42 protein-coding genes and 1 pseudogene are annotated in these 49645 nt (G+C 63.5%); 23 read left to right on the forward strand and 20 right to left on the reverse strand.

Annotated elements, in window-relative coordinates:
* Nucleotides 1–1527: 1527 nt before the first annotated feature.
* Together ACHFFR_RS03915 and ACHFFR_RS03920 are read left to right on the forward strand one after the other, a co-directional pair.
* Complete coding sequence (locus ACHFFR_RS03915; protein WP_394262970.1) at nt 1528–2457, forward strand: ParA family protein; 930 nt, start codon at nt 1528–1530, stop codon at nt 2455–2457.
* 43 nt (nt 2458–2500) lie between these two features.
* Nucleotides 2501–3793, forward strand: coding sequence for a ParB/RepB/Spo0J family partition protein (locus ACHFFR_RS03920; protein ID WP_394262971.1), 1293 nt, complete (start codon nt 2501–2503; stop codon nt 3791–3793).
* A gap of 45 nt (nt 3794–3838) precedes the next feature.
* Here the strand turns inward: ACHFFR_RS03920 and ACHFFR_RS03925 are convergent, their stop codons facing one another.
* The 6 genes from ACHFFR_RS03925 to ACHFFR_RS03950 all read right to left on the reverse strand — a co-directional run bounded on the left by ACHFFR_RS03925 (nt 3839) and on the right by ACHFFR_RS03950 (nt 12103).
* The gene (locus tag ACHFFR_RS03925; RefSeq protein ID WP_394262972.1) at nt 3839–4798 is read right to left on the reverse strand and encodes a D-alanine--D-alanine ligase; all 960 of its coding nucleotides are present in this window, start codon (nt 4796–4798) and stop codon (nt 3839–3841) included.
* A gap of 15 nt (nt 4799–4813) precedes the next feature.
* Nucleotides 4814–6142: a PLP-dependent aminotransferase family protein gene (locus ACHFFR_RS03930; protein ID WP_394262973.1), complete on the reverse strand. Its 1329-nt coding sequence runs from the start codon at nt 6140–6142 to the stop codon at nt 4814–4816.
* A 92-nt stretch (nt 6143–6234) separates the two neighbouring features.
* Complete coding sequence (gene trxB / locus ACHFFR_RS03935) at nt 6235–7170, reverse strand: thioredoxin-disulfide reductase (RefSeq protein WP_394263008.1); 936 nt, start codon at nt 7168–7170, stop codon at nt 6235–6237.
* A gap of 58 nt (nt 7171–7228) precedes the next feature.
* On the reverse strand, nt 7229–9553 hold the full coding sequence (locus ACHFFR_RS03940; protein WP_394262974.1) for a hypothetical protein: 2325 nt from the start codon (nt 9551–9553) through the stop codon (nt 7229–7231).
* Nucleotides 9554–9620: 67 nt separating this feature from the next.
* On the reverse strand, nt 9621–11585 hold the full coding sequence (locus ACHFFR_RS03945; RefSeq protein WP_394262975.1) for a DUF6049 family protein: 1965 nt from the start codon (nt 11583–11585) through the stop codon (nt 9621–9623).
* Nucleotides 11582–12103, reverse strand: a complete 522-nt coding sequence (locus ACHFFR_RS03950) for an NUDIX hydrolase (RefSeq protein ID WP_394262976.1) — start codon at nt 12101–12103, stop codon at nt 11582–11584. Before ACHFFR_RS03950 ends, ACHFFR_RS03945 begins: the two co-directional genes overlap by 4 nt.
* A gap of 163 nt (nt 12104–12266) precedes the next feature.
* On the opposite strand from ACHFFR_RS03950, the gene ACHFFR_RS03955 reads away from it, so the two are divergent.
* From ACHFFR_RS03955 to rplI, 8 genes are all read left to right on the forward strand, one after another.
* Nucleotides 12267–13667, forward strand: a complete 1401-nt coding sequence (locus ACHFFR_RS03955) for a CCA tRNA nucleotidyltransferase (protein WP_394263009.1) — start codon at nt 12267–12269, stop codon at nt 13665–13667.
* Nucleotides 13660–15012 carry an MFS transporter gene (locus ACHFFR_RS03960; protein ID WP_394262977.1) on the forward strand — a complete coding sequence of 451 codons (1353 nt, stop codon included), beginning with the start codon at nt 13660–13662 and terminating at the stop codon, nt 15010–15012. The genes ACHFFR_RS03955 and ACHFFR_RS03960 overlap by 8 nt, the downstream gene beginning before the upstream one ends.
* Nucleotides 15013–15059: 47 nt before the next feature.
* Nucleotides 15060–16394 (forward strand): AI-2E family transporter, encoded by a 1335-nt coding sequence (locus tag ACHFFR_RS03965; RefSeq protein WP_394262978.1) that lies wholly within the window; start codon nt 15060–15062, stop codon nt 16392–16394.
* A gap of 6 nt (nt 16395–16400) precedes the next feature.
* Complete coding sequence (locus tag ACHFFR_RS03970) at nt 16401–18677, forward strand: transglycosylase domain-containing protein (protein WP_394262979.1); 2277 nt, start codon at nt 16401–16403, stop codon at nt 18675–18677.
* A gap of 175 nt (nt 18678–18852) precedes the next feature.
* Complete coding sequence (rpsF, locus tag ACHFFR_RS03975) at nt 18853–19161, forward strand: 30S ribosomal protein S6 (protein WP_394262980.1); 309 nt, start codon at nt 18853–18855, stop codon at nt 19159–19161.
* A gap of 14 nt (nt 19162–19175) precedes the next feature.
* Complete coding sequence (locus tag ACHFFR_RS03980; RefSeq protein WP_394262981.1) at nt 19176–19703, forward strand: single-stranded DNA-binding protein; 528 nt, start codon at nt 19176–19178, stop codon at nt 19701–19703.
* An 80-nt stretch (nt 19704–19783) separates the two neighbouring features.
* Nucleotides 19784–20023 (forward strand): 30S ribosomal protein S18, encoded by a 240-nt coding sequence (rpsR, locus tag ACHFFR_RS03985; RefSeq protein WP_394262982.1) that lies wholly within the window; start codon nt 19784–19786, stop codon nt 20021–20023.
* A 15-nt stretch (nt 20024–20038) separates the two neighbouring features.
* Complete coding sequence (rplI, locus tag ACHFFR_RS03990; protein ID WP_394262983.1) at nt 20039–20485, forward strand: 50S ribosomal protein L9; 447 nt, start codon at nt 20039–20041, stop codon at nt 20483–20485.
* A gap of 111 nt (nt 20486–20596) precedes the next feature.
* Here rplI and ACHFFR_RS03995 read toward each other — a convergent pair whose 3' ends face one another.
* On the reverse strand, nt 20597–21931 hold the full coding sequence (locus ACHFFR_RS03995) for an MATE family efflux transporter (RefSeq protein ID WP_394262984.1): 1335 nt from the start codon (nt 21929–21931) through the stop codon (nt 20597–20599).
* 53 nt (nt 21932–21984) lie between these two features.
* A complete protein-coding gene (locus ACHFFR_RS04000) occupies nt 21985–22827 on the reverse strand; it encodes a hypothetical protein (RefSeq protein ID WP_394262985.1) in 843 nt (280 codons plus the stop codon).
* A gap of 1854 nt (nt 22828–24681) precedes the next feature.
* On the opposite strand from ACHFFR_RS04000, the gene ACHFFR_RS04005 reads away from it, so the two are divergent.
* The 4 genes from ACHFFR_RS04005 (at nt 24682) to ACHFFR_RS04020 (ending at nt 29802) form a co-directional block, all read left to right on the forward strand.
* A complete protein-coding gene (locus ACHFFR_RS04005) occupies nt 24682–25881 on the forward strand; it encodes a cobalamin-independent methionine synthase II family protein (protein ID WP_394262986.1) in 1200 nt (399 codons plus the stop codon).
* 67 nt (nt 25882–25948) lie between these two features.
* Complete coding sequence (gene dnaB, locus ACHFFR_RS04010; RefSeq protein ID WP_394263010.1) at nt 25949–27322, forward strand: replicative DNA helicase; 1374 nt, start codon at nt 25949–25951, stop codon at nt 27320–27322.
* Between the two features lie 75 nt (nt 27323–27397).
* Nucleotides 27398–28687: an MFS transporter gene (locus ACHFFR_RS04015; protein WP_394262987.1), complete on the forward strand. Its 1290-nt coding sequence runs from the start codon at nt 27398–27400 to the stop codon at nt 28685–28687.
* A 149-nt stretch (nt 28688–28836) separates the two neighbouring features.
* Nucleotides 28837–29802: an alpha/beta fold hydrolase gene (locus ACHFFR_RS04020; RefSeq protein ID WP_394262988.1), complete on the forward strand. Its 966-nt coding sequence runs from the start codon at nt 28837–28839 to the stop codon at nt 29800–29802.
* A gap of 377 nt (nt 29803–30179) precedes the next feature.
* On the opposite strand, the gene ACHFFR_RS04025 is transcribed toward ACHFFR_RS04020, so the two are convergent.
* The 9 genes from ACHFFR_RS04025 to ilvA all read right to left on the reverse strand — a co-directional run bounded on the left by ACHFFR_RS04025 (nt 30180) and on the right by ilvA (nt 39945).
* A complete protein-coding gene (locus ACHFFR_RS04025; RefSeq protein ID WP_394262989.1) occupies nt 30180–30608 on the reverse strand; it encodes a hypothetical protein in 429 nt (142 codons plus the stop codon).
* Between the two features lie 246 nt (nt 30609–30854).
* Complete coding sequence (locus tag ACHFFR_RS04030) at nt 30855–32414, reverse strand: HNH endonuclease signature motif containing protein (protein ID WP_394262990.1); 1560 nt, start codon at nt 32412–32414, stop codon at nt 30855–30857.
* 715 nt (nt 32415–33129) lie between these two features.
* Nucleotides 33130–33819 (reverse strand): HD domain-containing protein, encoded by a 690-nt coding sequence (locus tag ACHFFR_RS04035; RefSeq protein WP_394262991.1) that lies wholly within the window; start codon nt 33817–33819, stop codon nt 33130–33132.
* Complete coding sequence (gene thiD, locus ACHFFR_RS04040) at nt 33816–34736, reverse strand: bifunctional hydroxymethylpyrimidine kinase/phosphomethylpyrimidine kinase (RefSeq protein WP_394262992.1); 921 nt, start codon at nt 34734–34736, stop codon at nt 33816–33818. The genes ACHFFR_RS04035 and thiD overlap by 4 nt, the downstream gene beginning before the upstream one ends.
* 140 nt (nt 34737–34876) lie before the next feature.
* Nucleotides 34877–35728 carry an aldo/keto reductase gene (locus ACHFFR_RS04045; protein ID WP_394262993.1) on the reverse strand — a complete coding sequence of 284 codons (852 nt, stop codon included), beginning with the start codon at nt 35726–35728 and terminating at the stop codon, nt 34877–34879.
* Between the two features lie 31 nt (nt 35729–35759).
* Complete coding sequence (locus tag ACHFFR_RS04050; RefSeq protein WP_394262994.1) at nt 35760–37106, reverse strand: alpha/beta fold hydrolase; 1347 nt, start codon at nt 37104–37106, stop codon at nt 35760–35762.
* 10 nt (nt 37107–37116) lie between these two features.
* Nucleotides 37117–37734 carry a 1-acyl-sn-glycerol-3-phosphate acyltransferase gene (locus ACHFFR_RS04055; protein ID WP_394262995.1) on the reverse strand — a complete coding sequence of 206 codons (618 nt, stop codon included), beginning with the start codon at nt 37732–37734 and terminating at the stop codon, nt 37117–37119.
* A gap of 14 nt (nt 37735–37748) precedes the next feature.
* Nucleotides 37749–38675, reverse strand: a complete 927-nt coding sequence (locus ACHFFR_RS04060) for a DsbA family protein (RefSeq protein ID WP_394262996.1) — start codon at nt 38673–38675, stop codon at nt 37749–37751.
* 19 nt (nt 38676–38694) lie between these two features.
* Nucleotides 38695–39945 (reverse strand): threonine ammonia-lyase IlvA, encoded by a 1251-nt coding sequence (gene ilvA / locus ACHFFR_RS04065; RefSeq protein WP_394262997.1) that lies wholly within the window; start codon nt 39943–39945, stop codon nt 38695–38697.
* An 89-nt stretch (nt 39946–40034) separates the two neighbouring features.
* Between ilvA and ACHFFR_RS04070 the strand changes: the two genes are divergently transcribed.
* From ACHFFR_RS04070 to ACHFFR_RS04090, 5 genes are all read left to right on the forward strand, one after another.
* Nucleotides 40035–41528: a hypothetical protein gene (locus tag ACHFFR_RS04070; protein ID WP_394262998.1), complete on the forward strand. Its 1494-nt coding sequence runs from the start codon at nt 40035–40037 to the stop codon at nt 41526–41528.
* Between the two features lie 102 nt (nt 41529–41630).
* Nucleotides 41631–42290: an adenylate cyclase gene (locus ACHFFR_RS04075; RefSeq protein WP_394262999.1), complete on the forward strand. Its 660-nt coding sequence runs from the start codon at nt 41631–41633 to the stop codon at nt 42288–42290.
* A gap of 107 nt (nt 42291–42397) precedes the next feature.
* Nucleotides 42398–42976 (forward strand): DUF4825 domain-containing protein, encoded by a 579-nt coding sequence (locus ACHFFR_RS04080; RefSeq protein ID WP_394263000.1) that lies wholly within the window; start codon nt 42398–42400, stop codon nt 42974–42976.
* 296 nt (nt 42977–43272) lie between these two features.
* A complete protein-coding gene (locus ACHFFR_RS04085; RefSeq protein ID WP_394263001.1) occupies nt 43273–44085 on the forward strand; it encodes a DUF4261 domain-containing protein in 813 nt (270 codons plus the stop codon).
* Between the two features lie 44 nt (nt 44086–44129).
* Nucleotides 44130–44789 (forward strand): deoxynucleoside kinase, encoded by a 660-nt coding sequence (locus tag ACHFFR_RS04090; protein WP_394263002.1) that lies wholly within the window; start codon nt 44130–44132, stop codon nt 44787–44789.
* Nucleotides 44790–44796: 7 nt separating this feature from the next.
* On the opposite strand, the gene ACHFFR_RS04095 is transcribed toward ACHFFR_RS04090, so the two are convergent.
* Nucleotides 44797–45216 (reverse strand): MarR family winged helix-turn-helix transcriptional regulator, encoded by a 420-nt coding sequence (locus ACHFFR_RS04095; RefSeq protein ID WP_394263003.1) that lies wholly within the window; start codon nt 45214–45216, stop codon nt 44797–44799.
* 83 nt (nt 45217–45299) lie between these two features.
* Here ACHFFR_RS04095 and ACHFFR_RS04100 point away from each other — a divergent pair, with 83 nt between their 5' ends.
* Nucleotides 45300–47123 (forward strand): ABC transporter ATP-binding protein, encoded by a 1824-nt coding sequence (locus ACHFFR_RS04100; protein ID WP_394263004.1) that lies wholly within the window; start codon nt 45300–45302, stop codon nt 47121–47123.
* 18 nt (nt 47124–47141) lie between these two features.
* On the opposite strand, the gene ACHFFR_RS04105 is transcribed toward ACHFFR_RS04100, so the two are convergent.
* Nucleotides 47142–47621: a hypothetical protein gene (locus ACHFFR_RS04105; protein ID WP_394263005.1), complete on the reverse strand. Its 480-nt coding sequence runs from the start codon at nt 47619–47621 to the stop codon at nt 47142–47144.
* A 3-nt stretch (nt 47622–47624) separates the two neighbouring features.
* On the opposite strand from ACHFFR_RS04105, the gene ACHFFR_RS04110 reads away from it, so the two are divergent.
* A complete protein-coding gene (locus ACHFFR_RS04110) occupies nt 47625–47768 on the forward strand; it encodes a hypothetical protein (protein WP_394263011.1) in 144 nt (47 codons plus the stop codon).
* A 98-nt stretch (nt 47769–47866) separates the two neighbouring features.
* On the opposite strand, the pseudogene ACHFFR_RS04115 reads toward ACHFFR_RS04110, so the two are convergent.
* A pseudogene (locus tag ACHFFR_RS04115) lies at nt 47867–48037 on the reverse strand (sugar phosphate nucleotidyltransferase); the annotation flags it as partial.
* 510 nt (nt 48038–48547) lie between these two features.
* On the opposite strand from ACHFFR_RS04115, the gene ACHFFR_RS04120 reads away from it, so the two are divergent.
* Nucleotides 48548–49264, forward strand: coding sequence for a queuosine precursor transporter (locus ACHFFR_RS04120; RefSeq protein WP_394263006.1), 717 nt, complete (start codon nt 48548–48550; stop codon nt 49262–49264).
* A gap of 9 nt (nt 49265–49273) precedes the next feature.
* The coding region (locus ACHFFR_RS04125; RefSeq protein ID WP_394263007.1) for a tRNA-guanine transglycosylase at nt 49274–49645 on the forward strand (372 nt) is incomplete at its 3' end.

The raw sequence follows: 49645 nt of genomic DNA on the forward strand, positions 1-49645 counted from the left end.
GATGTCCTCACCCAAAGCCGCTTCCAAACCGTAGACGACCCCGGAACCGAGGTGAACGACGAACCTCTGGAACTCAGCGCCTAACCCCTAAACCCAACAAAACGAAGGAAACCCCGCCACACCACCTAAAGGGACTTGACCCGTTCGTATTCCGAAGTATGTGTTGGAGCAGGCTCTTGATGAGTGTTTCAACTTCTTGTGCTGCGGCGCCAATCTTGACTGTGAGCTCCAGTTTCACGCCCAAACGACTACTCTTCGCCACGAATGGGATCCGGGACTCGCCAAAGATGACGTCGACTCCCTTCCCTGCCTTGCGAAAGTTGGAACTGGCACGGCAACGCTCTCCGAAAGCGGATAGCCAGAACTAGGCGTTCCAAGGTAAGAACGCAATTGCCGTGGAGGTTGCTGGTGGATCTAAGTAGGCCGTCCACGCGGTGGCCGAGGGGATAATCCGAGGACGTTGATCCATCGGGGCGCCTTAGTCCGATCAAGACTGCTCGCCGGGGACATGTGGTTCGCGTGTTTTTACGAATTCGGCTATTATACCACGCCAGACTTCCCTGAGCCTACCTATCAGTGAGATCTAGTTCAAAGATTGGCATTCTCGCATTCGTTTCACGTGAAACACCTGAACGCATTGCACAAACGTGTGTCGAAATTGTGCCGAAACGTGTCGGCGGTACTGCGCTGCACTCGCCGTGCGCTAGGAAGGGTGTTTGAGCGTGTTCGGTTCTCGCCGATGTGCCTATCGATTCCAATGGTGGTCTTTGTGAGGTTAAAAGGTCAACGGTGAATGAAATCTGCGCTTAGCTGGGTATCTCGTGCTTCATAAGTGCCGTCTCACGTTAATATTTTGGTTTTGCTCGATCGACACGACCACAGATCTGCGTTGATTTGGATGCGTCTCGGAAGATCACTTGAGGCGCTTCAGGTGCCAGTCTGCTGCCGTATCGTTTCACGTGAAACATTGACGTGGACGTCTGTCGCTCTGCCTCTAGGATCCGCCACATGAGCACGAAAGATCTATGCGCTCGTAATCGATCACGCGATTTTAGATGGAATTTGCGCCAGAAGTATGCCGGAGGCCTCAATTTGTGACCCGCCCGTTTCACTCGAAGCGCAGCTAATGATTCGCGTGAAACGGGGCGGAGCTATCTTTCCTCTAGCCGGCTGCGCTACCCCAGGCGGACAATCTCTTGATTCAGTTGGCCAAAATGTTTCGTCCGGCTGACCGGCTGATGGGGTTTAGAGTGCAATCTTGTCCAGTTCGAACCCACGGGGCCTTCAGTGATTTGCGCTTTGCTGTGAGTTCGGGGCGTTCCAAACGTGATTGAGTTCGAAAACTTGCATACCGAACGAACCGCGATATGTTTCACGTGAAACATATCGCGGAAAAGTCTCGACGACAGACAGGCGAATCACATTGAGGCGCCTATAAGACTGCTTATCCACACCCGGGAGGGCGCTCACCTGAGAAAGTGCGGACTCCGTTAGACTAGGAACTCTAGATGACCATAAGGAGTCAATGTGGCAGATCCCAGACGCGAAGCGGAACGGCGCAGAAATGCACACCCGCCGAAGCGCAGCTTCCAAGACCAGTTTTCTGATGATACGTCTCCGGTTGGAGCTGAGCTCGTCCGTGATCGTGAGACCCTAAAAAGCCTTTCTGGCAAGAAGCTACCGAAGCCACAGGAAACTCGGATCATGACCGTCGCCAATCAAAAGGGCGGGGTTGGCAAAACAACCACCGCGGTCAACGTCGCAGCAGGTCTAGCTCTTGGCGGGTTGCGAGTCGTGGTCATCGATGCGGACCCCCAGGGGAATGCGTCAACTGCGCTCGGCGTCGATCATTCTGCCGGCACGCCATCCCTTCACGACGTCATTATCGGCGATTTGTCCATTTGTGATGTACTGAAAGAGTGCCCCCACGTAGAGAATCTGTGGGTCGTCCCGTCGACGATCGATCTGTCGTCCGCTGAGATTTCTCTCGTGCTTGAAAATGGCCGCGAGTTCCGACTCAAGAACGCCATCGACGAGGCCGATCTCGACGTCGATTACATCATCATTGACTGTCCGCCGAGTTTAGGCTTGCTCACGCTGAACTCCCTGGTCGCTGCGAAGGAGGTACTCATTCCCATACAGACTGAGTACTACGCCCTCGAAGGTCTTACCCAGCTGATTAATACGATCAATGTAGTGAAGCAGTCAACGAATGCGGAACTTGAAGTATCAACCATTCTGCTCACGATGTATGACAAGCGAACTAACCTGGCCCAGGAAGTCGCCAGCGATGTGCGAGCACACTTCCCGGAGGAGACCCTAGACGTCGAGATTCCACGAAACGTTAAGATTTCCGAAGCCCCAAGCTACGAGCAGACGGTTCTTACTTACGATCCACGGTCGGCGGGCGCTGTTGCGTACCTCGCTGCCGCGCACGAAATCGCACAAAGGCATTAATCACGCGCCACGATGACGTGGCCCCACGCATTGGAGTTGCAACATGGCAGAAAAAAGAAGAGGTCTCGGCCGAGGATTGGGCGCGCTGTTCCCTGAGGAACAGAAGGAAATAAAGAGTCGCGCGATAGACGTGTTCTTCAGTTCACCTCAGGCACCCGCGGAGGAACAAGGCTCTGACCTGCGGAAACGGCGAGAAGATACGGCAGAACCGGCCGGTGAAAAGTCCGCACGTACGGAGCAGGTACAGGAGAATCCTGACGGGCAGCCGGACGCGCAGAAGACTCCCGCGAAGGCAACAGCGCAGAAGAAGGCGCCCGGGAAGTCGGCAGCAAAAGGAACGTCCACCAAGAAGGGTGCGACCGCGAAGACTGCGACCTCGAAGAGCACTGCCGGCGCGAAAGCGAAGGAAACAGGCAAGGCCGCGAAGACGCCGTCGTTGACTCCGGCGACGAACCAGTCGTCCGCAGATGAAGGACTCGTACCGGTTCCGGGTGCCACGTTCGGGGAAATCGTCGTCAATGAGATCATTCCGAATACGCGGCAGCCGCGAGAGATCTTCGACGAGGATGAACTTCAAGAACTCGCAGACTCGATCGGGGAGGTCGGAGTACTCCAGCCGATCGTCATTCGTCCTCTGTCGGAGCCCGTGGCCGATGCCCCCGAGGCGCGCTACGAGCTCATTATGGGCGAGCGCAGATGGCGAGCTTCGCAGCTGGCCGGAAAAGAAACGATTCCGGCAATTGTTCGCCGGACCGAGGATTCGGATCTCCTCCGAGACGCACTGTTGGAGAACCTCCACAGGTCGAACCTCAACGCGCTCGAAGAGGCGGCCGCGTATCAGCAGCTTCTCGACGACTTCCAGTGCACGCAGGAGGAACTATCCCGACGCATCGCGAGGTCGCGTCCGCAGATTTCCAACACGCTGCGCCTACTCAAGCTGCCTCCTCTTGTGCAGCGTCGCGTCGCGGCGGGTGTTCTTTCCGCAGGTCACGCGCGTGCGCTGCTCGGTCTTCAGGATCCGGCTGCGATGGAACGACTCGCGCAGCGCATCGTTGCCGAGGGATTGTCTGTGCGCCAGGTCGAGGAAATTGTGGCGATTGGCGACGACACGACGCCCTCGCGCCCACATGGGGCACGCCGCGGCCGGCACGAAGAAGAGCTCAACGAGCTCGCTGGCCGCCTGTCTGACCGATTCAATACCCGAGTCAAGGTCAACCTTGGCGTCACCAAGGGGCGAATCGCCATCGAGTTCGCCACGATTGAAGACCTCAACCGGATTCTCGGCAACCTTGACGAGGAAAAGGTGGACGTTGAGGACGGGTCGGCCGCGAACTAGCCGACTGGCTGGGACCTCGCCCGAGCCGTTACTACGCCCGAGCCGTTACTTCTGCCCTTCGTCGGCGGACACGGCCGCCGTCTTGAGGATGTCGAGGTAGATATCGTCGAGTGAGCGATCTTGTTGGCGGGCCATCGCCGCGGCAGCCTGCGGAAAGATCGACGTCTCGGTCATGCCCGGCGCGATGTTGACGTCGAGGAACCAGGCCTCGCCGTCGTCGTCGACGATGATGTCGGTACGAGAGTAGTGGCGCAAGCCGAGCGACTCGTGAACGGCTTCGGCCATCTCCATGACCTTCTTGTGCGTCTCGTCGACGTCGTTTTCGATGATGTACTCGACGCGCCCGGGGTTGTACCGAGCGTCGTAATCGTAGGGGCCGGTCGCGTTGATCTCGACGGGAGGCAGCGCCTTCGGGCCGTCGCCGAGGTCAGCCACGGCCACGCCGAACTCGCGCCCGGAGATGTACTGCTGGATGAGCGCTACCTCGCCGTAGGCGAAGCAGTCGACCATCGCCCCGGGGAGCTGCGCGCGGTCCTCGACGATCGATAGGCCCATGGAGGAGCCCGCCTGGGTCGGCTTGACGACCAGCGGGAATGAGAAGCGATCTTCCACCAGATTCAAAATATTTCCGACGCCGACCTCGCGGAACAGTGTCTGGGGAAGCGCGGTCGAATCCGGAACACGTAAACCGGCCTTCGCCAGCACCGACGATGCAACGGACTTATCCGAGGCCAAGCGGCACCCGTACGATTCGGTCCCGACGAACGGCACGCCTGCGAGAACGAGGAGATCCTGGAGCGAGCCGTCTTCGCCGATCGATCCGTGGACGAGCGGCCACGCGACGTCGGGCTCGATGGCGTCCAGGCGCTGGAGGAGTTGGGCATCGACGTCGAGAACCTTCGCCTGAATGCCGGACGTTCGCAGCGACTCCGCCACGCGACGGCCAGAATTCAGCGAGATCTCGCGCTCGTGGGTCAGGCCGCCTGCAAGAACTGCAACAGTCATCGGTCCCATGTTTACCTACCTTAGATTTGAATTCGGTGTTTCGACGCCGGTGTCGGTGTGCCGGTTGGGGTTGCCAAACATCTCCACGGTCTCGAGCTCGCTCTCGATCACGGTGGACAGCCTGCGCACGCCCTCCTCGATGCGTTCGGGCGTGGGGTAGCAGAAGGAGAGTCTCATGTGGTCCGAGCCCTGACCGTCTGCGTAAAACGCGGTACCTGAAACGTAGGCAACAAGGTTGGTAGTTGCGCGCGGGAGCATGGCTTTCGCGTCGATGCCGTCGGGAACCTTCACCCAGGTGTAGAAGCCGCCCTCGGGAACGTTCCACGAGGCCTGCGGCAGGTACTTGTCCAGTGCGGCGGTCATGGCATCGCGACGCTCGCGATACATGGAGCGGTACTCCTTGATCTGCGCCATCCAATCGTAGGTGCGCAGGTACTCGGAGATCGATAGCTGACCCATCTTCGTCGGCGAAAGAACGGCGTTTTCATTGGCAAGGACGAGGCGCTGCGTCACGGCGTGATTGGCGAGCGCCCAGCCCACGCGGTACCCCGGAGCGAACGTCTTCGAGAACGAGCCGAGGTAGATGACGCCGTCGGGATTCAGGCGCTGAAGCGGGGTCATCGTCTGGTCGTTGAATCCCAGCATGCCGTAGGGATTGTCCTCGAGAATGAGCACGTGGTGGCGCTCGCAGATCTCCACGATCTGCGGCCGGCGCTCCGGAGACATCGATACTCCGGCGGGATTATGGAAGTTCGGTACCGTGTAGAGGAACTTGACTTCGCGGCCCTCGCGCTCGAGCTTTGTCAGGGTGTCCTCGAGCGCCTCGGGAATGAGCCCATCCTTGTCGAGCGGCACGTGAACCACATTGGCCTGATATGCGCGGAACACACCCAGCGCACCAACATACGACGGCGCCTCGGCCACGATCACATCGCCCGGGTTAATAAAGATCTGGGTGATGATGTCGAGTGCCTGCTGGGAGCCAGTGGTAATCGTGATGTCATCCGGATGCGCGCGAATGCCCTCGGGGCGCATGATCTCCACGATCATCTCGCGCAGTTCCTCTTCGCCCTGGCCGCCGCCATACTGCAGCACCTGCGGGCCTCGCTCACGCAAGAGCTTCGCCGTCATCTCGGCAAGGAAATCGAGCGGCAGCCCCTCAATATTGGGCATGCCACCGGCAAGCGAGACGACTTCGGGGCGGTTCGCCACCGCGAACAGGGAGCGCGTCTCGGACTGCTTCATCCCAAGCGCTCGGTCAGCGTAACGATCAAACCAGGGGTCAAGGCGCGTGCCCGAACCCGTTGATGCATCCAGTTTGCTCGCGATACGCGAATCGTTCATTGGTCTCCCGGCTTTCGATCGAAGTCAGTTAGACGTTACCACCGAATTTGGCCGGATTGATTGAACGATATCGACGACTTCGCGTTCCGAAGTTAGGCCTGAAGCCCGGCGAGGTACTCCTCGGCGTCCAGCGCTGCCTTGGCTCCCGTGCCGGCGGCCGTGATGGCCTGCTGGTAGTGGGAGTCGACGACGTCGCCACAGGCGAAAACGCCCGGGAGCGAGGTTGCCGTGGAAGGTTCGTCGACGACGATGTAGCCGGCGTCGTCGAGCTTCAACGCGCCCTGAAGCAACTCGGTACGCGGCTCGTGGCCGATGGCAACGAACATGCCGGAGACGGGCAGGTCGCTCGTTTCGCCGGTCTCGTTGTTGCGCAGGGTGAGCGATTCGAGCTTGGTCTCGCCGTTGATCTTTTCCACAACGGAGTTCCAGTGCATGACGACCTTGTCGTTCGCGAGCAGACGATCGGCCATGATTTGCGAGGCGCGAAGCTCGTCGCGGCGGTGGATCACGTGCACGGTGGAGCCGAAGCGCGAGAGGAACTGGGCCTCGGTCACGGCGGAATCGCCGCCGCCGATCACGGCGATCTCGCGGTCCTTGAAGAAGAAGCCGTCGCAGGTGGCGCAGTACGAGACGCCCTTGCCGGTGTAGAGCTCTTCGCCCTCGAGACCGAGCTTCTTGTAGTCCGAGCCAACGGCGAGGATGACGGCGCGGGCGAGGTAGGTTTCCTCGTCGGTGCGGATCTCCTTGACGTCGCCGTCGAGCTTCATCTCCACCGCGTCTTCGTAGCGCATGTCGGTGCCGAAGCGCACGGCCTGCTCTTCAAACTTCTGCATGAGCTCGGGGCCCATGATGCCCTCGGGCCAGCCGGGGAAGTTCTCGACTTCGGTGGTGGTCATGAGCGCGCCACCGGCGTTGAGGGTTCCCGCGAGCAGGACGGGGTTCAGGCCAGCGCGTGCGGTGTAGATGGCTGCCGTCCATCCGGCGGGGCCGGAGCCGACGATAACGACGTCGTGAATCTTGGTCACAATTCCTCTTTCTCAGGTGCCTGCGTCGAGGCGCCTCTCGTGTGCTCTAGTTCAGTGTGCTCTAGTTCAGCGTGATCTCGTTGAGAATGATCTGGTTTCCACCCGATGCATTCTGCGGAAGTTCGGTAATCCAGATGACGAACGAGCTCGCCGTGAGTGGCTCCTCGAGCGTCATGGTCGTCGGGTTTCCGGCGATCGGCCCTTCGGCCACCACCTTGCCTGACGATGGTGCATCTAGAACGGTATCGCGGATCTGAATATTCCCGCCTGTGCCGGCGACGTCGAGGACGACCTCCGTCACCGTGGCCGGCTCGGCCAGCTCAATGTGGAGGCCGATGCCCGACATCGGGTCCATTGTGGAGGAGACGTACGTCCACGATTGCCAGGCGGTAGCAGGATTTCCGTCGACGGCGTTGGGTACCGTTCCCGGGCTGTCCTGTTGCGCTGGGTCGATTCCCGCAATCATGCCCGCGTCGGGGGAAACGAGCGTGGCCGAAGCGATGACCGGTTCCGCGGCGGGTGCCGGTTCGGGTTCGCCGCCCGGCTCTTCGCCGGGTTCGCCTGCCGCCGGGTCCTCGGGCGCCGCGGTGGTGATGTCGGAATCGGGATTCGTGAGCGTGACCGGGTCGAACGGCGCCGTAAGGGCGCGGAAGCCGATCCAGCCGAGCGCGATCACGGCGATGGCGAAGAGAGCGAGCACGACGCGAGACGCGTCGAAGGTCCGGCCGCGCTCCTCCTCGTAACTATCGAGCGCCGCGGCGCGGGCACTGGCCTTCTCACGGCGGGCCTGTTCGGACGCTGCGGCTTTGTTGGGATCGAGTTTGGGAGTGCGGATCTTCCGCTGCGGTGTGGCGGCTGCGCTCGCGGTTGCTGCGGCTGGCGCAGCAGCAACGAAAGGAAAATCGTCGTCGAAGCGTTGTGCCAGACTCAGGCGCTCGGGATGCTCGCGGTGCTCGGTTTCGTCCAGGTGCACAGTCTCGTCCAGATGCTCTGTCTGGTTCAGGTCTTCGGGCGGCACCGTGCCGTCGGCTGCCTCGTCGGAGAGTTCGATCGGTGTGATCGCCACGGTCTCGTCCGTTGCGTCGGAGGGCTGGGTGGTGCCGGCAAACTCGGACTCGGGTGCTGCGGCTTCCGGCTCAGGTTCAGACGGAAGCGGTTCGGGCGTCGGAACAGTCGATAGACCCGGCCACGCAGCGGCGACGCCGGTTTCGACGTTGCTGTCAAGTCCGAGCTCCTCGTCAATGAGGGCCTTGACCTCATCGGGAGTGGACGCTCGCGGCTGTTCGCTGGTTGGTTCGGAGGCCGGCTCGGTCTGTTCGCCAGCCGACTCCGCCTCTTCACCGGTCGACCCAGTCTCCTCACTAGCTGCTTCCGCCTCTTCGTCGGCTGCGGAGTCAGCCTCGCCATCGACCCCGAGGTCAGCAAACTCTTGGGTTGCGTCCGGGTCGGGGCCATCGGACACGGCAACGGCCGCAGCGGCACCCGCCGGTCCAGCGAGCGCCGGCCACTGCGCCGGGAGGGAGGGCCGGCCGGAATCGTCGTCGTAGAAGATGAGGGTGTCGTCGCTGGTGGGCGCGGCGTCGTCGACGGTGACCGTGTCGGAGAACTCGAGCGGCTCCGGATCGCTCGGATCGGGAAGCGCGTCAAGGTGGATGTCGCCCCACGGCACGAGGCGGCGCGTGAGGTCGGAGGGGGACGCCGCGCCGTCGCCGTCGCGCTCGTTCGCCAAGGTCGTGGCCACGTGCTGGGGAAGATCGAGGTTCGCCGCATCGGCGATGGCGGCGTCGTGCTCGGAGGGATCGGGCAGGTCGCGGCCCAGCAGGAGCGAGGCGAGCAGGACGGTCAGGCCGCGCGCCTCATCGCGATCGATCTCGGAAGCATCCTTCGACGTATCGGCGCCGACCAGCGCCGCGTACACGCCAAGGCCGTCGACCACCACGTCGCCCTCCGGCGTCAGGAAAATCGCCTCCGCCTTCGGATACAGGTGGCGCACCCCGCGGCGTGCACCGGTCGCAATCACGCTGGTCACCTCGCCGATGATGGCGTGTACCTGATCGGCCGGCAGTGGCTCGCCCGTCAGATAATCGGCAAGCGGACGGCCCGGCGGGATCTCGGTGATGTAGGCGTGGTCGGCGTCGGCAACAACCTGCACGATGGCAACCAGATGCGGATCCGACACGAGAGCGGCTCGGCGCGCGGCGTCGGCAACTGCGCCGCCCTGATCGGCGTCGGGATCAATGACGACGGCGCGAACCTGGCGCGCCAACGCGATGTCACGAGCGATCCACGCCGTGGCGTTGCCGAAACTGGGCTGGTACTCATATGGACGCGCGAGGTCGAAGCGCCCCGCGATCCGCTGCCCTGCCCGCGCGTATGAACTGCTCACTCGTCAACTCCCGGTGTCATCCACATAGTTCTGCCAAGTCTATCTCTCAATGGGACTTCCTAGCGTCTCATCGCCTTGTCGCCGCAACAAAATCGTCCGGCTCCACGGGCTCCGATCGGCGCCCGTCGCGGATCGAGCGGATCAGGCCGATGAGGAAGACGGCCGCCACGAGCCCGGCGATGACCACCGTGCCCACATTCTCCCAATCGGCGCGCACCCGCACGTGCAGTGTATCGGGGCTTCCCACGAGGTCGCCCGCCGCGTTGGTCACCATCACGTCCACGTCCACGTTGCCCGAGCCGCGCGCTTCGACGGGCACGGACACGGTGGTGGTGGCAGACGCCGGCAGATGCACCTCCACCGGCGCGGGCGCCTCGAGGCGAATATCGGGAGTATCGAGGTGAACGACGACGTCCACCGCCGCCGTAAACTCATTCGTCACCTGAATCGGCAGTGCCGAGCTCTCGGAGATCATATTGATCGTCGACGACGTATTAACCGTTATCGCCGTCATCTGCGCCTGCGTGGGGGCGAGGCCGATGATGTTCGCGTTGCGCCCGGAGGGGTCGGCGCGCCACGCGATGGACAGGAGCCGGTCCGCGCGGTCGGCGGCCTCGGCCACGAGCTCGCCGCCGTCCTCGAAGACCATGGCGAGCTTCTCGAACTCGGCGAGGCCCGCCTCGATGCGGTCGAGATCCTCGGCGCTGATCGCACCCTGCAGGAGCGCGTCGGTCTCGACGAACGCGCGCTTGACGGACGAGCGCTCGCCGCCCGCGATCTGCGAGAGCGACGACGGTTCGATCCACGGGGCGTCCAGCATGGCGAGGGCGGCTTCGCGCGCCGCCTCGTCGCTATCGCGTTTAACGACGACGGCGACCGGGCGCGGATCGTTCGGACGCTGGCGGTGGTGAACGGCGGACAGCGCGACGGCGACTTGGCGCGAGTCAATCGTGTCGAGCTCGAGGCCCGGGAAGTCGCCGACGATGAGGTTGCCCGCGAGCGCGGAGCTCATCGCGGAATGCGTGGCGATGGCGGGAGTCTCCTCGGGCAGCGCGATCGTGGTCAGCGCGCCCGGGGTGTAGGTGAGGGCGTCGACGGGTTTGAACACGGCGTCGGGAATGAGGAGCATCATCTCGAGGTCGGCCGCGAACTCGATCGTTTTTAGGCTCGGCGCGCTCGCGGGAAGGAAGACGGACTCGTCCACAAATTCTTGCGCCTGCGCGAGGCGGCCGGCGTCGGCGAGAGCCGCGATATCGGCGTCGTACATGGGAAGGGAGAGCCGCTCGGCGGTTGCGGGGCGGCCCGGGAAACGTGGGTCGGCGATCATGGTGACCCCGTCGTGGTCCCAGGAGTCGACGAACGCGGCTGCACTGCTGTCTCCGGTGTTGTCCGCGTTGTCGTCGTCGCTGGCGTCGTGCGAGAGGAGGATGTTGGCCGGGTCATCGGCGACGATGCTGCGGTCAACGCCCGGCACGACGACGGTGGCCGGGTAGGGCGTGACCGGGTGGTCGGTGGCCGCGACGATCATCGTGCGGTCGGAGACCGTATCGGAATCGGTGACGGCGCGGACCTCGATGCCGCGTGGGCCCCAGGTGAATTCGGCGGTGGCCCACGGCAGGTACTCGCGGTCGATGGTGAAGGTGTGGTTCATCGTGCGGCCCGGCAGCACCCGCATGTCGGCGGGGACCGAGGCGATGAAGCGCGCGGGGGAGACGCCGTCCATCCAGTAGTAGACGGACGTATCGGAGATGGCGGTGCTGGATTGGGCGAAGAGATCGAACTCGTGGACAGTGACGGGTTCGGAGCCGTTGTTGGTGTAGGCGATGGTGAGGGTCAGATCGTCGCCGACCTCGAGCACGGGTTCGGAGACGTCGGTGATGGTGAGGGTGTCGGCGGCATCATCACGCGTGGCCGCTGCGGGCGCTGCGGGCACTGCGGTCATAAGCACGGTGGCCATGAGTACGGTGGCCATGAGCATCGCGGCGACGCGCGCCGCGCTGGAGCGAACCGCGGCCATGCGTAGGCGTCTCATTGATCGTCCCCGTACAGTAGCGCTCGGGCCATTCCGATGATGCGTCGCTCGTTGGGGTAGGCGAGTCGGGCTGAGACCTTGTCGATCCGCACCCATTCAACCTTTTCTGCCTCTTGGTCGGGATCGTTATCCACAGTCAGGTGCCCAGAGAGCGCCTCGAGGAGGAAGTGGTGGACGATCTTGTGGACGCGCCGGTCCGTGCCGGAAAACCAGTAGTCGATGGACGACAGGTGCAGCAGCACCCGCCCGAAAATGCCCGTTTCCTCAGCAACCTCGCGCACGGCCGCCTCTTCGGCGGTCTCGGCGCCCTCGAGATGGCCCTTGGGAAGGCACCATTCGAGGCGCCCGCCCCGGTTCCGCCGCGCGATGACGGCCACGTAGGCATGCCCGTGTTGGACCGAGACGATCACGCCACCGGCCGACGTCTCATTGACGACCGGCAACGGACGCCGATGGCGAACCACCGTGCGTCTTCGGCGCGGGCCCTTCGGGGGAGGGGCCGGAAATCTTCTCGACATAATGTATCTACTGTAGTGATCTAGGTCTGCGGGTATGCTTTCGCGCTTGCTTATCTGGCACCCTTAAGGGGTGAGAAACAAACGCGAGACCACTTCCCATCAGACGACGGCTAGCGCTGACGTCAATCAGCGTGCCCAGCTTCTCGGTCAGGGACAGCGAACCCTGGCCGAGCTGCCGCAGGCAATTGTTGAACTGGGATCTATTTTCGCACGTTCTGGACACGAATTGGCATTGGTTGGTGGCCCAGTTCGCGACGCTTTCCTGGGACTGCCGGTTCATGACTTCGATTTCACGACGTCGGCGCGCCCGGATGACACGCAGGCTCTGCTTGATGAGTGGGGTGATTCGACGTGGGATGTCGGGAAGGCTTTTGGCACGATCGGCGCGGCCCGAGACGGGCTCGTGGTCGAGGTGACGACCTACCGGACGGAGAGCTACGTCCCGTCGTCGCGCAAGCCCGAGGTCGTCTACGGCGATACGCTCGAGGGCGATCTCACGCGCCGCGATTTCACGGTGAACTCGATGGCCGTGCGCCTTCCGGAGATGGAGCTCGTGGATCCCACCGGCGGGCTGGACGACCTGATCGACGGCGTGCTGGAGACGCCGGCGCCCGCGGAGCAGTCTTTCGACGACGACCCGCTGCGCATCATGCGCGCCTGCCGCTTCGTGTCTCAGCTCAACTTCTACGTGTCCGAATCGGTCATGAAGGCGATGTCGGACATGGCCGATCGCCTCGAGATCGTCTCGGTCGAGCGCGTGCAGGCCGAACTGGAACGGCTCATGATCGGACGCAACCCGCGCGCGGGCCTCGAGCTCATGGTCGAAACCGGTGTTGCCGCCGTCGTGCTCCCCGAGCTTGCCGACCTTCAGGAGACGGTGGACGAACACGGCCGCCACAAGGACGTCTACGAGCACACCCTCACCGTGCTCGACCGGGCGATTGCACTGGAAACCGACGCCGACGGGCCGGTTCCGGGCCCGGATTTCGTGTTGCGGTTCGCGGCCATCATGCACGATATCGGCAAGCCCGCCACGCGCACGTTCGAACCCGATGGCACGGTCTCGTTCCACGCGCACGACATCGTTGGGGCGCGCATGACGCGCAAGCGGATGAGGCACCTGCGTTTTGATAAGGCGACGACGAAGGCCGTCTCGCGACTCGTGGAGCTGCACCTGCGCTTCCACGGCTATGGCGAGCAGAAGTGGTCGGACTCGGCCGTGCGCCGGTACGTCACCGATGCGGGCCCGCTGGTCGAGCGCCTGAACCGCCTGACGCGCGCGGATGTGACCACGCAAAACCGCCGCAAGGCGCGGTGGCTCGCGGCAGGGATGGATGACCTCGAGCGCCGCATCGCCGAGCTCAAGGAGAAGGAAGAGATCGACGCAATCCGCCCCGATCTGGACGGCACGCAGATCATGGAGTTGCTCGGGCTGACCCCCGGGCGCGAGGTCGGTAAAGCCCGCGCCTACCTGCTGGAGCTGCGAATGGAGGAGGGCCCGCTCGGCGAGGACGAGGCCACGAAGCGCCTTCTTGCTTGGTGGGAGACTCAGCGCGATGAGTGACGGAGCTAGCGAGCACGGCGAGGTCCACCGCCGCGAGAAGCTCGGGCTGATCGACCAGCTCAGATGGGTGATGCGGTATCCGAAGTACCGCAAGCTGCTCGCGATCCGTCTGGTTTCGCAGGCCGGCGACGGCATGTTCCAGGTCGGGCTCGCCACGCTGTTCTTCTTCAATCCCCAAAACGCGACGACGGCGGGCGGTGTGGCGGCCGCGTTCGCGGTGCTGCTGCTGCCGTTCACGATCGTCGGGCCATTCGCGGGGCCGCTACTCGATCGATGGAGCCGACGAAATGTGCTCCACTACGCGAATCTCGTGCGCGTGGGGCTCGCGCTCATCCTGGCGGTGCTGATCTTCGCCGTGCCCACGCACTGGGTGATCTACGTACTCGCGCTGGTCACGCTCGGCGTGAACCGATTCCTGCTCTCCGCGCTCTCGGCTGGCCAGCCGCACACCTTACCCACGCACCTGCTGGTCATGGCAAATTCGATCACGCCGACTTTGGGCTCCGTCTCGGCGGTGCTCGGCGGTGCGCTCGGGCTCGTGCTGAGTTGGGTCTCCACCGAGGCGCTGCGCAACGCGATTGCGCTGGTCATGGCCGCGATCATCTTCGCGGCGGCGGCCGTGTTGGCGCTGCGGCTGGAGCGCTGGGAACTCGGCCCGGACGAGAAGCCCACGACGAGCCTCACACAGGATTTCCGCAAGGTACTGCGCAGGATGACCGACGGCGTCGTCTATCTCACCCGGCGCGGAACGCCCATGTACGGGCTTGGCATCATGGCAATTCACCGGTTCCTGTACGGCGTGAACTTCATCGCGCTGCTGCTTATTTCGCGAAATCTGCTGTCGGATCCGATGGACGCCGACGCCGGCCTGGCCACGTTCGCACTGGTGGCGGGGGTGTCGCTGGTCGGTAACGGGCTGGCGATCGTGTTGACGCCGACGATGTACCAGTGGATGTCGCCGTCGACGTGGATCCTCGCGTGCCTTGGCATCTCGGTCATCTCGCAGGCGCTGCTCATCGTCACCTACCGTGCGCCGCTCATTTTCGTCTCGGCAATCTTGCTGGGGCTCGGGGTGCAGGGCGCGAAGATCGCCGTCGACACCATTGTTCAAGCCGATACCGCCGACGCCTACCGCGGGCGCGCGTTCGCACTGTACGACATGATGTATAACGCCGCCTTCGTGGGCGCCGCCGTGCTCGCCGCGCTCGCACTGCCCGATACCGGCTGGGCGCCCGGCGTCTTCGCAGGTCTCGCCGCCACGTACGTGCTCGCGGCGGGCTGGTACTGGGTCAAGGTGAAGGGCGTGAACTTCCGCCCGCGGGCGGTCGGGGCCGACTCGGTGTAGGCGCGCCGTATGAGGGTGGCTTCATATGAAAGTGAGAAGATAGGTTCATGACGAACGAGGATTCGGAGATCACCGGCGAACGTGCAGCGAGCGGCAGCTCTCCCGCGGGTTCAGGCGGCAGCTCTCCCGCAGGTTCAGCCGCCGGCGCGCCCGTAGCGGGCACGCCGGAACGTGAAGCCACGAGCGATCACGCGTCGGACGACAAGCGCAAGTCCGTCGTCGACGAACCTGCGATCGCGCACCCAGAAGACACGGAAACGTCCGGGTTCATGATCCTCGGGGTGCTTGCCCTGATGGCCGTCGTCGGCGCCGGGCTGCACAGCATCGCCCCGGTGTTCACGCCGATCTTCTTGGCGCTGACCCTCGTCTTGGCCGTTCGCCCAGTGGGTCAGAAGATGATCGCGAAGGGCTCGCCGGCGTGGCTGGCGGCGATGGTCGTCATCCTCGTGCTGATCGTCATCGTGTTCGGCCTGCTCGGCGTGACGATCCTGCTGCTCACGCCCGTGCCGCAGACGCTCATGAACTATTCAGTGAACTTCGAGGCCACCACCAATCAATTCCTTCAGTGGCTTGCCGACCGCGGCGTGGAAAACCTCGATCTCACCAACTTCGTGGACCAGATCAACTTCAACTCGATCATCGGCTTGGCGTGGGAGCTCGTCGATCGGATGTCCTCGTTCGGCGGGCTCATCGCGATCGTCATCGTCGCGGCCTTCTTCATTACGATCGATACGACGATCACGAAGCGGCGCTCGGCGCTCGTCGGCAAGCGGCACTCGAACCTTAGCCGCGCGATGTCGGACTTCGAGCGACGCGTGCGCTCGTACTGGATCGTTTCCACCGTATTCGGCCTGATCGTCGCCGTTATCGACGGATTCGCCCTGCAGGTCATGGGCATCCCGCTCGCGTGGACGTGGGCGTACTGGGCGTTCATCACGAACTACATCCCGAACATCGGCTTCGTGATCGGCGTGTTACCGCCGATGGCGATGGCGCTACTCGACCAGGGCTGGCAGTCGATGGTGTGGGTGCTCGTGCTCTACTCGGTCATCAACGTGGTCATCCAGACCTTCATCCAGCCGAAGTTCACCGGCGACGCCGTGGGCCTGTCTCCCACTGTGACTTTCATTTCCCTCGCGCTGTGGACGAGCATCGTTGGTATTCTCGGATCCATCCTTGCGGTGCCCCTCACACTGTTCTTTAAGGCTTTGCTTGTAGACTCCGATCCGCGCGCCAGATGGCTGGACGCGTACCTCATCTCCGAAGTGCACATCGAGCGCAAGGAGAAGCAGGGAGTTTACCGGATGCCCGAGGAGGACGAACCCCGGGCACCCCGGCGGAAACTACGCTTGCGGGCGCGAACTCGGCGAGCGAAGAAGTGAGTTCATATGGCAAGAAAGACACGGTCGGCCGGCGGGCAGGCCCGCAAGCAGGCACAGCGCAGCCAGGGCGCGCGTAAGAAGCGCCGCGGCAGCGGCTATCCGCGCGCGGGCATGGGCCCGATCCGGCGCTGGCTCCCGTCGTGGCGGGTTGTGCTCGCGACGTTCCTTGCCTTCGTCACGCTCGGAATCGGCGGCCTAGTCGGCCTCTACGTCACCACCGAGATCCCCGAAGCCGACGAGTTCGCCCTTGCCCAGCGCACGACCGTCTACTACACGGACGGCGAGACGGAACTGGGCGCATTCTCGGAGCTCAACCGCTCCTCCGTTCCGCTCGACCAGATTTCGACGGACCTCCAGCACGCCGTCATCGCCTCGGAGGACGCCTCGTTCTACGAGAACGCCGGCATCGACCTGCGCGGCATCGCCCGCGCCCTGTGGAACAACATCCAGGGCAAGCCGCTTCAGGGCGGCTCGACGCTCACCCAGCAGTACGTTGAGCGCTATTACATTGGAACGACGACGTCGTTGCCCGGCAAGGTCAAAGAGGCCATTTTGGCGATCAAGATCGATCGCGAGCAGTCCAAGGACGAGGTCCTCGAAAACTACCTGAACACGATCTACTTCGGCCGCGGCGCCTACGGCGTGGAGGCTGCGGCGCAGGCGTACTTCGGGGTGTCGGCGGCGGAGCTCGACCTCGGGCAATCCGCGATGTTGGCCGGCATCATTCCGGCGCCCTCGGCGTGGGATCCGTCGGTGAATCCGGACCGGGCCGAGCAGCGCTTCGATCGCGTGCTCGCACTCATGGTCGAGGAAGGCTGGATTACGCAAGCCGATGCCGATTCGGCGTCGTTCCCCTCGGTTCTCGAACCGGATAACGACAACGCGTTTGCCGGCACGAACGGCTATCTCATGGACGCCGCGCGTGCGGAACTTCTGGCGAACGGGTTCAGCGAGCAGGAGCTCGCCACGGCCGGGTACAAGATCATCACGACGATCAATCCGCAGATGCAGCAAGCGGCCGTGGACGCCGTCGCTGGTCTGCCCGAGGATCGCCCGGAGAACAACCACGTTGGGCTGCTGTCGGTTGACCCGCGCAACGGCGAGATTTACGCGATGTACGGCGGCCCGGACTACCTGGAGCGGCAGCGCAACTCGGCCACTCAGGATCGGGCGCAGGGCGGTTCGACGTTCAAAGCATTCGGTGTGGTCGAGGCGATGGATCAGGGCATGTCACCCGAGGAGACCTTCGATTCGCCCGCGCAGTACACGGTGGATAACCCCGGCGGCGAGGACATCGTGTTCAACAACGTCGACCAGCGAAGCTACGCGGACGTGCCGCTCACGGAGCTCACGGCGCGCTCGCTCAATACCGGATTCATCGAGCTGAACGAGGAGCTCGGCCCGCATAACACGATGGAGATGGCGATTAAGCTCGGCCTGCCTGAGGGCACCCCCGGTCTCGACGCCGGGGTTGGCAACGTGCTCGGGTCGGCTTCGCCCACTGGCGCGGAGATGGCTAGGGCGTTTGGCACACTGGCCAATGAGGGTGAGCGGGTGACGCCGCACATCGTGCGCGAGGTGCTCGACCGTGACGGCAACCGGCTCTACACCGGGGATACGTCGAGCGAGCGCGTGATCAGCGCCGAGACGGCGCAGCTGTCCACCTACGTGCTCAGCCACACGCTCCAGCCGGGTGGCACCGGCGCCGACGCGGCGCTTCCGGGCCGGCCGGCGGCGGGCAAGACGGGGACGTCGTCAGGCCCAATGTCCGCGTGGTTCGCGGCGTACGTGCCGCAGATGGTCACGGTGGTCGATATGTACGCGATCGCCGATGACGGCTCCGAGGCCGTGCTCGAACCGTTCGGCGGGCTTTACCAGATTGCCGGCGGAAACCTGCCCGCGCAGGTGTGGCACGACTACATGGTGGCGGCCACGGAGGGCATGGAGGTTATCGAGTTCCCGGATGTCACCTCGTTGCTGGCCGACCGCAAGCCGACGCCGACGTATGAGCCGCCGACGTATGAGCCGACGACTGAGGAGCCCACCGAGGAAGAGACCACGGAGGAACCGACCGAGGAACCGACGGAAGAGCCGACGACGCCGGAGCCCACCGAGGAGCCGACGACGCCGGAACCGACTGAGGAACCAACCGAGGAACCAACTGAGGGACCGACGGAGGGGCCCACGGAGACGACCCCGGAGGACCCGGAGAATAACAACGCTGGTCGAAGCGGGGGCCCGCCGGGCAGGCCGGATAATCCCGGAGACCGAGGGAACAGATAGCGTGTTATCCACATGTGGCGAAGTGCGCATGAATAAGCCACAAACTTTGGGCTAGACTGGGTTGCTGTCTGTCATTTCACGAGCTGATGCGAACGCGGATGCACGTGGGTGACAGCGCATGACCCTCCTGTCACGGAAGGACCGTGACCGCCAAGACCAAAGGAGGTGGGTATACATGCGTCAGTACGAGATGATGATCATTCTCGATCCTGAAGTGGACGAGCGCAACCTCCAGCCCACGCTGGATACGATGCTTTCCGTCATTACGGACGAAGGTGGATCCCTCGACAACGTGGACATCATGGGTACGCGTCGTCTTGCCTATGAAATCAATAAGAAGACCGAAGGTATTTACGTCGTCATTTACATGACCGTCACGCCTGATACCGCCCGCGAACTCGACCGCCAGCTCGGCCTTAACGAAAACGTTATGCGCACCAAGCTGCTGCGTTACGAGCCCGCTCAGGCACAGGCCGACGAGTAAGAAGGAGCCCAGACATGGCAGGCGAACCAATTATCACAGTCGTCGGTAATCTCACTGCAGATCCCGAACTCAAGTACGTTGGCTCGGGTACGCCAGTCGCTTCCTTCACGGTCGCTTCGACCCCGCGTACCTTCAACCGCAACACCAACGAATGGGAAGATGGCGAAGCCATGTTCATTCGTTGCTCCGTGTGGCGAGACTACGCTGAGAACGTCACCGAATCCCTGGCAAAGGGCATGCGCGTGGTCGTTCAAGGCAGGCTCCAGGTTCGTAACTACCAGCGCAATGACGGCTCGCAGGGCACGTCTGTTGAGATGCAGGTAGACGAAGTTGGCCCCTCGCTCCGTTACGCAACGGCACAGGTCACCAAGACCTCCGGCCGCGGCGCCGGCGGTGGCGGCTACAACCAGGGTCAGCAAAGCCAGGGCTTTGGGCAGCGAGGTCAAGCTTCTTACAACGCGCCGCAGGGTGGCTCGGGTCAAGACCCGTGGGCTCAGCAGGCGCCAGGTGGATCGGCTTTCGACGATAACCCGCCGTTCTAGCGCGATCCACACACATTGGTTTCCCGGGCCGAGCCTCGCGCTCACACCGGAATTTGTTCACAGAAATAGAGGATTCAACCATGGTTGCAAAGCCTGTTTTGCGTAAGCCCAAGAAGAAGTCGAACCCGCTCAAGGCTGCGAAGATTGAGAAGGTCGACTACAAGGACACCGCAACACTCCGTAAGTTCATCTCCGACCGCGGCAAGATTCGTGCTCGCCGCGTCACCGGAGTCACCACGCAGGAGCAGCGTCAGATCGCACGTGCAGTGAAGAACGCACGCGAAATGGCACTTCTGCCGTTCTCCAGCTCGAACCGCTGAGGAAGGGGATAGACAATGAAGATCATCCTGACTCACGAAGTTGAGAAGCTCGGCCAGCCCGGCGACGTCGTCGAGGTCAAGGACGGCTACGGACGTAACTACCTGATCCCGCGCGGCTACGCCACGGCGTGGACGAAGGGTGCGCAGCGTCAGATCGATCAGATCAACGAAGCACGCCGCCGCCGCGCCACCGAGGACATCGAGTCGGCACGCGAGTCGCGCGAAGCGCTCGAAGGCAAGACGATCGAGATTTCCAAGACCGCCGGGTCGAATGGCCGCCTCTTCGGCGCCGTCACGACCAAGGACGTCGCAGAGGTCGCCTCGGAGCTCACCGGCAAGACGATCGACCGCCGTCAGGTTCACCTGAACAGCGCGATCAAGTCGGTTGGCGAGTACACCGGTTCGGTCAAGCTTGGCGAGGACATCAACGCCAACATCAAGATTGAGGTCGTAGCCGAGTAATTCGGACTATCTCGCAAAGGGCGCCCGGGGTCATCCCCGGGCGCCCTTTTTGGTTCGGCAGCGGTCGCTATCCGGCAGCAGTATTTATCCGGTAGCAGTCGCTATCTAGCACTACTGCGGACCATCGAGCCCCATCCACGCATCCTGCCGCACGCGCCAGAGCATCGTGCCACCGCGGACAGCCATGAAAAGCACCGCGTACCCGACCCACAGCAAGATCATGCCGCTCGTGCCCCAGCCCGCGCCCGGCCCGATAAAGAACAGTGCCACAGGAGCGAACGCCACGAGCGCGACGATCATGTACCCGGCCAGCTTCTTGGTATCGCCGGCGCCGATCAGCACGCCGTCGAGCATGTACGCCACCGCCGCGATCGGCAGCGCGGCGGCGGTCACCCACATCGCTTGGGTCGCAAGCCACGCGACGTCGTCGTCGATCGTCATAATCCGCGGGACGACGAACGCGAGCCCCGCGGCCACGACGCCGAGCGCCACGCCCACGCGCAAGCCGTACACGAGGTTTCGCCGTAGGACCAGGCGCACGCGCTCGCGGTTGCGCGAGCCGAGGCCTTGGCCGACGAGGATTTGCGCGGCGGTGGCCAGCGCGTCGAGTCCGTAGGCGGCGAAGTTCCACATCGTCATGACGATCTGGTTCGCGGCGAGGGCGAGGGTGCCGAGCGAGGTTGCCGCGGAGATTTGCAGGAGGATCGCGCCGCGTAGGGACAGCGTTCGGATGATGAGCGGGACGGCGTCGGTGAGGGATTTCAGGACGCCGGCGCCGCTGGGTTTCAGGGAGACCGCGTGCTCCCGCGCGAGGCGGTTGACGACGGTGGCGAGGTAGGCCGCCATGAGCGTCTGGGCGATTGCGGTGCCGAGGCCCGCCCCGGCTACGCCGAGTTGCGCGACGTAGATGAGCGTGGCGTTGAGCGGGATGTTCACCAGTGCGCCGGCGGTGGCGGCGATCAGGGGCGTGCGCGTGTCCGCGAAGCCGCGCAGCGTACCGTTTGCGGCGAGGACGAGAAGCATGCCGGGCAGGCCGATCGCCGACGCCCGCGCGTACATGACCGCCTGGTCGAGCACCGCGGGTTCCGGCCCGAACCATCCGAGAATCGTGGGCGCGAAGGCGGCGAGTACGCCTCCAAGAACGACGCCGAGGCCGAGGCCGAGCCACATTCCGTCAATCCCTTGGCGCAGACCCTTGCCGGGCTCGCCAGCGCCGACGAACCGGGCGGTGGCCGCCGTCGTCGCGTAGGACAGGAAAATGCAGATGCCGACGAGCGTCGTGAGCACGGTGGAGGCCAGCGACAACCCCGCCAGCGGATGTGTGCCAAGCCGGCCGACCATCGTTGTGTCGACAGCGATGAGCAACGGCTCGGCAAGCAGCGTTGCGAGGGAAGGGAGGGCGAGCTTCCGGATCGACCGGTCGATATCGCGCGAAGGTTCTGCCACGGCCCAAGTATCGAGCGGGCGCGGGGCGAAAGACAAGTTCGCAGCGCTCGCGGCTAGAGAATCTCCGTGATCATCCGGATGACGTCCGCGATTATTCCTCCGCCGAACATGATGAGGAAGAGGACAATCCAGAAAATCATCCCCTTCGGCAAGACTGAATTCGACTTCTTCGGCCGGGCCTGGGGTCGGGGGCGATTCGCGGCGCGCTGCGGCGCGTTGTTCGGTCGGCGTGCTGGCTGCTGGGATCTTCGCTGTGTTTGAAAGGCTTGGGACGGGCGCGGCGAATCCGATGGCGCAGACACCGTTTGCACGACGGGCCGTGTGTTCGGAGATTGGCCGGTGTCGGTGCGCCGGCCGGTATCGGTGCGCCGGCCGCCGTCAATGACCACGAGGTTGTTGGCACGGGGATCGCCGCCCAGCCAGGCACGGAGCTCCTGTTTCGTGAGCTCGACACCGTCGAGGGTGTAACCCGCCGAGCCCGTAAACGTGGCGGTTGCGGAGGTGAGACGCGCGTGGGCGAAATTCTTCCAGATGCGCGTGGCCCTGGCCATGAAGGATTGGTCGGAGGGAACCGTCACGCCGTGCAGGCGTCCAACTGTGGTGGTGGAACCCGGTGGGGTCGGGCGGCGTGTGACCTCGTAGCTCCGCGGCGTCTGGCTAGTTGTCGACTGGGGCGGAGCGGCGCCGGTGCGCGGGGCGGTCCACGTGCGCGGCTGATTCTCGAAGTGCTCGCGCTGGCTCCGGGCCAGTCGGCGCTGGCGGCGCCTGTCGGCCTTCGCGTAGTTACCCGCGAGGAACTGCGACTCCAAAGCCTCGGATCGGCGGGGGAGGCGCAGGGCGCGCCCGGAACTCACCCACGCGGATCCCGTGGGATTATCTGATCGAAATTCGACCATTGCGCCTCCTCTTCTCTTCCCAACAGAATACGCCAGCGCGGTAAACCACGGGTGAAATCCGTGTCCAAACGTCCGGCAAGGGGACGTCTCCACTCCGCACCGCCGGCCTGGTAGCTCCGCACATCACCGCCCTCCACAGTAGCCGTCTAGCCAGTCTCCGCCCGCGGTCACCTCAAGCCGTCCGCCGCAGCCCCCTCCCGCCCCGGCCTGCGCCGCCGGCCTTCGCGGTGGCATCCTTTTGGGGTGTTGATCGTGGTGGCGTTGATTTGCGGTGTTCCTGGGGCGCGATGTCGGCTATATCGGGACATCGTGCTCTGAGCGCCCCGCGTTTCAACCGCGATGGTGATGCCCTCGCTTGTGGACGCGCAGCTGGGCTTGGAGTCAGAGTGGATACCGCACGTCACCGCCGGTCACAGCCGCCAGCCGCTGCCCGCAGCTGGTGTCCGCTGCCCGCAGCTGGTGTCCGATGCCCCCGCTGCCCGCAGCTGGTGTCCGATGCCCCCGCTGCTGGTGTCCGATGCCCGCTGCCCGCTGCTGGTGTCCGATGCCCGCTGCCCGCAGCTGGTGTCCGATGCCCGCTGCCCGCAGCTGGTGCCTATTGTCAGAGCGCATCAGCACTGAATTAGACAGGACGTCACCGCTGGCCGCCGCCAACCATCAGCACCGTCCGGTGCCCGTTGCCTGCGCTTCCAACCTGCACCGCCGGCCTTCACTCGAAGCCGCCTCCGGGCTGGGCGCTGCCATTCTTGTGGGGTGTTGATCGTGGTGGCGTTAATTTGCGGTGTTCCTGGGGCGCGATGTCGGCTATACGGGGACACCGTGCTCTGAGTACCCCGCGTTTCAACCGCGATGGTGATGCCCTCGATTGTGCCCGAGCGTGACCAAGTGGGATTCTGAGCGCTGGCATTGCCCCGACCTCGAAATAGGGCGCGTCTCTTTCCCACCCACGAGCTAGCTGTCCATCGTCGAATCAGAGTTTACCGGCAGCTCACCTAGCGGACACGCACCAGAAATACTTCAAGTCGCCCGGCAAATCGGGCTCGATGCAAACTTGTCTCGATTGAGGTCAGTTATCCACGGCTGTGGATGAACCTGTGTACGAAACCATGCGGGAAAACCACGGCCTGTCCACATATATGATCCGATGTGTGTAACTTTGTGGATAATTCCGGAGGGTTGCTCGACCGTTCTCCACGGCATCCACGAATCATCCACATGTTTTCTTCAACTATGCACAGAGGCTCGCGCGAGCCTGTGGATAACATTTTTGAGAGATGTTGACGGTTGTGGTTTCTTTGGCTATGGGCGAGGAACTGGCGCACTAACTTCCGGACACCGCGCGGTGAACAGCCGCCGCAGTGCTGGCGGCCTCGATGTGGCTGGATGTGGCGCGGCCAAACCTTCGTTGCGCGCCGGAAGGTGGGTTACCTGTGAAGCTGTAGTGTGCGGCGCGGAGTCCGAGTGTGTTGCGCGACTGTGAGTGCGCGGCACGGAGTCCGAGTGTGTTGCGCGGCGGTGAGTGAGCGGTGTAGAGGTCGACCGTGCTTCGCGACTGTACTGTGCGGCGCGGAGTCCGGGCGTGCTGGGCGACTGACAGTGTGAGGTGTGAAGCCTGAGCGTGCTGCGCGGCTGGGAGTGCGCGGCGTGGAGCCCGAGTGTGCTGCTCGAGCGCGCTGTACGGCTGGGCGTGCTGGATAATCAGGCCGCCTGAGCAGATCGGAGCGTCGATGGATGAAAGTCGAACCGGAGCGCAGCGGACGTCTCGCCACGTGGCTTTTGGCGCTTTCACCTCGTATTTTGCTTATCCTCACCCTGTAATCCCCGCACCATGGGCATCGATTTTTAGGAGTGATTGTGAGTATCAAGACCACCCACGTGGGTTCCCTTCCCCGCACGAAGGCACTTCTCGAGGCGAATACGAAGCATGCGAATGCGGAAATCTCCACGCAGGAGTTCAACGAGGTTCTTGAGGCGGAGGTCGCGGGCGTTGTGAAGCGCCAGAAGGACATCGGCATCGACATCGTCAACGAAGGCGAGTACGGCCACATCATGCAGGAGACCGTCGATTACGGCGCCTGGTGGTTCTACTCGTTCACCCGTCTCGGCGGCATCGAATTCGAGGACGTGTCCACGCTCGACGGCGGCGGCCAGCGCCTGTCGTCGCCCGGCAACGTCGTGCTCACTTCGTTCGAGGACCGGCGCGACCGCAAGCACTTCGCGGACGCCTACGCGGACCCGAAGTCAGGCATCTACACGGGTAGCGCGATGACGAAGGCGCCGGTTTTCACCAACGACATCACCTATATCGGCAAGGACGCGACCACGAAGGACGTCGAGCTCCTGACCAAGAATATGGCAGCGCTCGGCATCGACGAGGGCTTCATGGCCGCCATTTCCCCGGGCTCCGCAGCGCGCATCCAAGACAAGCGTTACGGCAACGAGAAGGACCTGCTCAACGCCGTCGCAGACGCGATGCACGAGGAATACAAGATCATTACCGATGCCGGCCTGACCGTCCAGCTCGACGCTCCGGATCTCGCTGAATCGTGGGATCAGATCAATCCCGAGCCGACCATCGCCGACTACCAGGACTGGCTCCAGCTCCGCGTCGACGCACTCAACCGCGCGCTCGAGGGCATCGACCCCGAGCTCGTACGCCTGCACATTTGCTGGGGATCGTGGCACGGCCCGCACTCGACGGATATCCCGTTCGAGGCGATCGTTGACCAGTGCCTGCAGGTCAACGCCAAGCAGTTCTCCTTCGAAGCCGCCTCGGGCCGCCACGCGCACGAGTGGAAGATCTGGAAGGACGGCAAGCTTCCCGCGGGCAATCAGATCGTTCCCGGTCTCGTCTCGCATTCGACCAACATCGTCGAGCATCCTGAGCTCGTGGCCGAGCGCCTGATCCGGTTCGGCGAGCTCGTCGGCCCCGACAACGTCATCGCCTCGACCGATTGCGGGCTCGGAGGCCGCGTCCACGAGCAGATTGCGTGGGCGAAACTCGAAACGCTCGTGGAGGGAACCGAGATCGCGAACAAGCACTTCGGCCTGTAACTGTGCACGCCTTTGCACGGTCGTGGAGGAAGATGAAAAGCATCGCGTTTTGGCGCTAGATTGAGTGATGCACCTCGGAGCGGTTAAAGGAGGCCTAGTGTCAGAAGTGTCTAACGCGTCGTTTGATCGCGTCCCACCTCAGGATGTCGAGGCCGAACGCTCGGTTCTTGGCGGAATGATGCTGAACAAGGACGCGATTGCGGACGTCCTTGAGGTCCTCATCGCCGGCGATTTCTACCGCCCCGCACACGAAATCATCTTCAACGCGATCCTCGAAATCTTCGGGCGCGGCGAACCGGCGGACGCGATCACGGTCAGCTCCGAGGTGGCGAAGAACGGCGACCTCGAGCGGGTCGGCGGGCGCACCTACATCTTTGACCTCGTCAACTCCGTCCCCACGGCCGCGAACGCCGGATACTACGCGCAGATCGTGGCCGACCAGGCCAAGCTCCGCACGCTCATCGAGGTGGGCACGCGTATCACTCAGCTCGGGTACACCACCGACGGTGGCGACGTAGCCGAACTGCTCAACATGGCGCAGTCCGAGGTCTACAACATGACCGAATCGCGCGCCACGCAGGACCACGTCGAGATGAAGGACCTCGTCGGCGAACTTCTCGCCGAGGTCCAAGCCAACGCGAGCCGCGAGGACGGCGTCACCGGCTTGTCCACAGGCTTCCATTCGCTCGACGACACCCTCAACGGCCTGCGTCCCGGCCAGATGATCATCGTTGCCGCCCGCCCTGGTATGGGCAAGACGACGATCGCCATGGATTTTTGCCGCCACATCGCGATCCGAGAAAAGAAGCCCGTGGCGTTCTTCTCCCTCGAGATGAACCGCGTCGAGCTCGGCCTGCGCGTGCTGGCCGCCGAATCGGAGGTCTTCCTCAAAAACCTCATCACCGGCGACCTGCGCCAGAGCCAGTGGGCCCGCATCTCCAAGACGCTCGACCGCATCTCCTCCGCGCCGTTCCTCGTGGACGATTCGCCCAACCTCACGATGATGGAGATCCGCGCGAAGGCCCGCCGCCTGCGCCAGCAACACGACATCGAACTCATCGTCATCGATTACCTCCAGCTCCTGACCTCCGGCGGCCGCACCCCGGAGTCCCGCCAGCAGGAGGTCTCGGAATTCTCGCGCTCGATCAAGCTCCTAGCCAAGGAACTCGAAATCCCGATCATCGCGATTTCCCAGCTCAACCGTAATCCGGAGCAGCGAGGCGACAAGAAGCCGGCCGTTTCCGACCTTCGCGAGTCCGGTTCGCTCGAGCAGGATGCCGACGTCGTCCTCCTCATTAACCGCCCCGAGAACGTGGACGGCTCGCCAGACGATCCGCCGGCCGAAGTCATCGTGGGTAAGAACCGCTCCGGCCCAACCTCCACCATCGAGCTCGCCTTCCAGGGGAACTACACGAGGTTCGCAAACTTCGGCGAGGGCTGATTCCGCGGGTGATCCAGTCGATAGCGTGAGGCACCCTCGCCCACTAAAGTTGTGAGGCGAACCTAGAGGAGCCTCGTGTCACGAACATTCGCATCGTTTGAAGTCAAGAACTACCGCTACTATTTCGCGGGAGCACTGGTCTCAAACATCGGCACGTGGGTCCACCGCATCGCCCAAGACTGGCTGGTGCTGACGGAGCTCACCGACGGATCCTCGGCGGCGCTTGGACTCGTCACCGCGCTGCAATTCCTGGCAATCCCGTTCCTCGCCCCGTACGCGGGCGGCATCGTCGACCGCTTCTCGAAGCGCGCCGTCCTCATCGTGACGCAGTTGCTGCTCATGCTGAACTCGTTCGCGATGTGGCTCATCGTCTTCACGGACGTCGCGCAACTCTGGCACGTGTACATGCTCGCGTTCGTCCAGGGCATCATCATCTCCTTCGACAACCCCGCCCGCCAGGCATTCGTCCCTGAAATCGTCTCGCAGGAGCGGCTCGCGAACGCCGTGGGCCTGAATTCGACGTCGTTTAACGGCGCCCGGCTGGTCGGTCCGGGCGCGGCTGGTTTTATGATTGCGGCTTTCAACGACGACGTCGCCCCGGCTCTGCTGATCAACACCCTGTCGTTTGTGGCGATGCTGATTGCGCTGATCGTGCTCGATACCAAGGAGCTGCACCCCTCGCCGCGCGCCGCGCGCAAGGGCGCGATCCGGGGCGGGCTGAAGTATCTGAAGACGAAGCCGGACATCGTGGTGCTGCTCGTCATCGTGTTCATGCTCGGAACGTTCGGGCTGAATTTCCAGATTTTCAACGCGACGATGGCCACCCAGATTTTCGGCAAGGGCTCGGGGGAGTACGGGCTCCTTGGCACGATCATGGCGATCGGTACGCTGGCCGGTGCGCTGATGGCGGCTCGCCGGCAGCGCCCGCGCATGCGTACGATTCTCCTCGCGCTGCTCGCCTTCTCGCTACTGACGATCGGGCTGGCATTCTCGCCGAACTACCTCGTCTATGCGGCGCTGCTTGTGCCCACCGGCTTCTTCTCGCTGACCGTCATGACGTCCGCGAACGCTGCCGTTCAGCTGAGTTCGGACCCGCTGTTCCGCGGGCGCGTCATGGCGATCTACATGGCGATTTTCCTCGGCGGCACCCCGATCGGAGCGCCAATCATCGGCTGGCTGGGCGACGCGTTCGGGCCACGCTCAACGCTCCTGTTCGGTGGCGGCGCGAACCTGATCGCCGTCGTCGGAATTCTCATGTATTTCTGGACGAAGGGGATGCGTCTGCGGATTCGCTACTCGAATTATCTTCCGCGCGTCCACGCCGAATGGTCCGTTCAGGCTCACGAAAAGCAGATCGGGTACTAGCGCGGCCGCCGCGGTGGCGGCGCACTCGCGTTCGACATCTCCGTAGCAGCACGCAACGGGCGAGGATAGACTGTGATCGGCGTTACATCGGCACATGTAAGCCGATGACCTCAGACAGGAAAGGCGCCCCCACCCCGAAAGGTCATGGCATGTCACTACGCGAAATCGAGTTCGAATCGTTTAACAAGCGCGACACCGTCCACGCATGGAGGTACGCACCGGTCACGGAACCGGTCGCCGTCGTGCAACTCATCCACGGTCTCGGCGAGCATTCTCGCCGCTACCTCCACCTCATTTCGTCGCTCGTGGCGAACGGGATCGTCGTCGTCGCCAATGATCACGTCGGTCACGGCAAGACCGGCATGGAATCGGGAATCTGGCAGGACACCGGCGACACGGGCTGGGAAACCTACGTCGAGGACGAGTACTCGCTCACGCAGATCGCGAAGGAAGAGTACCCCGACCTGCCATATTTCATCTTCGGGCATTCGTGGGGCTCGATGATCGGGCGCGCGTACATGACGCGGCACGGCGAGGAGCTCGATGGTTTGATGCTGTGCGGCGTCGTCGAGCAGTGGTTGGGCGCCGACCAAATCGACCGCCAGGCGCTGCAGGCCGAGATCGATGCTGGTCGCGGCGCTGAGCCCGCGCCGGATGCCCTGCTCGGCCAGCTCTTCGCGGGGGCGACGGATCGCTTCGGCGACGACCCGCACCCCAACGATTGGATCGCCGCGTTCCGCCCGATTGTGGACGATCACGCCGTGGATCCATTCAACAACTTCAACGCCCACATGACCACGCGCTTCCTCAAGGACTTCGTGGACATCAACGATGTGGCGACGGCGCCGGACATCGCGGAGCATTTCCCGCTCGACCTGCCGGTTCTGCTGCTCGCCGGCGATCAAGACCCGGTCGGCAACTATGGTGAGGGCGTCTACCACGCGGCAAACAAGCTGTGGAAGCGCGGCCTGCGGGACGTGCGCACCGTCGTGTATTCGGGCCTGCGCCACGAGGTTCACAACGAGCCCGAGAGTCGCGATGAGGTCGAGGCCGAGATTCTCGTCTTCGTCTTCCTGAATTCGCAGGTCGCCGCCGACGACGATCTGGTTGAGTAAACCAACTGTTCGCCGACTCGTCACCGTTTCGTTCCATGTTGAACCTCAACGACGACGATCGCACCGCTATCGTTAAATGTGAGCGGCGTTACATACGCTGCGAGCTCGCGGCCGAGGGCTCGGTGCGAGAACATTCGCGATTCGGAAGGTGAACGATACATATTGGGTCACTCACGAGGTGAAAAGGGAAGGGTGCGGGCGCAGTTGTGCTCCCGCACCCTTCGCGCAAGTCGGTACTCCTATGTGATGTCGAGGGTGAGTGAGGTGCGTCGGCCGTCGCAGTATCGTCGGTTCTTCGGGCGCGCACGCGCTCGCGGACGCGGTTACCGGCTTCTATACGGGTACTAACGCCACAGCGGTTACCGATGCCGCAGCGATTACTGATTCATAAACGGGATCTCGCCCTCGACGTGGCAGTTGAGCGGAACGTGGCGCATGATATCGGGAGGCGGCGTGACGAAGCCGCCACCAGATTCCATCTGCTCACCAATCATCACGATCGTGCCATCGCGAAGCTGAATGCCATCCCATTCGGGCAAGAAGACGGTGCCATACGGAAACACGGCCGGAGTTATTACCAGCGAGCCATCGAGTGCGAGACCGAGACCGAGACAGTTTTCATCCGTCCAGCCCAACTGCCCCTCGATGAGTGCGTCCATTCCGGAGGTCTCCTCCGCGCGGGTCATCATCGTTTGATTCCCGAGCCCACCCTCGACGCTGATCCCAAGACCGGTTTCGTGCGCACAGCCAGTTGCGGCAAGGAGGACCGTCGCGACGACGGCGACGGCGCGCCTCTGTCCGAACATGCTGCTCATTCCCATCTCAGGTTCACGCCTTCTTCGCCTTCGATACTACTCCGACCGGCGAGCGGGCGCTATAGAGTCTTGTTCGTGGTTGACTGATGTGAACCAACGTCGCCCCCCGCGAGCGCGGACAGATTTCCACGCAGCGCGTTGGCGCCTACGCGCATTGACAGGTGGCACCTATCGGAACAGAGAGGTGGCAGGCATGCGAGCAGAGATGTGGCACCTATGCGGATAAAGAGATGGCACCTACGTAAACAGGGAATCTTGACGATCTGGGTGGGCTCCATGATCGGGCGGAGGATCCTGACCCTCTAGCCCCGCCGGGTCGCGTGGTGGTTCGGCGTCGGAGCGCAGGTTCGGGTCCGCAATGACGCGGCCATGCCGCGTGACGAACTGCCATCCGTGTTCGTAGCGTTTGATGGCGATGTGTTCCTCGTGAATTTTCTTGTGGTGATGCCAGCACAGCATGACGAGGTTGTCGAGGTTTGTGAGCCCGCCGTGTTCCCAATATTGAACATGGTGGATCTGACTGGTCGCATAAGTTTGGTTGCATCCAGGGAATCGGCATGTTCGGTCTCTCGCGATGATCGCCCTAGCCTGAGCCGAGGTACAGATCTGGTCTTTTCTGCCGATGTCGAGAACCTGTGATTTGGATTTGAACACGACTCTCGAGATCTGCGAGTCGCACATCATTAACTGGAGCTGAGCGGGTGTGAGCGGAGTTCCGTCATCGAGGCGCCCTGGCTCGAGGCCTTCGAAATGCTGCGCGGCGATCCCTGCCGGAATGACGGTCTTGAGCTTGCCGAGGACGGGGTCGTCTCCGTCTTGGCCGAAAAACTCGCGCTGCGTCTCGAGGTCGCAGTCCAGTTCGGCGCGCGCATCGGCAGCAAGCAGCGTCTCTAGGTTCACGATCGCAGAAATATGGGGAACCAGCCGTGCCTGCGGCTGAATCTCGCCATTTTGCACGGCGCGCTCGCACAGTTCCACCAGCGTGGCGGCGCGCCGCTCGGGCACGTGCCGGTTGTCGTCCTTCGCCTTGCGGCCCATCGCACCCTGAAGCGCGTTGTACACCTTCTGCCCGTTGAGTTTCGTGAACGTCCCGTTGATGACCCACGCGTCGTCCTTTTGAAACATGTGAAGCTTTTCTTGACGAACCGCTTTCTCCTCGGCGCGCTCCTGAGTAACCGGCGCAAACTTAATGGACCACGCCCTCACCGCATGCCTGAAACTCTCGACGGTCATCGACTGCGCCGCCTCAAGCAAGAACGCCTCGCCTTCGACCGGATCGGCAAGCTGCGCTTTCAGCTTCGGAGACCGAATAGCCGAACGCACCAAATCGATGTACTGCGCTCCAACGCGACCAGCCAAATACGCCTCACGAAACAGCGGCAAATCCTCGGCCAACCCCCGCGCGCGAGCGATATTCTGTTGCGACTCCCGCCGCGGCTCCTGAGAGACCCTCTCCTCCAACTCAACCAGCGTGCGAGTCGGCCCGTCCTCCCAATCCTTCTTCGCAGCCACCTCGGCCAAGACTCCGGAGCGAATTGCGTCCATCCGGATTCGCCCTCGCGCCAATTCATGCGACAAATCGAGCCGGTCCTGCCGATCCAGGCCAGCCACATCCAGCTCAGTGAGCAACCTGAGCGCCTCGTGAAGCAGCGCAATCGCCTCGGCCACCTTCGGCGCGCCGGCTTCGCGATTATCATCAACGACGACGGTCGCTCCGGAAACGTCGTCCGCACCGGAAGCGTTGCCCGCGGCGGGGATGGTGGCAGCTTCGATGGCGTCGTTGGATTCGACGAGCATAGCGGGCACCTCCTTCGGCGCGAACTCGGGTCTCATGGACGGTGAACTCCGGTCTCATGGGACCTTGATGGGTAGATACATCAATCCTATGGAGGTGTCTACGCCGAGTTTCTTTCGCTCCACAGGCAAGTACCGAAATCTAACGTTTGGGCGCCTGTTGATAACTTCTGCGCTCCAGCTCCTGCTCGGTGCCTGCTCCGGCTCCCGCTCGGCGCTCGCTCACGATCACGCTCGGTGCCTGCTCCGGTCCCGAGTCCCGCACATGAGAAACAAGAGGGCGTGGCCTCAGAACAATGCCGAAGCCACGCCCTATGCTCACGCGATTAACGCCCTCGCGTGAGCGCCCACATTAGCTTGTGAATCCGCGACCAGTCGAATCCCCGAGCTGGGCGCCGTGGTCATGTGTGTGCCTTTCGGTGGAGGTCGCTGGAATAATTCCATTCTCGCAAGTCGGCGCCAAATTTGTCTGAGTTTGGACCGGTTCCCACGAGGAGTTTTGGATAATCCGCGAATCAGTATGTGATTGGCGCAGATTATGGCCCGATGGTCACGGGTAAATGCGCCGGACCTACCGGTCAGAACCGGTCTGAACTGGTATGACATCGAACGTCAAGCGTCCAAAAGGGGGGACACGTTAAACGTGCCCCCCTAAAAAGAAGAGAGTGATTGCCTCGCAGCCCGGCAGCCACCGCCACCGCAACCCCGCAGCCGATACCTACCGAATTTCACCAAGCAATCGCACAAAGTACTCCTGCTGGAAGTCCAGCCGGTCGGTCCACAGGTCCTGAGCGGCGTCGGTGGAGCATTCGTCGTCGTACAGTCCCCGCAAGTTCTCGAGATACCCCTCGATGAATTCGCGCTGTTCGTCCGTCGACTTCTCCATAAACCGCACGTACGCGAGCGTGTCGGCGATCCGGTACGCCCCGAACCGGTCGATGTTGTCGCAGTCCGCGATCGACGCAGCCACCGGCCCAGGCGGCCGCTTGAACCGCAAATACTCCACGCCCGCAGCATTCCGCCCGCTACCCTGGTCGTCCTCGCGCGGATTAAACAACCCGTCCACGTGCATGGCGATACCTTGCACAACCTCGTCGGCGGCGGCCCCGCGGAACTCGACCTCATCGAACCAGTCCCGCACCACCAACGCCCCGGCACGCCCGTGATCCACGGGCACCTCGGCGTCGTACTTGCCGACGTCGTGCAGCAAACACCCCAACTCGAGCAGCTCCGCGTCAAGAAACGCCCGCTCAGCCACCACGCGCCCGATCTTCGCTACCCGCAGACAGTGCTCGAACCGGTAGCGTTTCGCGCCGTCAGACGCGTCCGCCGCCGCCAAGTGCTCCCACAGGAACGCTTGGGCGACCCCTCGGTCGGGGTATGTGACGACGCCGTCTGGGTACGTCATTGCTTCCCGCAGTTGCAGCCGTCCGGCCCGCAGCCGCCCTCACCGGGGCCGCCACATTCGCCGTCTTCTGGCTCGGCGTCCGAGTAGTCGACCTCGGCCGGGAACGTGTAATCCTCCATCGGCTCGAAGGCACCCTGCCACACGGTGTTAAACGGCGTATTCGCTTTGACCTGCGCATCGATGCCCTGCGTCACCAGGTCCTTCGCGATGCGCACGGCCTTGTGAATGCCCGAGCCCTTCGCGAGCTCCGCGGCAATCGCGGCCGCCAGCGTGCAGCCGGCTCCGGACACGCGCGTCGTCCCGATCTTCGGAACTGTGAACGCGGTTGCCTGCTCGCCGTCCCAGAGCACGTCCACGGCGTCGTCGCCAGGGAAGTCCATGCCGCCCTTGACCACCACGTACTTCGGCCCGAGCTCTGAAATCCGCTGGGCGGCCTCGGCGAGATCTTCGAGCGTCTCGAGCGTGTCCATGCCGGAGAGCGTCACGGCTTCGAAGTAATTCGGTGTCGCGACGGTCGCCAGCGGAAAAATCTTCTCGCGCAGCGCGTTGTCGGTATCCAACGCCTGTCCCGGCTCCTGACCCTTACAGATCAGCACCGGATCGAGCACGATGTTCTTCCATGCCTGCTTCTTCAGGCCCTTGGCCACCACGTCGATCGTCTCGGGCGTGCCGAGCATGCCGAGCTTGACGGTGTCCAGATCCGCGTGCCCCATCGCCGCTTCCATCTGCTGCTCAATCACATGCGGCGGGATCGGCGTGAATCGGTGGTTCCAGTTGTCCTTCGGATCGAACGTCACGATGCAGGAAAGCGTGCCCAGACCATACGTGCCCAGCTCGTGGAACGTCTTCAGATCCACCTGGAAGCCGGCACCGCCCGTCGCTTCCGACCCTGCGATTGTGTATGCGTACGTGACCATGAGTGTCAACCTTTCAGTTATAGCGCTGACCTCATCTTACGCTTCACCCGCGCGTGTACCCAGTGGGGTTCACGACGCCGTCCGCGCGCCTTACGTCATCCGTTCCGGGCGCCCCGATCCGGGCTCCCCGCTCCGCGGCACTACATCCGATCGAACACGTCGGGGTGCTTGCCGGTTCGGCCTTCTTCGCCCTTGTCCAGGTCGTCGATGCGCGCGTGCTGCTCTTCGGTCAGCCGCACTTCGAGCCCGCCAAGGTTCTCCCGCTGGCGATCCTCGTGCGAGGACTTCGGGATCACGATGTACCCCTTGTCCAGGTGCCACGCCATGACCACCTGCGCCGGGGTCGCGCCAACCTCGCGCGCCACATCCGCGATCACGGGATCGGACAGTACGCCGCCGCGCCCAAGCGGGCTCCACGCTTCCACGGCAATCCCGCGCTCTTGGCAGTAGTTCGCCACCTCGCGGTTTTGGAAATAGGGGTGAATCTCGATCTGATTAACGGCGGGCACGATGTCCGCGCCCTCGATCAGCGTATCCAGATGGTAGGTCTCGAAATTGGACACACCGATCGACTTCGCCTGCCCGGCGCCCGCGAACTCCTCCATCGCCTGGAAGGTCGAGACAAAATCGCCGTCGTAGAACATCGGCATCGGCCAGTGGATAAGGAAGAGGTCAACGTAGTCCGAGCGCAAATCCTTCAGCGACTGCACGAAACTCGAGCGCACGTCGTCGGGCTCGTGGTTGGGCGTGTTGAGCTTGGTCGTCACGAACACGTCGCTGCGATCGAGCCCGAGCTTCTCGCCCATCGCCGCGAGCGCCCGCCCCACGCCCGCCTCGTTGCCGTACATCTGCGCCGTATCAAGGTGGCGGTATCCCACGCCGAGCGCGGATAGGACGGTGGCCTCGGCGTCGGCGTCGTCAATCTTGTACGTCCCGAAACCGAACTGGGGGATCTGGTGGCCGGAGTTTAAATCGATACGTGGCTGGTTCATGTGGCCAGTATCTCACGCACCTGCGACACGGTCACGTCGTTTCGTTGAGGGCTAGGACCATGGCGTCGACGACGTCGGTGCCGTGCGTCCGCAGCGCGTCGTGGTGGTATTCCTCCGAGACGAGCGTTGTGATGCCCGCGATCTCGGCCGCGGTTTCCTCGCAGATCTCGCGGGGCACGAACATGTCCTGCGTATAAATCCAGGCGACGGTGGGCACGGTGTTCGTTGCGAGCACGCGGCGGTCGTGGAGGTTCGGCAGGTCCTCGCGGGCGGCGAGGATTCCTACCGCCTCGGCCATCGGCGCGAGTGCCGGATCTTCCTCGCCCTGCCACGGGAAGACGTGTTCGCCCGTGAAGCGGAAACCGTGGCCTTCGGCGCGCAGGGCGCGCTCGGCGCTCGCGGTCTGCTCCGGCTGACGAAACTGCGGGAACTCGCCGCGGATCCGGTGGGCGGACCACGCGGGAGCGAGGTCGCGCTGCTGGTAAATCGACTCGTGCAGCGCCCAGTACAGCGGGTTCGGGCCGTAGGACAGCTCGGCGGCCACCGCGGTGAGGAAACGCGAGGTCAGGCGCCCATCCGCGAACGGGTCTTCGAGCATGTAGTGCAGCTTTTCGAAGCCGTAGCTGGTACCGAGGTTGATGCCGAGCATGCGGAACCGGCGCGCGGTGAGCGGCTCGCCCGTGGGCAGAATCTCGGGCTCGCCCGCGTTCAGGTGCTCGACGATCCGCCAGCACGTCACCTCGTCATCGGGATAGCGCTCGAAGAACTGCTGGTGGCGGCGCTCGGTTTGTGCGTAGGTCAGCCGGTAGACGTCGTCGGCGTGGCGGTGCGTGGAGGGTAGCCCGGCGGTGATCATCGCCTTGGCGAGGCCTTCGGGCGCCTGCGAGAGGTACGTGGTGACGCAAAACCCGCCGAACGACTGGCCAAGCGCCGACCACGGCCTCTCGCCCTGCAGTTCGCGGCGGAGCGCTTCGGCGTCGGCGACGATCGAATCCTGGCGGAAGCACGCGAGATAGTCGGCCTGCTCCTCGGGGGAGCCGACGCCGGTCAGCACCCGCGCGTCGATCGGCGAGGACTGGCCTGTGCCGCGCTCATCGAGCAACATGAGGCGGTAGTCCTCGAGCACACGCCTGACCCATCCGTCCATCGTCTCCGGGCGCGTGGCCGCGGAGCCGGGCCCGCCTTGAAAGAACACGAGGCGAGGGGCGTTCTCGTTGCCGTTGCGCACGAGTTCCCGCGCGAAGATGTCGATGCGCCGGCCCGCCGAACCGCCTAGGCGATCGCCGTAGCCGAGCCCCTCATGCACGAGCGGCACCGCCAAGCGATGCTCATAGGAGGTGTAGCCGGGCAGAGAAAAGGAGGTGGTGCGCAGTGTCATGTTCGGGACATTAGTTCAGCGGCGTGCCCGGATCCTGCTCGGGGTGCCCCGGCAGCGATTCGTCCTGTTCGCCGCGCAGGCGCGGCCACGTGTTGCCCGCGGGATTGAACCCGGACATGTCCTTGTAGACGTCGCGGATGTAATCCATGTCGGCCTTCATGTCGCCCGAGATCTCGATCGCCTCGCGCCAGCCGTATACCTTGCGCGTGGAGTCGATGTAAGCGAGCGTCACGGGCATGCCCGACTGATTCGCGATATGCCAGAACCCGGACTTCCAGTAGTCCTTCTTCTTGCGCGTGCCTTCGGGCGCGATGACCAGCTGGAACTCGTCGAGCTCCTTGAGCTGAGCCACGATGCCGTCCACCATGCCGGAGGTGCGCGAGCGGTCCACCGCCACGCCGCCGACCGCCCGGATAATCGGGCCGGTCACGCCCTTCGCCAGCGAGTCCTTGACGAGGAACTTGAACGGCACGCCCTTGTCCCACAGCGCCATGAGCATGAACCATCCGTCCCAGTATGACGTGTGGTAGGCGCCGATAATGATGCCCTTATCGGGCAGCGGGCCGCCCTCGAACGTCCACTTGGAAAACTTCTGGTAGGTGCGGGATATGAGTCGCTTGATTCCCAACGGGTCTCCTTGGGTTATGCCGCGGGGCGCGCCAGTTCGGCGTCGACCACCTGTGTGAACGTGTCGTACGGAATGAAGCCCGGCACGTAGCTATAGCCGATGATGAACGCCGGCGTGCCCGTGATTCCCAGGCCCTGCGTGCCGCGCGTGCGATCGCCCTGAACCTTGCCGACCACCGAATCCGACGTCAAATCGAAGACGAACTTATCAATATCGGCGACGCCGATCTCGCGAGCCACGTCCGCCAGTCCGTCTTTCGTGACGGTCACCGGAGTGCCGTCATACTGATTGGCGAACATGTGCTCGTGGTACTCGAAGAACTTGCCCTGATTGGCCGCGGCGATCGAGCCCTGCGCGGCGAGCATCGATTCCTCGCCGAGCACGGGAAGGTTGGTGTACTCGATACGGATCGTGCCGTCGTCGACGAGCGATTGCAGCTCGGGCTCAAGCTCAACCGAGGACATCGCGCAGTAGCCGCACCGGTAGTCGTAGTAAATCTGGACGAGGAGGTCGGCGTCGAGATCGCCAACCGCCAGCGGATCGTCTGCGTCCAGGCGCCACTGGGCTTCAATGAGGGCCTTTTGCTGCGGGTCGACCGGGCCGAGCTCGTTGACCTGCTCGCCGCCGTCGCGGGCGCCCTGTCCACCTTGCTGGGAACCTTGGCCGCCTTGTCCGCCATCGCCTTGGCCGGAACCGCCCTGCCCGGCACCGCCCGGCTCGCCGCCCTGCCCGGAACCGTCCTGGCCGGAGCCCTGCCCCGCGCCGGCACTCGCCTCCACGGACGGCGTCTGCTCGGGCGGGGTGGCCTCGCCCTTGCCGAGGTTGTAGAAAATGATGGCGACCACGAGAGCCACGATCGCTACGCCGGCTACCACCGCGGCGACGATCAGGTTTTTGTTCTTCTCGCGCGCAGGTTCGGCCGTGTTGAGTTTCTCAGTCATTTGCCCTCCTTCGCACATCTTAAAGGACGAATGCGAAGGCAGGGGAATTCGGCTCTAGCTTCTCGATCTCGAGGTTGGAGGCTTCCATGCGTTCGAGCAGGCCATCGAGGTGGCTGGGATCGTCGATCTCGATGCCCACGAGCGCCGGGCCGGTCTCGCGATTGTTCTTCTTCGTGTACTCGAACTGGATGATGTCCTCGCCGTCGGCCAGCACGTCGTCGAGGAAGCCGCGAAGCGCGCCCGGCTCCTGAGGGAACGTCACGAGGAAGTAGTGGCGCAGACCCTCGTGAATCATCGACCGCTCGACGATGTCGTCATAGCGCGAGACGTCGTTGTTTCCACCCGTCACGATGCAGGCCACGGGCCCGGCCGGCAGGTCGTCGATGTAGTCGAGGGCGGCGACGGCGAGCGCGCCCGCCGGTTCGGTGATGATGCCTTCCACCTGGTAGAGCTCGAGCATTTCGGTGCAGATAGCGCCTTCGGGAACGACGACGATCTCGTCGATCAAGTCCCGAACGATCTGGAACGTGATGTCCCCGGCTCGCGCCACGGCGGTGCCGTCGGCGAAGTTGTCGATCTCGGTGAGGGTCTGCGGTGCGCCGGCCTCCAGGGCCGCCGTCATTGACGCCGCGCCCGCCGGCTCCACGCCGATCACCTTGACGCTGGGGTGGAATTGCTTGACCCAAGCGAGCGTGCCCGCCACGAGCCCGCCGCCGCCGATCGGCACGATGACGGATCGCGGGGATTGCGCTGCCTGCTCGAACAGTTCTTTGACCACGGTTCCCTGGCCGGCGATGGTCCGCGCGTCATCGAAGGGGTGAATGTAGACGGCGTCGTGCTCCTTCGCGTAAGCGACGGCTTCGATGGAGCACTCGTCGAACGTGGAGCCCGCGATCTTGAGCGTGACCCAATCCCCGCCAATGTCGGCGATGCGGGAACGCTTCTGGCGCGGCGTCGTCGACGGAATAAAAATAGTGCCGTGAATCTGCTTCTCGTTGCACGCGAACGCCACGCCCTGCGCGTGATTGCCCGCCGACGCGCAGACCACGCCATTGGCGGCCTCCCTCGGCTCCATCGTGGCGATGAAGTTGTACGCCCCGCGCACCTTGTACGAGCGTCCCACCTGAATGTCTTCTCGCTTGAGCAAGACGGGCTGGCCGAACTTGGCGCTCAGCCGCGGCGATTCCTCGAGCGGGGTGGTGCGAACGGTGGTTCCGAGCGTCTGGGCGGCGAGAACCACGTCAGTTCCGGTGGGGCCTGTGTTAGTCATATACCCATTTTCCTCTCGCGTGCTAACGAAACCAAATTCCCTTGCCCGTGCGGGCGACGGTATCGTGGACTGTAACGGAAGGATTGGGCATGAAGAAGCTGGCTGCGGTTGCGGGCCTCGCGCTCGCGTTGTCGGCGTGCTCGAGTTCGATCACCGAGCCGGCGTCGCCGTCCACCCCGCTTGGCACGCCCTCGGCGACCCCGACGGCGACCCCCGAGCCCGAACCCGAACCGGAACCCGTCCGCAACCCGTATGAGGCCGGCGCCGAACGCGACTGGTCGATCGACTTGGTCGACGAGCCGAGCGCCGTCGTGTACGACCGGCAGTCCGGCACGGTGGTCGTTGCACTCGAGAGCCGCCGCGGGACGATGCTGGAGGCTTACTCGGTGTCGAATTCCGGGCGCACCCTTCCCACGTGGGATTACGAAGTGGCCGACGGCGGCGTGGTCGGATCCATGGACGCCTCGAGCGGCCTGGTGTTTGTGCAGGTGGGGAAGTCCGACGACCTCGTTATTCTCAACGCCCGCAACGGCGCCGAGGAGTTGCGCTGGACCCGCTCCCACGTGCTCGATCCGGACATCCCCGAGCTCGTGGGCGCCTACGATTCGGGCGGCGGCATCGTGAAGCTCGGCCGCGATTCGGTGCTGACGGCGATCGTGGACGAAACGGGCGACGTCATCAAGGACGAGCGCCTGTTCATGCTCGACCAGTCCACCAACGAGCTCACAGTTGGCACCGACATCGTCAACACCCACCTCGCTTCCCGCGCCGGCACCGCGTTCATCGCCTACCCCGAGATGAGCTTGGTTTTCGGCGAAGAGTGCTGGTCCGCCACCGATGGCATCGTCTGCACGACGACGGACGACGGCGAGCTCAGCGTGGTCGAGTACGATCGGCGCGGCAACGCCCTGGCGGTGACCGAGATTGATCGGAACGCGGCAGCGATCGTGTACGAGCCCGTGGCGTTCAACGGCGACGTAACTGCGGAGGAGTTGGCCGAGGCCCTCGCGCAGGACGTGGCCGATGCGGGCGATTCTGAGCCGGGTGCCGAAACTGACACCGCCGATGCAGATACTGATGGCACTGACGGTGACGGCACTGGTGAGACCGACGCTGGCGAGTCCGACTCTGGTGAGACCGACACAGGTGAATCCAGCACAGACGACACCAGCACCGCCGAGCCAGATACCGGCGATACCAGCGCAGACGACACCAGCACCGGCGACAGCGGCACAGCTGAGCCAGATACCGAGGCCACCGGCGCCGACGACGCAGCCGCCGACACATCCGCGCCCGATGACGATGAACTCGTCAGCGAGGACGACATCGGCGGGCAATCCGTCTTCCCCGCCACGCGGACCCCAGCCATCCTCCACGACGGCACCTGGATCACCGATCTTCCCGCCGAAGCGGAGCCCTTGCGCCGCGGTGCTCCCTTCGCACTCCTCGGCGAGCGTCTCATCAACGTCGTCACGAGCGAGGAACTTCTCGATACCACCGTGCTCGTGGGCGAGGGGCACAGTTCGGACATGTTCTTCGAATGGGACGGCCAGACGCTACACTACCTGCGCCCGCTCGGATAACAGTGCCCGTGAAGATCGCCGATGCGCGGTCAAAGTCTGGGACAATGGGGCACAGACGCCGCCGGCGCACGATGGCATTTACCGAGTGAGAGGTCGTTACCCATGGATTCCTCCCGCGATTTCTCCTTCGAGTTCGAGCGCAAGTTCCTCGTCAAAGAATTACCCGAGGGTGTGGTCGAGCACGGCGCCCCGCAGGTGATCATTCAGGCCTACGTCTTTGCCGAGGCCGGCTATGCGATCCGCGTCCGCCTCCAGTTCCGCGGCGCAAAGCTGCCCACCGAGACTGCCCCGTTCGACCCGGCCCTCGACGAGCTCGGCGCCTACGAGCGCCGCCTCCTCGCGGCTCTGATCGCCGAGCATCACGACACCGCAGTGGCGACCATCGCGGTCAAGTCCCCGTCCGTGAACGGGGAGCGGTACGAGATGGAGACCGAACTCGACACGGACGTTGCCGTGCAGATCATCCAGCGTTCGCCGCGGGTCATCGCCAAGACGCGCCACTCGCTGTGGTTCAACGAGGACGGCTGGGAGTTCGACGTGTTCGTCGGGCAAAACCTCGGCCTCATCGTGGCGGAGATCGAACGCCTGACCCCCGTCGTCGACCTTGATATCCCCAGCTTCTGCCTCACGGAGGTCACGGCCGATCCGCGCTTCACCAACGACTCCCTGTCCAAGGAACCCTGGCAACACTGGGATGCCCTATACGTGAACGAGCTCGCCCAACGCGGCCCGTTCTTCCTCGACCTGCGCTCGGCCGACTGACCCTGAGCCGACGTCGTCCCCGCGGCTGATACCCCTAGGTGACGCGCGGCCGAAGTTCCGCCCAGGGGGTGACGGCGCCCGGCGAGGCGCGCGAATATAATGGAACCATGGCGACCTCAAAGAAGAAGACCAACGTCATGACCCAGATTCTCATCGCGCTGGGCCTGACGCTTATTGTGATTGTCGGGATGAGCATGGCGCTTATTGTGATTGTCGGGATGAGCATGGCGCGCGAGAGCGCGCATTCGTTCGTTGAGCTTGAACAGCAGGTCACCTACCACAATCACGACACGACGACGATCGAACCGTTCCGCTCGCAGTACGTGGGCGACAATTCGAACACAGTCCAGCTGCTGTACGCCTTGCCGCTCGGCCCGCGCATCGACAGGGTGGAGATCCACGAGACTGCGGTCGACGTGGTTCTCACGGACGCACCCGACGTTGATCCGCAGGCCGAGCGCGACGACGTCCTGTATTCGGCCGTCGCATTCTTCGCCGCGGTCGATAACGGGAGTGCCCTGACCTACCGCTCGCCCGAGGCCGAGTATTCGGTAACTCGCCAAGACGTTGAGGCTCGCTTCGGAGCTCCGCTCGGCGACCTGCTCGACTCCGCGGCCGAATGGAAACGTGTGCGAACGCTCATTCCGATCGAGGCTGATTCCCTCGTGTCGGAAGGCGCCGTGTAAAATCGCTGGTAATCAATTTATTTCGGGTGTGACCAGTAGTTTTAGTCTGGCCGAGCGCCCGTAATATTACGCTGAAGTGCATTGACACGGTCGCGCGTGTCGGTATGATAAATACAAGCTTGCGCACCAGATTTTCTGAGGAGCGCCCGGCAGGGTTCCTTTCAGTGATTGATAACTGAGGTGAGCGGTTATCAATCACTCCCTGCCCACTGGCTGGTACGAGGTGTTTGCTGTCCTCTCGTACCAGCCAGACTTTTGCTCGGAGGGTGTTCGCCGAGCGCCTGTACACTGACCCCATGCAAGAACTCGGAATTTCGTCGATTCACCCGGAAGCCCCCGCGATATTCTCGGCCGCCGCAATCATGCGCGCTCCGATCGACCTCGAGGAAGCAGTCGGCCGCCTCGCGCCCCTGTGGGGAGAAGCGATCGAACCCGCGTGGGAACAGGCGGACGAATCCGATCCGAACACGCGCATCCTCCACTTCGAGATCGACGGCGTCCGCGTCCTGCTCACCCCGATCAACCACGGCCTGCGCCTCGACAAGGGCCAGCTGCCGCTCCACCGCTTCCACGTCGCCGCATCGTTCTACGCGCCCGAGGACAAGGCCGGCGAGGGAGCGCTCGCGGGAGAAAGCGAGGATACGACGCTCCACGAGCTACGGCGTCGTCATCGCATGGTCTCCGCACACATCATCTATACGGAAGTCATGGACGTCCTCATGCGCGAGCCCGCGGCGATCGGCGTCTACCGCGACGAGCTCGGCGTGCTCATGCCGCCGAAGATGGTCACGGAACTGTCGGGCCTGCTGCGCGACGGGCAGGCGCCGCTGGCGCTGTGGATTAACGTCCGCGTTCACAAGCACGACCTCACGAACGGCCGCACGCTCGGCCTGCCCAACTTCGGGCATCTTGACCTGCAGATCCGCGAATCCACGCGCTCCGACGAGGACGTGTACAACCTCCTCATGAACGTCTCAAATTACATCGTCACCGGCGATACGTTCCTGCTGCCGAGCCAGACCCTCGGGTACGCCGATGGCCAGGCGCTCGCGATCTCTCAGGAGGTCTCGCAGGCCGACGGCGCCACGGTGATCCGCCTCGACTTCTAGGTTCCGCTCGATAGGGTGGTGGGAGCGACGTAGATGGAGAACCTGTGGCACTGGTAACGATTGGCGGAATGATCGGCGTTGGCAAGACGACGGCGGCCAGCCTCATCTCCCAACACCTAGGTGCGCCGCTGCATCTGGAGAACGTGGACGGCAATAAGATCCTCGAAAAGTTCTACACCGCCACGCCCGAGGAAGAGCAGGCCAAGCGCTATCCCTTCCTCCTCCAGCTCAGCTTCCTCAACTCGCGCTACGCGGACATCAAGCGGGCGCTCGTCGAGCGCCATGCCGTGCTCGACCGCTCCATTTACGAGGACTGGTACTTCGCGCGCGTCAACACCGACATGGACCGCATCTCCGAGCTCGAATTCTCCATCTATGAGGATCTGCTGGCGAACATGATGGAAGAACTGAGCTTCTTCCCGAAGAAAGCGCCGGATCTGTTCGTGTTCCTTCACGCCGAGTTCGACACGATCGTGCGCCGCATCTCCACCCGCGGCCGCGACTTCGAGCAGGACGACTCGCAGCTCGCCTACTTCCACCGCCTGTGGGAGGGCTATCGCAACTGGGCCGAGACCAAGTACAACCAGTCGCCGGTGCTCGTGTTTGACACCGAGCGCTACGATTTGGCCGACCCCGAGCACCAGCAGTACCTGCTCGAGCTCGTTGACCGGGAGCTCGCGGCACAGAATCCTGACGCGCTGTAGATGCTGGTCAGGCCGGTGGCGCTTCAGCGTCGTCGATGCAGCGCGAGAGAAGTTGGCCTAGCGTGTCGCGCTCGTCGGGGGAGAGAGGCGCGAATACTTCTTCGGCGATGCTCGCCCGGCTCGCCCGCAGCGCTTCGAGGTGCTGCTCGCCCTCGCTCGTGACAGAGACGATCTTCGCCCGGCGGTCGGTGGGATCCGGGGTTGACTGGATGAGTCCGGCGTCGGTGAGGGAGTCAACGACGTCGGTTACCGCGCGCGGGGTAATTCCTAGTTTTTCTGCCAATCGGGCGGGTCGGATGGGTTCGCGGCCGATGGCTCGCAGGGCGCGCGCTTGGTGTGGCGCAATTGGCAGCCGCAGGCTTCGATGCCTGATAATTCGCGCCAAACGCTGAATCTGCTCGCCGATCTCTGAACCACTTTGTGCCATGCGGGAATAATATCAGCATCTCATGCACTATACTCATTGTGAAGTAACTACATTAATCCCTCATCGACGAAGGGAGAGTGCCTATGAACGGGTCACCTCAACAAAGAACCGCGGTCAAGAACAAGGACGACCTGGAGCAGCTGAAGAACGCTCCGGTCAAGTTCTCCCGCGTAGCTAAGCTCTTCAAGCCTCACGCCGCAGCGATCGCGCTCGTAGTGGGGCTCATCGTTGCAACCGCTGGTCTGACAGTGGTGCAACCATTCCTCGTTCGCCGAACGGTCGACGAGGCTATCCCTCATCAGGACGTCGACCTGCTCGTCTCACTCGTGCTCGCCATGATCGGGCTGGTGGTCGTCACCCAGGCGATCGGCGTCGTGCAAACCTGGATGTCCACACGGATCGGCCAGCGCATCATGCACACGCTGCGCGTGGACGTGTTTGGCAACTTGCAGCGCCAGTCCATGGGCTTCTTTACGAAGAATAAGGGCGGCGAGATCCAATCGCGCCTGACGAACGACATCTCCGGCATGCAGTCGGTGGTCACGAGCACGGCCACGTCCATCGCCTCGAACGTCACCATGACGGTGGCGACCGTCGCGGCCATGATCGCGCTCAGCCCCACGCTCTCGCTTCTATCGCTGGTCGTGCTGCCACCCGCCGTCTGGCTGACGCGCCAGGCCGCCCTCACCCGACGTCGTATCACCGACAAGCATCAGCGCACGCTCGCCGTGCTCCAGCACAACGTGACGGAGAACCTCTCCGTGTCCGGTGTCCGCCTGAGTAAGACCCTCGGCGCGGACGATCGCATCCACCGTGAGTTCGCCACCGTCAGCCACGACCTCATCGACCTCGAGCTCGAATCGCAGCTCGCCGGCCGCTGGCGCATGGCCACCATGCAGGTGATCTTCGCCGTCATCCCCGCGCTGGTGTACCTGGTGGCAGGCTTGCCCGCCACATCGAACGGCATGACCATCGGAACGCTCATCGCGTTTTCCACGCTGCAAAGCCAGATCTTCCGCCCCATCACGGGCCTGCTCAACGTGAGCGCCCAGTGGGTCGCGTCCATGGCGCTGTTCTCAAGGATCTTCGAATACCTCGACCTCAGGCCGGAGGTGGCAGAGCCGGACACCCCGCGCGACGCGCAGATCCTCGACACGAGCGTGGAATTCAGCGACGTCACCTACCGCTATCCCGGTGCCGACGTCGACGCGCTCGCAAACGTCTCATTCACCATCCCCGCAGGCACGACCACCGCGATTGTTGGTCACACGGGGTCTGGCAAGTCCACGATCGCCTCACTGCTGGCGCGGCTCGTTGACCCCACCGCGGGTCAGGTGGCCCTCGGCGGCGTCGACCTCCGCGACGTGAGCGCTGCGGCGCGAACCGCGCGCATCGGCGTCGTGAGCCAAGAAACGTATCTCGCTCACGCAACGATTGCGGACAACATGCGGATGGCGAAGGAAGACGCCACGGACGCCGACATCTGGGCCATCCTAGAGAGCGCGAATATCGCGGACCTCATCCGAGCGCTGCCGGACCAGCTCGAGACCGTCGTGGGCTCGCGCGGTTACCGATTCTCGGGCGGCGAGCAGCAGCGACTCTCGCTGGCACGCACGCTCCTGCGCGAACCGCAGATCCTGATTCTTGACGAGGCCACGTCCGCGCTCGACAACCAAACCGAGCGCGCGATCCAGAACGCGGTGAACGCGTCGGGAACCACGCGGCTGGTCATTGCCCACCGGCTCTCAACGGTTCAGGACGCCGACCAGATCATCGTCCTCGACGAGGGACAGATCGTCGAGCGCGGCTCGCATGAGGAGCTCATGGCCCAGCGCGGGCAGTACGCGAACCTCGTGTCAATCGCCTCGCGCGAAGCGGCCGAGCCCGTGCTCAGCATGGCCTCGTAATCGAAAGGCTCGGCTCTGTCAGTTCTGATCGCGGATGAACGCGGGCAACTCCGCCGCGTAGTCGAACGCGGCGCGGTAGGCAACGAGCCCGTCGGCGTCGATGATCGACAGGCCGTCGGCCACGCCGCGCTTGCCGGGGCCGACCTCGGCGTCGATGTCGATGATCGCGTTCGTGAGCTCCGCTCCCGAGCGAACCACCGCGCCGTCGAGGACCACGCAGTTCGTCACTGACGCGCCCTCCTCGATGACGGCCTTGGGCCCGATGATCGAGTTGGTGACCGCGCCAGAGACAGTTGTCCCCGCCGAGATCATCGCCTGATCGATGCTCGCCTCTTTCGTCACCTTCGCCGGGCGCAACTGCGGCTGCGCGGACCAGATCGGCCACTCGTCGTCGTCAAGTCGCACGCCATTTCCCTCAAGGATGTGCATGTGTGCGGTCCAGTAGGCCTGGGGCGTGCCAACGTCGACCCAGTAGCCGTCATGCTTGTGTTGGGCCACGCGGTGGTTCTCAACGAAGTAGGGCAGCAGGTCATCGCCGTAGTCCTCGAGGCCGGGTCCGGATTGCGCTCCTCGATCAGCGGGATCTGCGAGAACAGCGTGTCCGAGTTGCCCTCGTGGAAGCCTTCGCCCTCCGCGCCCGTGTAGGGCACCGTCAGTTGAAGCCCCCGATGCGAGCGGTCCAGATCCCACGGGCGGCCATTGTCGAGGTGTCGGTTAAGCGTGTGCGGGAGGTACTCCTCCACGAGCAGCACGTCGCTGATGTGAGCGTGCGCGAGGTTCGACAGCGACACATCAATGAGGCGGTACGTACCGCCAAACGGGAGGGACGGCTTCGCGCGCTTTTCGGTGAGGACGTCAAGGCGGGAACCTTCGCCGCCGGCCATGACGATGGCAAGGATGTTGGGCAGCCTCATTTCTCTAGCCTAAACGCGCACCCCGCCGATTCACGGGTTATCCGGCCCCGCCGCTTGCTGGTGGCGAAACTGCTGGTGCAATACCTGGCTGGCGGCGCGACTGGCTCGTTGCGTGTTGACTGGCGCCTAATTTGGCCGGCCGCGGCCTAGCTGAACGCGCGAAATCGACTGCTTTGACGCGGAGGCTCGCAACTTTAGTGAGAATTTGGCGAGTTTGGCCCATTTTCGGCACGCCATGCCTGGTAGGTCACTAAAGTTGCGCCAGATGCGAGGTACTGACGTACACGCGCAGCACAAGCGCGCATCCGAACAGCCAATAAGCGTCGAAATGATCGCCCGCGCCGCCGGGGGAATCTCACACGTGGTCGCCGTTGGGGAAGGTGCTAACATATTGCCGGACGTTCGAGCGATCGACGCCGCGGGCCAGCGACTAGAGCCGCCGGCCCGCACTTGGGTGGTGGCAGCGCCCGGTGAACCCTTCTGTATGTTCAGCATGCGCGGAGATTATTCATGAAAGCTGCCTATGCGCCGATTCGGCGCGGTTATTACGACGTATTTGTGGCCATGTTCGTGGCCTTCCTGTTACTGTCCAACATCGCGGCAACCAAGCTCATCGACGTCGGCCCGCTCATTTTCGACGGCGGCGCCCTGCTCTTCCCGCTCACTTACGTGATTGGCGATGTGCTGGCCGAAGTGTACGGATTTAAAGCCGCACGCAAGGCCATCGGGCTGGGATTCATCGCGTCGATCATTGCTTCTGCCACGTTCTATCTGGTGCAGATCGCGCCACCGGCCGCGGAGTACGAGAATCAAGCGGCCTTCGAGGCCGTGCTCGGCGTGGTGCCGCGCTTCGTGCTCGCGTCGCTGTGCGGCTACATCGTTGGCCAGCTCCTCAACGCCTACGTGCTCACGTGGATTAAGAACCGCTGGGGCGAAAAGCATCTGTGGGCGCGCCTCGTGGGCTCGACTGTGGTCGGCGAATTCGTCGACACCATTATCTTCTGCACGGTCGCGTGGTACGGCGTGGTTTCGTGGGGAACGATCCTCAATCTGACGGCCACCGGCTTTGTGTACAAGGTGGTCGTGGAGATTGTGTTGCTTCCCGTCACCTACGCCGTGATCAACTGGGTGAAGAAGAACGAGCCGGGCTACGGCGTGGCCGACAGCGCAGATCCGACGCCGGTGGAGGCCGGCGCCACCGGTGACCAGCCCACCGAGTGCGCGTAGGGTAGGCACATGAGTTTTACGTTGGGAACGCGGCTCGAGGGTGAGCTCGGGCGGACGGGCACGATTCACACGCCGCACGGGGATATTCAAACTCCGGCGTTTATTCCGGTGGGTACGAAGGCGACGGTCAAGGGAGTCACGCCGGAGGAAGTCGCGGAGGTTGGCGCGCAGGCCGTGCTCGCCAACGCCTACCACTTGTATCTGCAGCCGGGCTCGGACGTGGTGGACGCCGCCGGCGGCCTCGGCTCGTTCATGAATTGGCCCGGGCCCACGTACACGGACTCGGGCGGCTTCCAGGTGATGAGCCTCGGCTCGGGATTCAAGAAGGTGCTCAGCGAGGAGTTTTCCGGCAAGAAGCTAGCCGACGACGCGGTGGCCGAC

Source organism: Trueperella sp., assembly GCF_043424875.1.
Lineage (GTDB): Bacteria > Actinomycetota > Actinomycetes > Actinomycetales > Actinomycetaceae > Trueperella.

Excerpts from the sequence above, each read along its gene's own strand:
- ACHFFR_RS03920 (WP_394262971.1), top strand. The coding sequence starts at position 2,501 with ATGGCAGAAAAAAGAAGAGGTCTCGGCCGAGGATTGGGCGCGCTGTTC.
- ACHFFR_RS03925 (WP_394262972.1), bottom strand. The coding sequence starts at position 4,798 with ATGACTGTTGCAGTTCTTGCAGGCGGCCTGACCCACGAGCGCGAGATC.
- ACHFFR_RS03930 (WP_394262973.1), bottom strand. The coding sequence starts at position 6,142 with ATGAACGATTCGCGTATCGCGAGCAAACTGGATGCATCAACGGGTTCG.
- ACHFFR_RS03945 (WP_394262975.1), bottom strand. The coding sequence starts at position 11,585 with ATGAGACGCCTACGCATGGCCGCGGTTCGCTCCAGCGCGGCGCGCGTC.
- ACHFFR_RS03950 (WP_394262976.1), bottom strand. The coding sequence starts at position 12,103 with ATGTCGAGAAGATTTCCGGCCCCTCCCCCGAAGGGCCCGCGCCGAAGA.
- ACHFFR_RS03960 (WP_394262977.1), top strand. The coding sequence starts at position 13,660 with ATGAGTGACGGAGCTAGCGAGCACGGCGAGGTCCACCGCCGCGAGAAG.
- ACHFFR_RS03965 (WP_394262978.1), top strand. The coding sequence starts at position 15,060 with ATGACGAACGAGGATTCGGAGATCACCGGCGAACGTGCAGCGAGCGGC.
- ACHFFR_RS03970 (WP_394262979.1), top strand. The coding sequence starts at position 16,401 with ATGGCAAGAAAGACACGGTCGGCCGGCGGGCAGGCCCGCAAGCAGGCA.
- rpsF (WP_394262980.1), top strand. The coding sequence starts at position 18,853 with ATGCGTCAGTACGAGATGATGATCATTCTCGATCCTGAAGTGGACGAG.
- ACHFFR_RS03980 (WP_394262981.1), top strand. The coding sequence starts at position 19,176 with ATGGCAGGCGAACCAATTATCACAGTCGTCGGTAATCTCACTGCAGAT.
- rpsR (WP_394262982.1), top strand. The coding sequence starts at position 19,784 with ATGGTTGCAAAGCCTGTTTTGCGTAAGCCCAAGAAGAAGTCGAACCCG.
- rplI (WP_394262983.1), top strand. The coding sequence starts at position 20,039 with ATGAAGATCATCCTGACTCACGAAGTTGAGAAGCTCGGCCAGCCCGGC.
- ACHFFR_RS04000 (WP_394262985.1), bottom strand. The coding sequence starts at position 22,827 with ATGGTCGAATTTCGATCAGATAATCCCACGGGATCCGCGTGGGTGAGT.
- dnaB (WP_394263010.1), top strand. The coding sequence starts at position 25,949 with ATGCACCTCGGAGCGGTTAAAGGAGGCCTAGTGTCAGAAGTGTCTAAC.
- ACHFFR_RS04020 (WP_394262988.1), top strand. The coding sequence starts at position 28,837 with ATGTCACTACGCGAAATCGAGTTCGAATCGTTTAACAAGCGCGACACC.
- ACHFFR_RS04025 (WP_394262989.1), bottom strand. The coding sequence starts at position 30,608 with ATGTTCGGACAGAGGCGCGCCGTCGCCGTCGTCGCGACGGTCCTCCTT.
- ACHFFR_RS04030 (WP_394262990.1), bottom strand. The coding sequence starts at position 32,414 with ATGCTCGTCGAATCCAACGACGCCATCGAAGCTGCCACCATCCCCGCC.
- ACHFFR_RS04035 (WP_394262991.1), bottom strand. The coding sequence starts at position 33,819 with ATGACGTACCCAGACGGCGTCGTCACATACCCCGACCGAGGGGTCGCC.
- thiD (WP_394262992.1), bottom strand. The coding sequence starts at position 34,736 with ATGGTCACGTACGCATACACAATCGCAGGGTCGGAAGCGACGGGCGGT.
- ACHFFR_RS04045 (WP_394262993.1), bottom strand. The coding sequence starts at position 35,728 with ATGAACCAGCCACGTATCGATTTAAACTCCGGCCACCAGATCCCCCAG.
- ACHFFR_RS04050 (WP_394262994.1), bottom strand. The coding sequence starts at position 37,106 with ATGACACTGCGCACCACCTCCTTTTCTCTGCCCGGCTACACCTCCTAT.
- ACHFFR_RS04060 (WP_394262996.1), bottom strand. The coding sequence starts at position 38,675 with ATGACTGAGAAACTCAACACGGCCGAACCTGCGCGCGAGAAGAACAAA.
- ilvA (WP_394262997.1), bottom strand. The coding sequence starts at position 39,945 with ATGACTAACACAGGCCCCACCGGAACTGACGTGGTTCTCGCCGCCCAG.
- ACHFFR_RS04070 (WP_394262998.1), top strand. The coding sequence starts at position 40,035 with ATGAAGAAGCTGGCTGCGGTTGCGGGCCTCGCGCTCGCGTTGTCGGCG.
- ACHFFR_RS04075 (WP_394262999.1), top strand. The coding sequence starts at position 41,631 with ATGGATTCCTCCCGCGATTTCTCCTTCGAGTTCGAGCGCAAGTTCCTC.
- ACHFFR_RS04080 (WP_394263000.1), top strand. The coding sequence starts at position 42,398 with ATGGCGACCTCAAAGAAGAAGACCAACGTCATGACCCAGATTCTCATC.
- ACHFFR_RS04085 (WP_394263001.1), top strand. The coding sequence starts at position 43,273 with ATGCAAGAACTCGGAATTTCGTCGATTCACCCGGAAGCCCCCGCGATA.
- ACHFFR_RS04095 (WP_394263003.1), bottom strand. The coding sequence starts at position 45,216 with ATGGCACAAAGTGGTTCAGAGATCGGCGAGCAGATTCAGCGTTTGGCG.
- ACHFFR_RS04100 (WP_394263004.1), top strand. The coding sequence starts at position 45,300 with ATGAACGGGTCACCTCAACAAAGAACCGCGGTCAAGAACAAGGACGAC.
- ACHFFR_RS04120 (WP_394263006.1), top strand. The coding sequence starts at position 48,548 with ATGAAAGCTGCCTATGCGCCGATTCGGCGCGGTTATTACGACGTATTT.